Origin of the sequence: Glaciecola sp. HTCC2999 (assembly GCF_000155775.1) — a bacterium.
Taxonomy (GTDB): domain Bacteria; phylum Pseudomonadota; class Gammaproteobacteria; order Enterobacterales; family Alteromonadaceae; genus Opacimonas.
Map to the genome: position 1 here is coordinate 406,167 of NZ_DS989810.1, position 57,671 is coordinate 463,837.

The following is a 57,671-nucleotide window of genomic DNA, read 5'->3' on the forward strand; positions in this document are numbered from 1 at the left end:
TATGATATGCATGCTTATGATAATAATAATCATGATGGTGTTTTCAAAGATGATTTCTTTCGATATTCATTTAGCATACCCGGAGCAGCTGAAGTATCAGATGAAGAATTTACTCTCCAACAATTTGTGAAAGATACAAGTGAGATTAGCCAAGGTGAAGATGATTATAAGCATCTAGTTATGACAGGCAACTTATCCGATAAAGGTAATTTTGCTCGCTTAACATATCCTAAGTTTTTTTCAACCGATGATGGAACATTATTACTATATATGCGTTTGGGTGGTAATAATAATGGGGCATACTTATTTAATAGCTATGATGCAGCCACTGAGACATGGTCCAAATTTACTAAGTTTAACGAAAATAATCAGAAAAGCTTAGGAAATGAATATAACTGGGGCCTATATGGCAACATGAAATACCTTAATGGCAAGCTACGTATTGGTTTTCAACAGCGCAGCAGTGACAACAATGATAAATACAAATATCAAAATGGTGTTTACTACGCTTATTCTAACCATCCGCGAGGAACTGGTGACTGGTTTAATCATCGCGACGAGTCCATTACTTGGCCGTTAATAAACTCAGATGAAATCAAAGTGTTTGAGCCAGGTGATTATATTACTCACGAGCAGCCAAATTCTGTATATATAGTTAAAGACTTTGATTGGACAGTAACCGCACGTGGTGATATCCACACTATCAGCTTAGTAAAAACGAATGCATCTTCTGCAGAAGCTACAAAGTTTGGATTTGCAGATGTAGAAAAAGAACAAGTCTACATTCACGCTTATAAACCTGCGGGCGCAGATGAATTTATTATAGATACCGAATTTGTAGGTGCCTCAGCCATTTATACATCAGGTGATAACATTTATATTATAGGGTTGGATAATGGTAGACCTTATATTGAGGTTGCTAAAGGTGGTACTAATGAATTTACTCGAGCTTATACATCTAATTCTGGACCAATATTCACACATGGAACCATATATATAAACGATGGAGTGGTTTATTTCTACATGCAGGAGCGTGGCACAGGTAATGCAACACCGCTATATCTTCAAATATTTGACTTGGGTATTTCGCAGGTAAATGTCAGTTTTCCAGAAGCTCAACTTACTATTCCAAAGGGATATTCTGAGCTATCAATTACCGCATTACCAACGGTTGGCAATTCATCTAAAAGTATAACAAGTGTGTCGCTATTCATTAACAATAATCTAGTTTCTACACTCGATACTGCGCCATTTAATTGGTCTCAAGCGGAAGCATTACTAAAAGATTTAGATATCGGAACCTATCAGCTCAAAGCGGTGGCAACTGATAACACTGACGCTACTGTCGAATCCACGATGGATGTAATAGTAGTTGATAGTGCACCGACAATTGCTTTTTCCAACAACAACGTTGAGTTACTAGAAGGGTATGATGAAGTAACGATTTCAGTAACAGCAAGCTCGCCAGATACTAATCGCAGTATTACCGAAACAAGGCTTTACCTTAACGATACACTGGTCAGCAGAAATGATATAGCGCCCTACACTTGGACATTTGCCGATGCTGCGTTACAGGGGCTAGTCGCTGGTAGTTATACTCTGCGAGCAGAGGTTACTGATAGCGAGAATGAAACTGCTGAAGCTTCAGCCACAATCACGGTGATTGATCCTACACCAACAGTCAGTTTTGCTAAAGATACGTTTACATTAACAGAAGGCTACACAGCGTTTTCTCTAAATGTCAATGCAACCACTCCAGTTTCAGGACGTACCGTGGCAGAAGTACAGTTACTCGTAAATGATAACGTCATTCGCAGTGAAACAGTAACTCCTTATCAATGGGGGCATAATGCTGATTTCCAGGCTGAATTACTTAACTTCCCAGTAGGCACACATACGTTAAAAGCGATCGTAACTGATAGTGCGGGTTTAAAAGCAGAAGCGACTGCAACATTAAGTGTGCAAGAGGTCGTTGTGGCACCCGTTGTTACATTCAGCCAAATCCCGACCTCAATACAACAGGGTTATAGTGATTTAATGATTACGGCAAGTGCTACTACTCCAATGCGTACACGCACAATAGCGCATGTTAGCTTATTTGTGAACGATATCAAAATAGCACAGGTAGACACCGCACCATACCAATGGACTGACAGCATGAGTGGTTTAGCATCATTGACAGCAGGTACATATCAACTACGTGCAGTTGCTACTGATAGTGCGGGTGTAGAATCAGCCATAACAGGACAACTAGTTATTGCTGCGCAACCATCTACCACACCAACACCTACGCCGACACCATCACAGCCAAGTTCCGACGGAGGCTCTGGTGGTTCTACCTCATTATTAATGTTGGGATTAATGTTGCTATGCTTATGTAGAAAGGTAATACGTTAGTATTATCGTAACCATATAAAAAAGAGCATGTTTTACATGCTCTTTTTTTGACTGATATCGTTATAATTTCAATGTAACACCTAATATTACATGTCTATCAAAAAAGACTAACTAACATAAAAGCATTCTTTCCTTAAGCAGCATTTATCGCGGTATTGCTAGTTTAATGTTCACCTCCCAAGCCGACAATTATGTTGTTGTCTATGTTCTAAGTTTGACCCATACTTAATTACACACAACTATCCATAACAGGCAGCATATCAAACTCGAAGCCCACTCAAATCAAACCAATACCAACCATAAACCGTAAATTAATGAGTTATATTGACTGAAAATGACTTAAATATTTGTTTTTTTGTGGTAGAGTTAACATATTGTGTTTTTTTTGTTAAGCAATTGGAGTTAGCTATGAAAGCAACCTGCCTCGGCGCTTTATCAATCCTTTTTACATCATTGCCGTTACCCACATTGGCGAATACGTTGCCTGACATTTTATCTAGCGACACTGATTATTTAACGGATTTCTCTTATGCTGGATATAAATTTGGCACGACACCTCTTCCTACTGCTACTGGTACAGTCATTAATGTAACTGATTATGGAGCAGTACCCGACGATGCCATTGATGATACTCACGCGATTATCAAAGCAATTGATGCTGCTAACTCAACGACTGGAAATGTCATTGTGCGTTTTCCTAAAGGCCGTTTTATTATCAGTGATTATATTGAAATTACGCGTAGCAATTTTGTTTTACAAGGAGCTGGCAGCGGCAAGTTAGGCACAGTTTTTTATTTCCCAAGGCCATTGAGCATGGTGGATGATAAAGGGAAATTAGAGGAAATCCGTAAATACCTAAAAAAATACGATAAACGCCAGAGAACCCCAACTGAAAACTTAGATATTTTATATTCTGAATATTCATGGACAGCGGGCTATTTGTGGGTTGGCCCAAAAGGCAACCGTGGTTTTGCATATCTAGATGAATACAACACTCCAGCATCTGCTGATTTGGCGATGGGACAACAAGGTGCTCGTGGCGAACGGATATTATCCGTCTCCGATACGAGCAAATTTAGCGCAGGGCAACGTATCGAAATTCTATGGCATAACCGCCAAGGTAAAGAAGGTGCGCTGATTCAGTCTATCTACGGTGATACCGATTTGGCTATAGGTTCTCGACATTGGACAAACCCTGACAAACCTCTTGTTAAACAGCGTACAGTAGTTGAAGCTATTAATGGCGATAAAATAACGATTGCAGATACATTACTCCATGATATCAACATGAAATTACCAGTTCATATTAAACAATGGGAACCAATAGATAATGTAGGCATTGAAGATATACGTTTTGAATTCCCAAGTGCAGCTTGGTTTGGTCACCATGTAGAAGCGGGCTACAATGGTATTTACCTCTCCGGTGTCGCCGACAGTTGGATCCGTAACACAAGTTTCGAAAACGCAGACAGTGGAGTCATTACCTATGACAGCGCCAATGTAACTATTTCAGATCTAAATTTCACTGGTGATAAAGCCGGTCATTACGCGGTACATTTAGGCAATGTACATAATTTTTTGGTGCAGGGCTTACATATTTTCACGCCAGTTGTGCATACGTTTACTTTTAATACACAGTCTACACGAAGTGTTTACAAGGATTCATTTGCCTACGCTGGTGTTGTGCTCGATCAACATGCTGGTGCTAACCACCAGAACTTGTTTGATAACCTAACTTTGAACATCGATGTTCTACCTAATGCTACACGCCCAACATACCCTTTGTATAACGGCTCTGGCGCAGGGTATTGGCAGCCGGGGCATGGTCGTTTTAACACGTCTTGGAACCTCAAGCTCAATATTCGCAGCGGTGTTTTGAGTGGACAGAAATTACATATAGAAGGTCTTGCTGAAGGTCCTGACGCTCGTGTCATCGGCTTATCTGGTAATCGTGAACTCACCCTAGAATATTTTCCTACACCTTATGTTGAGCGTCTCAACGAACGGGTGTCGGACATACCCTCTCTTTACGATTATCAATTACAACAAAGAGATTAAGGAACACCAGCATGTATATCGGGATTGACTTAGGTACATCGGGCATTAAAGCAGTACTCACCTCGACCACCGGGGAGATTATTGCACAAGCGACTGCTGGACTTGAATGTAGCCATCTGCACCCATTACACAGTGAACAACACCCACAAGATTGGGTGAATGCATTGCATTTGGTTATGGCAGATTTGCAACAACAGCAGTCGTTGGCGCAGGTGCGCTCGATTGGATTGAGCGGACAAATGCATGGAGCGGTTTTACTTGACGTTCAGGGCCAAGTATTGCGTCCTGCCATTTTATGGAATGATGGACGTAGCTTTGCTGAGTGCGAAGAGCTGTCAACTCATACAACGGATGCGCTCAACATCACAGGCAACCTCATCATGCCTGGCTTTACCGCTCCTAAATTATTGTGGGTTAAGACCCATGAGCCGGATATTTTTGCACAAATTAATAAAGTACTCTTACCCAAAGACTTTCTACGTTATATTTTATCTGGTGAATACGTTACCGAAATGTCTGACGCAAGCGGCACTATGTGGCTAGATGTTACCAAACGGCGCTGGAGTAAAGAGATGCTAGCTGCTACTGGGCTATCTGAAAAACATATGCCAACGCTATGTGAAGGTAGCGAAGTCAGTACGCAAGTCACTCCTGAATTATACACCAAATGGGGATTACCAGCTAATGTCAATATTGCTGGTGGTGGTGGTGATAATGCTGCAGGTGCCGTAGGTATCGGCTTAGTCGAACCTGGACAAGCGATGCTATCTTTAGGCACATCAGGCGTGTATTTTGTAGTAACAGATACTTATTCTTCTGCACCACGTAAAGCCGTACATAGCTTTTGTCATGCATTACCCAATACGTGGCATTTAATGTCAGTCATGCTAAGCGCAGCTTCTTGTACTGACTGGCTGTGTAAGTCAATTATAAATACCGATATCAATACGATGTTCGAACAGTTAGACCAACGCACCGATTACACGCCAAGCAAGCTATTATTTTTACCTTATTTAAGTGGCGAGCGCACTCCGCACAACGACCCAGATGCCAAAGGTGTCTTCATTGGTTTAACGCAATCCACCACTTACCTAGATATGTTTCAAGCCGTGTTAGAAGGGGTAACATTTGCGTTTAAGGACGGTTTTGATGCAATTCATGAGGTTGCACCAGAAGTCGATGAAATCAACATTATTGGCGGTGGAGCTAAAAGCCCCTACTGGCGTCAACTGATCGCTAATGTATTACAATCCCCTGTGGTATATCGCGAGGGCAGTGAAGCTGGAGCTGCCCTAGGTGCAGCTAGGCTAGCGATACTAGCTGATACTGATGCTTCAGTAAGCGACGTCTGTGCACCGCCTGCCGAACTCGACAGACATACACCAGACTCAGCGTTAAATACCCAATACCAACAAAAATATGCGCTATATCAACAGCTATATAAGCAACTTTACCCTATTTTTAAGCAACTATAATCTTCAATATGATAGGTAACAACATGCAAAACTATTTTAACGATATTCCTCATATTAAATTTGAGGGACCAAACTCAACTAACCCTCTTGCATTTAAACATTATGACGCCAACGAAATCGTCGCAGGTAAACCAATGCGTGAGCATTTGCGATTTGCTGCATGCTACTGGCACAACTTCTGTTGGGATGGCGCAGATGTATTTGGTCAAGGCACTTTTAACCGCCCGTGGTTAACAGCAGCAGCACAAGCCAATCCAATGCAAGCAGCAAAAGATAAAGCCGATGCTGCATTTGAGTTTTATCAGCGCTTAGGTATTGATTATTATTGTTTCCACGACATTGATGTTGCGCCTGAAGGCAATAGCGTCAAAGAGTACGTTGAGAACCTTGCCGTTATGACCGATGTGCTAGCACAAAAGCAAGCGGAAACTGGTCTCAAACTATTGTGGGGCACGGCTAATGTATTTAGTAATCCACGTTATGCTGCAGGTGCAGCGTCTAACCCAAACCCTGAAGTATTTAGCTATGCGGCAACACAGGTTTTTCATGCAATGAATGCAACCAAAACTCTTGATGGCGCTAATTATGTACTATGGGGTGGACGTGAAGGCTATGAAACACTATTAAACACTGACTTAAAACAAGAACGTGCACAGCTAGGACGTTTCTTTACAATGGTTGCAGAGCACAAACACAAGATTGGATTTACAGGCGATCTCTTGATTGAGCCTAAACCACAAGAGCCAACCAAACACCAATATGACTATGATACTGCTACCGTACATGGCTTTTTACAAGAGTTTGGTTTAGAAAAAGAATTCAAAGTCAATATCGAGGCTAATCATGCCACACTCGCTGGGCACTCATTCCACCACGAAATTGCAACGGCTACCTCACTAGGTATTTTTGGCAGTATTGATGCAAACCGTGGTGACCCACAAAATGGTTGGGATACTGACCAGTTCCCGAATGATGTTGCAGAGCTGACATTAGTGATGTATGAGATCTTAAAAGCGGGCGGATTCACCAACGGTGGTTTGAACTTTGACTGTAAACTACGTCGTCAAAGTAACGATGCTGCAGATTTATTCCTCGGTCACATTGGTGGCATGGATGCGCTTGCAATCGCGTTGAAAAAAGCTGTGCGTTTACTCGACAATGACGTCTTTGCCCAAAGCAAAACAAACCGTTATCAAGGTTGGTCGAGTGATTTTGGTCATCGTGTTATGAACGGTCAACACTCGTTAGAAAGTTTAGCTAATCATGTGATTGATAATAACCTATCACCAACACATGTGTCTGGGCAACAAGAACGCCTAGAAAATGAGTTAACTCAACTACTATATCGCCCAGAATAATTGCGGGCAAACCGCTTAAGGTAAAAGGAAAATTCATGAATAGACGTCAATTTGTTTCAGGCTCTTTGCTATTAGGTTCAACAATCACGTTATCTGCTTGCCACAGCACGCCAGAGACTGAGGTGAAAGCCGGTGTTCTGCAGTCATCTCGTAACGAGATCATGCCATTAGCTGAGAGAAAGAAATGGTTGGCGTCATTTTCATGTAATATCGAACAGTGGTTTCGACCAATGCCGTTTTTGCAGCGTATCGCTGCTGCCAAAGCTCTGGGATTTTCTGCTATAGAAATCTGGAACCCAAACAGCCCTAAGAACGGTAAAACGCCAGAAGCAATTATTGCTGAGGTTCGTAAACAAGGTATGCGGCTCACCAGTTACTCTCCTAACCCACCTAACTTTGCAGATCCTGCTAATGAAGCAGCCTTTTGGGAGTGGCTCGAATTAGCTATTACCTCTGGCAAGACCTTAGGTGTGCCAAATTTTAACGTCACAGGTCATAAGCTCGTTCCCGGATTAGACGAGTCGCAAATGATAAAAAATTATACTGCTTTATTAAAACAAGCTGCACCAAGGCTTGAGGCTGAAAATATGGTTGCCACCATTGAGCCATATAATCCCTATACCCATAAAGGTCACTTCATATACGGCAATGAACCCGCACTCAGTATTTGTCGTGAAATTAACTCTCCGGCGGTAAAACTCAACTGGGACTTTTTTCACATGCAGCGCACTAATGGTAATCTCATTACACATCTTGAAAGTGGTTTTGACCAAGTCGCTTACATCCAGCTCGCCGATTCGCCATATCGCAATCAACCTGGCACTGGCGAAGTCGCCTATGGCAATGTGCTTAAACGGTTACGAGCACTTGGCTACAAAGGCTATATTGGCGCTGAGTTTTTCCCACTAGATAAAGATGTCGAAAAAGCGGCGTCGGATATCGCATATCTTGCCAAAGCTATAAATCTACAAGCACCAATCACATAGGTAATTAAAATGAAAAATAATAAGTCGTGGTTTTTTATATTGATATCTTTAAGCCTATTGGCTGGATGTGCCACAACCGCAATACCTAAAAACCTATTAGACCCAACTTTATCTGAATTTCATAACATTTATGATTATGGCGATGCACAATATGTCGATGGGGAGTTAGTGTTGCAAGCAACCAAAAACTGGTTCTTTATGACCCAAAAAACATATGCTGATTTTATTTTAACAGCTGAAGTACTCCTACCTGATGTAACTGAATACAGTAACTCAGGGATCATGTTTCGCAGTCAAATACTTAATTCAGAAAAAGGTCCTATGGCAATAGGCTATCAAGTCGATATCGACCCGAGTGATAGGAAATGGACGGGAGGCTTATTTGATCAGAGTCGAAGATTATGGCTACACCCAATCCATCCAACGCGTTCTCACCCTGATGAGCATTTTCTGTTGAACTATACACCCACTTGGACAACTACCATGGCGAATGCCTATAAGCATTTAGAATGGAATCACATTCGTATTGAATGTCGTGGTAATGAAATCAAAATTTATGTCAACGACGTGCTAACGACGCATGTTTTAGACAATACTGATGCAGAAGGCTACATTGGCTTTCAGCATCATGGAAGCAAAACACTACGCGAAACTGGACACTCTAATAATGTTGTAAGATTCAGAAATATTAACGTTATTGAGTTTTAAAAAACGCGAAGATAGTTACGTTTACTTAGGAGCACCTATGTCACATCTAACAATCAGTAGAAGAGTATTTATTGGTTCAATCGCCTATTTGGTCACAGCACCGACCTTGGCATTTGTGCCTTTTGCAAAGGTATCAGATAGTGCCTTACCGGTAACCACTGATGGACAATTTTTTACCGCATCAGAACTGACGATACTTGCAGATATTGCAGAGTTCATGATCCCAAAAACCGTCACTCCTGGTGCTACTGATGCTCATGTCATTGCCGTGTTAGATGCTATGATGTTGACATGGGCAAGTACCAAAACGCAAACGCAGTTTAGGCAACTAATCAAACAAATCCAGCTACTATCAAGTGACACTCTAGGTGCAAGCTATGCGAAACAGCCACTGGAACAACGAAGCAAGTTTATCGCAGAATTAGATAAGCAAGCGTTCCAGCATCCAGACACTCAGATTTCTATGCATTACCGCAAGTTTAAAGACATTGTCTTCCACATCTACTACACATCCAAAGAAGCGAACCCCGATTACCAGTTAATCCCTGGCACTTACAAAGGCTGTGTTAGCGCTGATGAATTAAGTAATAAAGGTCAAACCCTATGAAACAAAAATATGATGTCATTGTCGTTGGTTCCGGTATAACCGGAGGCTGGGCAGCCAAAGAGTTTTGTGAAAAAGGCTACAATACACTCGTGATTGAGCGTGGTCGCCACGTAGAACATGGTGGTGAGGAATACACCGATATGCAGGCGCCCTGGGATATAGAAAATCGAAATAAGGTCCCTGAAATATTTGATGAACAAGGCCGATACCAAACGATTAATGATAAAGGGTATTTTAAAAATGCAACCAAGCAGTTTTTTGCTGATGATAAAGAGCACCCTATATCTTACCCCGATGACAAACCTGTACGTTGGGTGCGCAGTTATCAGCTAGGTGGACGTTCTGTAACGTGGGGACGCCAAGTGTTACGTTGGGGGCCAAAAGATTTTATAGCAAACGCCAAAGATGGCCATGGTATTCCTTGGCCAATTGGCTACGACGATTTAGCACCTTGGTATGACTATGTTGAACGTTTCATTGGCGTATCAGCAAACCGAGACGGTCTTGATGTATTACCCGACGGCGTGTTTCAAAAACCATGGGAAATGAGTTGTGCAGAACAGTACATAGCTAAAAACATTGCCAAACATTATGATGATAGACGGCTAATCATTGGCCGTGCGGCGAATATCACTGAGCCGACTCCAGAACAAATGGCATTAGGCAGAGCGCCGTGCCAAGCTCGTTCTTATTGCAAACGTGGATGCACATTCGGTGCCTATTTTAGCTCGTTATCGGCAACACTTCCTGCAGCCAAACGGACAGGTAAGCTCACTATTGTGACCGATGCGGTTGTGGAATCTATTTTGTATGATAACAAACAGCAACGTGTAACTGGCGTAAATATTGTTGATACAAATACCAAGCAAACACGTCAATATCACGCGCGCACAGTATTTTTGTGTGCATCAGCCTTTGCCTCGGTACAGATCTTATTAAACTCGACTTCTGAGCACTTCCCTAATGGACTTGCTAATAGCAGCGGTATGCTGGGTCATTATATCATGGACCATTTTTCTGGTGTAGTTGCCCATGCCGAAGTACCCGGGTATGAAGATAAGTTTGCCTATGGTCGCAGACCAATAGCGACCTACATTCCAAATTATCGCCATGAAAAATTAGCTGATGCAAATTTTGTGCGTGGCTATGGCTATCAAGCTACAGCACAACACCGCCGCAATACCGGGACGCATGCAAAAAAAGCAGGCATTGGCGCCGCAGTAAAAGATGCTAGTATGCAACCGCAACCGTGGCGTTTTTTAGCTATTATGTATGGCGAAATGTTGCCCTACTTCTCCAACCGAATCAGCTTACACCCTAACAAAAAAGACCAGTGGGGAATACCATTATTGCATGTAGATGCGGAGATTCATGAAAACGAACGCAATATGATCAAACGCGCAAGTTTAGACATCGTTGAAATGCTCAATACCGCAGGATGTACTGATATTAAAGTGAATCAAGTGCCTGATGATGAGCACATCCAGATTGGCGATAGGATCCATGAAATGGGCGGTGCATGTATGGGTGCAGATCCCAAGACCTCAGTACTTAATAAGTGGGCACAAAGCCATGATGTACCTAACCTCTTTGTGACAGACGGGGCGTGTATGTCATCTTGCGCCACGCAAAACCCCTCACTTACCTACATGGCAATTACGGCACGTGCGGTGGATTATGCAGATAAATTATTAAAGCAAGGGGTTATTTAAGCCTATGCACGCGTAAAGTCGAGGGCATGGGAATGTTCTCTCTGGCTTGATCTCGATTTGGGTGCATTGCCTCCCAGCTAATATAGTATTGCGTAGAGGGACTGGTTTGTTCGTCTCGCATTGGTAATACACGCTGCGGAATATCATTATCTATATCGTATTGTGTTATAGCGTTGGGTAAATCGCTTTGGGAAACGTTACTAGATAATACTTCTAAAGAATTTGCATCAAGTACCCACTGCCAATCATTGTCATGGTATTTTGCTGATACAACAATCTGCTTACCGCTGTTGATAAATGCTGGTTGGCTCGTGATGATGGGTAATTTGAGCGCACCGCCTTTGTCTAAATCGACACGTGAATTTTTCCAGTCTGATACTCGAACCTCACGCCATTCATGACCTTCTTTGCGACGCAAATACACCTGTGTGTTACCTTGCTCATCATATTTTTGATACGTCACCAAAACGCGCTGTTCACTATCAAAGCCAATCGGAGTTCTGCCATTGAGCAAACCACCGTGCATAGGTACCGGATCTATCACCTCACTATTAGCTAATTGTATTGGCAGCCCTATTGGCTCTCCGTTAGAGGTCTCCCAATTGACCAGATCGCGACTGCGAGCATATGACAGATCGTGATTGCTAGATGCAATCGGTGTCTCCCGCCACACAAAGCTCAAATGCGCATAACCATCTGGACCAAATACTGGGCCGTATGGATATACACTGCGTTGCCCTTGCCCATCAAGCACTGGTTTTTTATAGGTATTGCGCCATTGCTTTGCGCTATTATCCCAACTCAAATAATACCACGATCCACGATTACTGGAACCATCTCGGTATTTAAAAAATAATTGTCTTTGCCGATCTACAAAAAAACCAGGATATGTCATGCGCTCTTCATGCGCAGCAGATACCATCTGTTTGACTGGTATTAAAGAACGAGGATCATATGGCTTTGTCGAACGAAAATAGACCAGAGGATTGGTATGGAGATTCCCGACAATATGAATATGCCCATCTGCATCAAATGCCGCAGTAATACTGTTATGAGCATCCCAGCCGAGATAGCTTGGCAGCTTGTGATAAATCCACGGAGCACCGTTCACATCACCTAACTGCCTCAGCGCCACACTCATTTGACGAGAAGCATCGTAATAAGCAACCAGTTGATAATCACCTTGACTAATAAAATCAAACCAAACGCGTTGGCCAGCCCAAACAAAGTCTATTGCTTCAGCCCGAGCAGCTGAGGTATCTTCAGACCCAGATGTGGCTGCTACTACCACGTGCCACATTCCCAAAAATATACAGATTAATGCAGCACGCAGTGAGTTAAGCATTACAGTGACCTATACAAAATCATCGCGGTGGGGATTAAATGTATCAAGCAACTGACTGTCTTGTTCTAGGGCAACAACACCGTGCGCTGTTCCTTTGGGAGCTAAAAATGAATCACCCGCTTTAATGGTGCGCTTTTCATTACCCAGTTCAACTTCAAATGCCCCAGCTAGACAAATCGCAATTTGATCGTGTACGTCATGACTATGAACCTCACCTACCGCATCTTTATCAAAATTCACACAAACAGCCATTAAACCATCAGTGTATGGCATAATTTTACGTTTAATACCGGGTTCAACACGTTCCCATTCAACATCATCGCTGATAAAAAATTGACCGTCAGCCATTGCTCTATTCCTTATTAATTTATATTAAAAGCTTTTAGCACATTACAACAGTTTCAAGTCACCATCAATCAATATCAATCAAATTATAGTATTTGCGAGTTAATTTAAATCATGCGTTTGTTGGATTTGCTGACGTAAGCGTGAAGGTGAAATCGCAAATAGTGCTTTAAACTGCTTACTAAAGTAACTATGCTCGGCAAAACCACACGCTTCAGCAATATCGCTAATCGGTCGGTGCGACTCAATAATCATACGCCTCGCGTTTTCAAGGCGCACTTGATTGATAAATTGCTTAGGGGTTTTGGATAACTGTTTCTTAAAGCGTCGTTCTAACGCACTTATAGACAAAAAACTGATCTCGGCAAGTTTTGCCACCGTGATTGACCCGAAATAGTGTTGATGAATGTAATCAGTTGCCGTTTTAATATCGTTAACAGCAGCAAGCAATGGCGATGTTTCATTTAAATGCTGCGTAAATCCATAAGAACCAATAATATCTTGCGCGGCATTACGTAAAGGGCGTTTATAAGTAGAAAACCAACCGTATTGACCATTTTTTAGCATATTCATCTCTAAGCGCTGATCAATACTCTCGCCACTAATCACCCTATCATCATCAATCAGATATTGACGAGCCAAAAAGTACGGCGTAAAGCTCAAATCCGTTTTACCTAGCACGTGTTCAATATGCTTGTAGTCGTATTGTTCCAAAAATGCAGTATTGGCATACACAATCCGGCTATCCCTATCTTTTATCCAAAACAGTATATTTGGCATAATATTTAGCATATCTATAATTTGTTGCACCCCAACATCATTCAAGAATGCAGCAGAATCTTCTTTTTTATTGACGTTCATTATTATCAACTCAGTTATAAGAGGAACCCATAACGCCGAATTTATCATACTTTAGACCGATTTAATAATATCCATATATGTTATTAACTTGTTAAATTAGGGTTAATTATTTATTTAACGGTATGGAATATATGGAACATCGAAAACTTCGTATGGGTATGGTCGGCGGCGGAGAAGGCGCGTTTATTGGTAACGTACACCGAATGGCGGCTAATCTGGATGGACAGATAGAGTTGGTGTGTGGCGCCTTTAGTTCAAATGCAGACAAAGCAAAGCGCTCTGGTGAGGCCTTGTTTTTACCCGCTGACCGTTGCTATGCAAGCTATGCAGAGATGTTCAAAGCAGAGCAAGCCCGTGATGCTGATAGCCGCATGGATTTTGTCGCCATAGTCACGCCGAATCATTTGCATTTTGATGTGGCGAAAATGGCAATGGAACACGGATTTCACGTGATTTGTGACAAACCAGCCACATTTACACTCGCTGAGGCGAATGAACTTGCAGCGGTGATTGCGAAACATGAACGTTTGTTTGGCCTAACCCACACTTACACTGGTTATCCCATGGTCAAACAAGCCCGTGACGAGGTTCAAAAAGGCACACTAGGCAAAATTGTTAAGGTCGTCGCACAATATAACCAAGGTTGGCTCGCCGCAAGTGCTGATACCAACAATAAACAAGCTACATGGCGTTTAGATCCTACACAAGCGGGTGTCAGTTGCTGTATGGGAGATATTGGTGTTCATGCAGCGAACCTAATGGAGTACGTTACTGGCCACAACATCACAGAAATATGCGCCGACCTACATTCAGTTGTGTCTGGCAGAACATTAGATGATGATGGCACCGTGCTTGCCAAACTCGATAATGGCGCAACCGGTATTGTTACCGCTAGCCAAATCTGTATCGGAAATGAAAACAATCTGACTATCAGCGTCTACGGTGAAGAAGCAGGCTTGAGTTGGCGCCAAGAAGAGCCAAATACCCTGCTTCTAAAATACAACGACCAACCAACACAAATCATCCGTACCTCTGTGGGTGAGTTAAGCCACGAATCCACATTAGCAACTCGTACTCCAGCAGGACACCCTGAAGGCTACTTAGAAGCATTTGCCAACCTATATGTGCGCTTTACAGAACAAATCCGCGCCTTTCCTGAAGCTCCGAAAGGACTTGAACCTATCCCAGGCGTTGAAGAAGCAATTCGTGGAATGGCGTTTATTGAAAACGCAGTAAGTGCGAGTCAATCAGATGTTAAATGGCATCCCTTTAAAACCAAATAATAATAGTAAACTAAGGTAGAACATTATGAAAGAAATCCGTGGACCTGGAATATTTTTAGCACAGTTTGCCGGTAATGACGCGCCGTTTAACGACTTAAATACCATCTGTCAGTGGGCAGCAGAGCAAGGCTTTAAAGGTATCCAAATGCCATCATGGGATGGACGTTTATTTGATTTAGAAAAAGCGTCCACCAGCCTAACTTATTGTGACGAAGTTAAGGGGACGTTAGCCGACCACGGCTTGACGCTCACTGAGCTATCAACGCATTTGCAAGGGCAGCTTGTAGCAGTTCACCCAGCCTACGATGCAATGTTTGATGGCTTTGCCCCCGAAGCAGTTCATGGGAACCCAGAAGCTCGAACCGAATGGGCTGTTGCACAAATGCATATGGCGGCAAAAGCCAGTCAAAACCTTGGTCTGACCGCGCATGCAAGTTTCTCCGGCGCGCTACTTTGGCAAACCATGTATCCATGGCCACAACGCCCAGCTGGGCTGGTTGAAATGGGCTTTGCTGAACTGGCCAAACGCTGGACCCCTATTCTCAACGCGTTTGATGAAGCTGGCTGTGACGTATGTTATGAGCTTCACCCGGGTGAAGACTTACACGATGGAGTGACTTTTGAACGTTTCTTGGAAGCGACTAACAATCACCCGAGAGCCAATATTTTGTATGATCCAAGCCACTTTGTCCTACAACAGCTAGATTACCTCGCATTTATTGATATTTATCATGAACGTATTCGCGCTTTTCATGTTAAAGATGCTGAGTTTACGCCATCAGGTCGTAGTGGTGTGTATGGCGGCTATCAAGGATGGATTGACCGTCCAGGACGCTTCCGTTCATTAGGTGATGGCCAAATAGATTTTAAAGCGATTTTTAGCAAGCTTACGCAATACAACTTTGATGGCTGGGCCGTGATGGAGTGGGAATGTTGCATGAAACACCCTGAAAATGGCGCTAAAGAAGGAGCTATTTTCATCAACGATCACATCATTCGCCCCACTGATAAAGCCTTTGATGACTTTGCTGATAGTGGTTCAGATAACGCTTTAAATAAATCAATCTTAGGTTTGAAATAAGGAATCATAATATGAAAGTAAATGAAAATAATTATATACATACTAACCGTATTTTTATCCTAAGTTGCTTAGCATTAATTGTGACAGCCATGACGTTTGCTATTCGTGCTGGTATTGTCCCTGAGTTAGGAAAACAATTTGAGTTAACTAATACTCAAATTGGATGGGTGATTGGTATGGCGTTTTGGGGATTTCCTGCAGCAACTGTTTTGGGGGGATTTCTATATAATAGTTTTGGACCTAAGAAACTATTGTGGGTCGCCTTTGTCTGCCACGCTACAGGCCTTATATTAACTATAATTGCTAATGGGTATTACGGTTTATTATTTTCAACGTTTTTGGTAGGTTTTGGTAATGGAGCCGTAGAAGCAGCATGTAACCCACTCATTTCAAATATGTATAAAGAAAATAAAACTACAATGTTAAATAAATTTCATGTCTGGTTTCCAGGCGGCATTGTAATAGGTGCATTGGTATCTTATGCGTTATCTAGTATGGGTTTTACCTGGGAGTATCAAATAGCAATAATGTTATTCCCAGCAACTATTTACGCATTTATGTTAGTTGGTTGTGAGTTCCCAAGTTTGGATGTAGAAATAGATACCACTTCAAGCAATGCTAAAGCATTATTAAGTCCATTGTTTGTCTTTTTCTTTCTTGTAATGACAATTACTGCAACAACAGAATTAGGTACGCAAGGATGGATTAGTGAAATATTAGCGACTTCAGGCGCTACGCCAATGCTAATACTAGCATTGATTACTGGAATTATGGCAATTGGTCGTTATTTTGCAGGGCCTTTAGTTCACAGTTTGAATCCAGTTGGAGTATTGGTAGTATCTGCTTTATTATCAACACTTGGTCTATTTTTACTAAGCCAGTTTAGTGGTGCTATGGTATATGTCGCTGCAGTAGTCTTTGCACTAGGGGTCACTTATTTTTGGCCTACGATGTTAGGGTGTGTTGCCGAATACTTACCTAAAACAGGTGCTTTAGGCCTTTCTCTAGTAGGGGGTGCCGGCATGGCTGGTGTTGCAATTTTTAATCCAATTATTGGAGCTTGGGCTGATGAAGCTAAACAGAATGCAATATCTAATGGAATTAGTGGAACTGAGCTAACAATTGCGTCAAGCCAAGCGATTCTCTCAAATTTATTGGTATTTCCAATCTTACTAATATTCATGTTTTCTGGATTATACTTATATAGACGCAAGTCAGTTAGACAATCGTAACGAAAATTTATATTCACAACATCTCTAATCTTGATCGCGTTATATTAAATAGGTTGTAATCCCCCAAAAAAATGTGGGGGATTACACACGCGTCAGGCTGAGTCATAACTAATTCACTAGACACGATTTAGTTCCATGTGGACTACACCTAATATTGCTGTGATTACCTCCCCCATTCCTTACCACCCATTTCTACCAACCGAGATGAGGCTCTTCGAAAAGAAAAGGCGAGATCGTTGGCGGACGAAAATTGTGCCAGTGACACGCCCACTCTACCCGTCGCTGACCACTCATAATACTCCCCCTCTTTGGTGCGGATCATGGTAGTTGCAAAAGAGCTCGAGTTGCCTCCCTTTTCATTCACAATCAATTCTTCATCGCCGTCAGTGGTTTGGACTTGTGCTTCAAAATCAACAAACAATTCGTCTAGCGGGACTTGCGCCACCAGCACCAAGCGAGTGCGAGATTCATAGCACGCGTCAATGAGAGTCACAAATCGTCGCGCTTCGTTGAGGTAATTACTGTCTAATTGGGGGACACCGTCCATGATCAAAACCGGAAATCTACGGCAGAGTGAAATATAATCGGCCGCCCCGAGCGGTTGATAGCACAACTCTGAAAAGTCAAACCAAGCGCATTGGTCATTCATTCTGGCGACTTGTACCGTGCGACCAAAGAGAACGGGAATACTCTCGGCTTGAGTTTCGGACGTAGTGTCACCAAATATTTCTTCCAACTGCGTATGTATGTTGTTATTGATATTATTATCGCCACGAACATCCTCGTTTGACCAAAAATAGGATTGACCATCCGCTTGAGTTTCAAGTCGATAATCCTTACCGAGATCCTCCATTGAGATAATGTCGGACGTATGTTTCAACAGTTCAATGAACGGCAAAAAGAGGGATCGGTTTATGCCTCCCTCGTACAACGCATCGGGAGAACGATTCGAAGTGGCCACTACTACTACGTTCAAATCCAATAAAAATAAAAACAATCGCTTCAAAATCATAGCATCGGCAATGTCTGTCACTTGAAACTCATCGAAACACAGGAGTTGAGATTCTTGTGCCAATTGTTGCGCAATGATGGGAATCGCATCACCTCGTGGGTGTTTTTCTTTGTAGACAAAGATCCGATGATGAACGTCTAGCATGAATTCATGAAAATGGACGCGGCGTTTGGTAACCTTTGCTTGGATGTGATTGTCGCTGTGGGCGTCATTATTACGGCAAAAATCATCATCTGGAAGCGAAACCGACGCATAAAAGAGATCCATTAGAAAGCTCTTGCCGACCCCGACCGAACCATGAATGTACAAGCCTCGAGGCGGTGGACCAAAAGACCACAAATGAAACTTCTTTCTAAGAAAGGACTGCATGGATGCTAGGGGTTGTGACAGTAAAAGTGATAATGGACTGCTACTTGTAGAGCTACTCTCTATCGGATCGTGGGCGACAGTGGGTACTGGTGGGAGCGAAGCAAGAGACTCATGCAGGGCATCGAATTTTGCTACCAGAGCAACTTGAGCGTCATCTCGTCGCACCTTCCCCGCGTCAACCATGAGTTCATACGCTGCTGTCACGGGGCCTGTCGAGAAGCACTGCGTAGCGACGCGATGTTTTGCTATTAACTTTTTCATCATCGTCTGCACTTGAGACCAATCAACTTATAAACATGGTAGTACGTTACGCTAGATGTCTGTATGGGGATCAAATGGATTATTATTAGAAACTCAAGTTTCAGGGTTAGACATTTATAACGTCAAAAAAGCTTATACTCTTTGTATTTTGCTTCAAAATGTATTTTAATGAACAAATAATATACGTTAGAGATGAATATTGTGAAGAACTCGTTTTTGGACGGAATAGCCAAAGAACTTCAATACATTTTATTAGACCACGAGATCGATTTAGGTGCCGAAGAAGAGGCTGATTACATTGATACTTTAGCGCATCTTATCAGTTTGGATATTCGCGTTGAGGAAATGAAGCAACTTATACTTGAAAACCGAGCTAAGATTGAAAGCGAAAATGATCAGTCATCTTAATGATCTTGTAATAAAACAGACTTAATCAACTCCCATTAATACCTCACCACCTCTAGATTCTTAGCCATATCTAAACGTTTTCATAATTTAAGTATCAATACTATAATAAGACATTAAACCTCTATAGTAAGGGCTGCAGAGACATTTCATACAACCCTTTCAACATAATGTGCATCATGTTTAGAACATCCATCCTGTCGGGTTTGGATGTGCTTCTTTTTGTTCTAGTGATTTCATGCCTTTAACACAGCGAATGATCAGCCAGACCACCCAAAATAAAAATACAAAGTACCCGATAATAATCAATGACAGTATTACACCAATAAACATATAAAGCGCACCAATCCAGAATGTCCGGATTTGGAATTGGTAGTGGCTTCGCAACCACTCAGGAGCATCACTTCGGTTGATGTACGCCATTACTACCCCTATTATTCCTGTCATGCCGAATACAATGCCAGCTAGGTAAAGAATATAGACGATTTTCGCGCTTCCCTGTGTTGTGTGTTGCTCTGTTACTACTGTTTCATTCATGTTTTGTTCCCTAATATTACTTAACTTAACACCAATTGAAGTATAGCCATCAGATGAATATTTGCATAAACTTTATTTAGCATTGATATTAGATAGCGACTGCAAAAAATAAGTAAGGTATTGTGCTGTATCTTATTGGTAGCTGCCCTCACCCATATGCGTAATTATTAAATAAGGAACATAACATTATGCAACTACTCGTCGACATTTCGCTTTACCCACTTGCTGAGCAATTTATAGCCCCCATTCAAGATTTCATTGATAGATTAAATACCTATCCAAATTTATCTATCAAAACCTATGCAACTAATACCTTGGTCAAAGGGGATTACCGAGAAGTCATGCAGACACTGACCAAAGAAATGGAACAGACACATAATGAAGTTGGCCAAGCTATTTTTGTGTGTAAATTTTTGAATGGGGATGAGATCGATATTAATTATCAAAAATAAAGTATTAATATTGAGTCTTGATCCATAGAAAAAACTCAAATTATCATTAAATATCTTCTTTATCTTTTGTGGCCCTGAATTCGAAAGTCAAATTACATGCAATAATGAAAATTAATACTGCTATTGTGATATTGGTATTAATTCCAAAAAACTCACTTTTCCCACCCATAGAATAAGCGAGGAGTGTTGCAGGGACAATAGCAAGCTGAGAAGGTTTTAGTTTCTTCAAGTTGAATTTTTTCATGATATTAGGAACAAAATTGCTTATCAAGCGCAAAACCCATCATCCCTAATGTTCCGCTTATTAAAGCAAAACCTTGAGCACCTGGAATGAATGAAGCACCAAATGATGCTACTGACAAAGAGTCATTAATATTACCAAGATTTGCACAGGTGTGCGCTGACCATCCTGAATTATTTTGAAATTGTGGGCTTCTAAAAGACCGATCTCGACCACCATTAATTTTAGTTAACACAGTACCATGTATTTTTTTCATTTTACTATCCTCTGATTAAATGTAGTGTGTAGGTGATTAATCTACATTCAAAGATTAGCAATAATCAGTATTATTGAAAACTGAACCTAAGCTCAGTTTTTAGCATAATAAAATAGTGTCTAACTACTCAACCGCCCCAAGAATCGTCTCATACATTTCTTGGCGCAAGCGTTTTTCTTTGGCGGGAGCGGCGCTTGCCCAACTACTATTAACCGCAATAACCAACTGCGCCTCTGGGTGAATATAGATCCCCTGACCAAAGATCCCTCGCCCTTGGAAACTGCCATCATCCCATGTCCACCATTGATAGCCATATCCACGTCCTGCTTGCCCAATATCAGCTTGTTTTGTGGTCGCCTTAGCAAACCAGCCTTCAGGCACAATAGACTCACCATCAATCATCGCGCCATCTAAAATAAATTGACCAAATCGTGCATAGTCTTTTGTAGCCGCTTGAATACAACATCCACTGATCTCATGATCAGTAGGCCCCAACACCCAAGTCGCGTCCTGTTCAACACCAATCTTTGACCATACTTTGTCAGATAAATAATCCGATAACGTCTGCCCCGTCGCTTGACTTACCAACAGCCCAATCAAATTTGTTTCACCCGTACTATATAACCAGCGCTCTCCTGCTGGCACCGCACGGGTCAACTCACGCATGTAACTGGCAGTAACATCCACACCTTCTGCTGGAGCGGTAAAATTAAATTTTGACACATCAGACTCAGGATCAGAATAATCCTCATCCCATGCTACGCCAGAAGTCATGGTTAATAACTGCTCTATCGTTACGTCATCATAGGCACTGCCGATCATCGAAGGGATATAATCACTGACCTTGTCTTGCAAGCTCTTAATATAGCCATCTTTAATTGCTGCACCCACCATAGTCGAAGTAAATGACTTAGCCACCGAAAAACTTGTCCACTTACTATCAGGGGTAAAACCTAATCCATACCCTTCATAAATCAGCTTACCTTGATGCAGCACCACTAGACTGCCGATGGATTGTTCCTCAAAAAAGCGCTGTATTTGTGCTTCACTCAATGCCAACGCCGGCCCTTGTGCTAATGGTTGAACGTCATTGCCTTTGGAGATAGTACGCTGAGGTAAAATACTGACTTTATGAATGGACTGAAAACCCGCATCACGTTGTGCTTGGTTCCAAAATAAGACGTTTTGGTCCTTGGGTGGATCGAGTATCAACACCTTTACATGCGGATCAATATTTACCCATACCAATGCCAGGATCACCACGACACTCGATGTCACTATCAACAACCACTTTTTCATACCCGTTCCTTATTTTTATTATTTAGTAAACGCCATTAATATATTGGCATGCTCGTCATCTTCAAACAAACATTGGATTGATTCAAAACCAGTTTCAGTAGCAATCTCTATCAAGGTGTCTTTACACGCAGGAAAGTCGCTACTACGGACATGATCATCTAAAATAGTCTTTTCAGTATCATTTAGCTCAGTCCAATCGGTCATGGGCTTAGCTAAATATCGGTCTAAATATGTGTCGCGTGGTTCGTCTTTGTGTGGATACACATCAATCAAATAAAAACATCCCCCTTTATCTAAGAGCTGGTAGATATTGTGGAATGCATGAATGCGTTGTTCTGGCGCTAAATGATGCAGCGCAAAACCTGAAAATATCACATCAAACTGAACACGTTGTGTCACTAAATCTGCTAATGCATGCTCAAAATCATTGTTGATAAGGTGCGTTTGGATCTGTAAAGGCGTTAAGAAATGCTGAGCATGCGCTAATGCATCGGCTGATAAATCGATGCCCGTATATGCACTGATGGGCGTATGCTTTAAGCGCCCTGTAATCGTTTGTGCGTCACCACAACCAATATCTAAAAATGAAAACGGCGCATGTATATGGGAGATTAAATCATCCTCCAACACACTATAAATTTGGTCATGCCCCATATAGTTGTGTTGCAAAATTTTTTGATAAAGCGACCAGTGATGGTCAAACATCTTGTTATATTCGTTCATCTTTCTACCCCTATGGGAAAAAGCAATGTGATGGTATTATCACCGCCCAAAGTAAAGTGTTAGAGCTCACCAATCACGCCTTCACGACGTTTATCAGCAGCCCCTTCTAATGTGCCGTCAGCATGACGCTTGATCACGCTTAATCCCGAGTTTTCACCTCGAGAGGCATCAACATCAAAACCTAACTCGCGCATGCCATCGATTAATGCTATTGGTGCTAAATCTTTTTCTAATCTTACTGTTGCACCTCGAGCCACCATATTGGGCAGATCAACGGCTGCTTGCGGGCTCATGCCCCACTCAAACACCCCCACCAAGGTTTTAACAGTGTAAGCAATAATATTATTACCACCCGGTGAGCCTGTCGCTAATAAAAATTCACTATCAGAATCTAACACAATAGAGGGTGACATGGATGATCGCGGGCGTTTACCACCGGCGACAGCATTAGCAATAGGATTACCTTGGGCATCCACAGAACGAAACGAGAAATCAGTGAGCTGGTTATTCAAAAACATGCCACCGACCATGCGTGTTGTACCAAAAATACTCTCTACAGAAGCCGTCATGGAAACCACGTCACCTTGCTTATCAACTACCACAAAATGCGTGGTACCATGCACATCATCAGTAGCGTCTATTCCAGCTGTCACCGTTTGCTCAGTGTCATTAAACGGCCAAGGATCGCCGGCAATCATGGTCACTTTTGACGCGCTATTCGGTGCTATTAACCCAGCACGTTGCGTTAAGTACTCAGCATTTAACATACCTTTTAATGGCATATCTATAAAATTAGGATCGGCAATATAGCGGTCACGATCGGCATAGGCGAGTTGCTGGGCTTGAGCAAGAATGCCCCAATTTTTTGGATCAGATGCCCCACCGGCACTAAACTTAGGACCATGCTCTAATAAGCCCATAATCATCCCTACCGCTACCCACGATGAAGGGGGTGGCGCACCGCAGATTTGGTGACTACGATATGTTTGACACAACGCTTGGTGACGCACCGGACGATACGCGGCCATGTCAGCCATTGTTAGCGTCCCTGGACGAGGAGCCTGCCCTACCATAGCGACAATCTCACGCGCAATTTGACCGGTATAAAATGAACGAGGATCTTCAGCAATTTTAGATAAGGCGTCGGCATAATCGGTATTCACTAATACATGACCGACAGGATAAGGATTGCCTTGTTCATCATAAAAGTACTCAAATGCGTCTGTTGGACCTTCACTCACATCTTTAGGTATATATTGCCAAAGCGCTCTAACATGCCATACAAGCGTGGAGAGATTTCAAATCCGTCAGAAGCTAACTGTGAAGCAGAACCAAAAAGTTCAGACCAAGGCAGTATCCCCTGTTCTTGGTGTGCCAGCTCGAGCATCGCCACCACACCCGGTACACCCGTTGCGATACCACTGGTTTTGGCTTGAATAAACCCCATACGCGTATTCGCATCCACCATGAACATGTCACTTTTTGCAGCCATTGGTGCGATTTCACGCCCATCATACACCATCACATCTTTAGACTGATTATCATAATGCACCATAAATGCACCACCGGCTAAACCTGAGCTTTGCGGCTCCACTAGACTTAGCACCGCTTGAATCGCAATAGCAGCATCTACCGCTGAACCACCGGCTTGTAGCACATCTAAACCGGCTTGAGTTGCATGAGGATTGGCAGTGACCACCATTGCAGGTGATGAAGATAGCTGTTGTTCAGTTGATTGTGTCGTTGGTTCTGACAAAGAAGAAATACCACACCCTATTAAAAGCGATGAAGTAACTAAAAACAAAGTAAATACAGAAAACATAGACCGCGAAGTTTTCATAACACATCCAAGTAAACGAAAAAGGTAAGGCTTTTAATACTACACTAACTTTCTATTGAGTATAAAGGAGATTACAGGCTGTACCTTCATTCGTATTCCATTTAAACACACCCCCTAAATGCCTAAAATCGATAACGCCCGGATAAAGCGAAGGTTTCCGAATCAGAGTATTTCATATAGGAGGCGCCAAGACTCCATTGGTCAAAGTCACGGCGCGCCCCTAGTTGATAATACTTTTGATCACTGCCCTCGCGCCATTTTTGTATCCCCGTGCCTGCAAACCCGACCACGGATTCAAAAAAGCGGTACTGTAACTGGGTATTCAAACTAATATAAGTAGTGTCGGTTTCTGCGTATTCCTCACCTCGTTCAAATTCAAACCCGATCGTGCCAAAACCTACTACATAATGGGCTGTTACACGTGCCGTTAACGGGTGAATATAACCGGTTTTGACATGCCATTGACTGACACTAAAATCGATATCAATCGCTTCATCACTGGCAATGAGTAGCTCTAGCTCAACAAAAGTACGTTCGGTGAGTGATTTATTGAGATGTAACTTGATCCCCGTCGCATTAAAAACATCATAATCAGCAAACTCACGCTGGACTAATGCCCCCTCAACAAAATCAGATCCCTGATCATTAGCCCATACCTGAGCAGATGACAAAAACAATGCGCCGCATACCAATAGCGTTTTCATAATATCCTTACATAATTAGTTAATTTATTAATCTAGATAATGTTAAAACGGGGTCAGTTAATGTTCATTAAATTAAATGTACGATTGCGCGAGCTTTTGTAACGAATTATTTCTAATAGACAATTTTCAAACCTTGGTTAAATGTGCAGTATAGGCAAAATTTCTGATATAATCTGACACTGATTAATCAGGTGAATATCCCATGCAAGCAACTATCAAAGCAGACCGCAGTCTCTTCTCTTATCCCAAATATTGGGCACATTGTTACGGGACAGCGCCATTCTTGCCGATGTCACGCGCAGAAATGGATGAACTTGGCTGGGATAGCTGCGATATTATTCTCGTCACTGGCGATGCTTATGTCGACCATCCAAGCTTTGGTATGGCGGTTATCGGACGCTTGTTAGAATCCCATGGCTTTCGTGTGGGGATCATTTCTCAACCAGATTGGCACTCTAAAGACGACTTCATGCAACTGGGCGAGCCTAACCTGTACTTTGGTGTGACTGCTGGTAACATGGATTCAATGATTAACCGCTACACTGCGGATAAAAAACTGCGTCATGATGATGCGTATACCGCCGGCAACATTGGTGGTAAGCGTCCAGATCGCGCTGTGACAGTGTATACCCAGCGCTGCAAAGAAGCGTTCAAACATATCCCGGTGATCATCGGCGGCATTGAAGCGAGTTTACGTCGCATCGGTCATTATGATTATTGGTCTGAAAAAATTCGCCGCTCCGTGTTATTTGACTCAAAAGCCGATTTATTGATGTTTGGTAATGCCGAACGTCCATTGATAGAAGTGACTCATCGCTTAGCCGCTGGTGAAAACATTAAAGACATCACTGATGTGCGCGGAACGGGGATCATTGTCAAAGAAGCCCTACCGGATTGGCAGGGAGTCGATTCCACGTCATTGGATAAAATTGGTAAAATAGAACCGATAATATCGCCCTATGTCATGCTCCCAGATTGTCCGACAGATGCTGACAAAGTCGATCCGGCCAAAGACGTCACCCAAACCGAACAAGTCATCACCATCCAACCCGATGCCAAACGTAAACCATGGGAAAAGGTGTATGTAAAATTACCGGCATATGAAACGGTCCGCGATAACAAAATGCTCTATGCGCATACTAGTCGGATATTTCACCAAGAAACGAATCCAGGTTGTGCGCGTGCATTAATGCAACGACATGGCGATCGACATATTTGGTTAAATCCGCCGGCGATGCCTTTAGAAACAGATGAAATGGATGCCGTCTTTGGTATGCCTTATCAACGCGTGCCTCACCCGGTATATGGCGATAACAAAATCCCTGCCTATGACATGATTAAGTTCAGCGTTAATATCATGCGTGGTTGTTTTGGTGGTTGTACCTTCTGTAGTATTACCGAGCACGAAGGCCGCATTATTCAAAGTCGTTCGGAAAAATCTATCTTACGCGAAATCGAAGAAATTCGTGATACGGTCCCAGGCTTTACCGGTGTTATCTCTGATTTAGGTGGCCCGACGGCCAATATGTATAAACTGCGATGTAAAAGTCCTAAGGCCGAAGCGACATGTCGTCGTCCATCATGTGTCTATCCGTCAATTTGTGCTCATATGGATACTGACCATACGCCGACGATTAATTTGTATCGTAAAGCACGTGACTTAAAAGGCATTAAGAAGATCTTAATTGCCTCAGGTGTGCGTTATGATTTGGCTGTAGAAGATCCAAATTACGTCAAAGAGCTCGCCAAACACCATGTCGGCGGGTACTTAAAAATCGCGCCGGAGCATACTGAAGATGGTCCTCTAACGAAAATGATGAAGCCGGGTATGGGCAGTTATTATCAGTTCAAAGAGCTGTTTGATAAGTTCTCCAAAGAAGCCGGTAAAGAACAGTACTTGATCCCCTACTTCATTGCCTCGCACCCTGGCACCAGTGATGAAGATATGTTGGAGCTGGCGATTTGGCTTAAAGAAAATAAGTTTAAACTCGACCAAGTCCAAAATTTCTATCCATCGCCTATGGCAACGGCAACGACCATGTATCACACCGAAGTGAACTCGTTACGCAAAGTCACCAAGGAATCGGAAGAAGTTATCAGTGCGAAGGGCGAGATCCAAAGACGACTTCACAAAGCGATGCTTAGATACCATGATCCGAAGAATTTTGCCCAAATTCGTAAAGCTCTAGAGAAAATGGGACGAGCCGATTTAATTGGTCGAGGACCTGAACACTTAGTACCACCAGAAACAGCGCAAGAACGTCAACAAAAAGCGAAGAAGCCTCACAAAGGCGAGCGCGCTATGACTAAGCACACCGGTTTTAAATACGGTAATAATAGTGGCGGAAAAACACAGCAACCCAACAAAAGATCGAAAAAGACAAAGACACACTCTGGTAATAAACAAAAACACGCTTCATCGCGACCGCAGTAATTGCTCGTGACCAATGAAATAAGCAAGATAAGTATTAGTTAGGAACATATTAAGCATGACACCACATGAACTCATTAAAAAGATCCAAACTGCACCTGAGAGTATTGCATTTGAAGATGTGATGTCAGTGATTAACGATCATTACGATTATACCCCTACTTCGTTTCGTAATGGTGATGTATCGAATGACGCTGGGACAAATGAAGGTTCATGTAAAATATTCGCTTTTGCGCAGTTGCATAAACTATCAAAAACTGCGACTTTGGCTTTATTCGGCCAGTTCTATCGAGAAGATGTGTTAGGTCATCCTGATGCAACAGATCATGGGAATATTCGTAACTTTATGACGCACGGTTGGCCAGGTATCGAGTTTCACCAACCCGCGTTAAGTGAAAAACAACCTACTGGACGGTTGACGACTCGTACTATCGCCATGCATGCCGATACCAATCCAGCTGGTGATATATTTGGAGGCTGGGTACTATCACAAATGGATATGGCAGCAGGTATTAGCGCAGGTCAACGTGCTCAAGGCCGTGTTGTTACCGTCGCGTTAGATGGTATGAGCTTTATAAAGCCTGTGCATGTTGGAGACATTTTAGGTGTCTATACTAATATTGTGCGCGTGGGTCGCAGCTCGATTGATGTGAAAGTGGAGTGTTGGGTACGCCGGGCGCGAATTGGCCAGCGCGAAAAGGTCACCGAGGCCATCTTTAAATTTGTAGCGCTAGATAGCGAAGGTAAATCAATGGCAGTTCCCGCGCTGGATGAACTGCCACATTATGTTGACAGTCAGTTATAACCTTAACTCACTTACCAATAATTTTATCAGCTAAATTAATGCCTAAGAATTGCGCGGCTTTACTTACGAATTTATTAGTTTGTAACCAACCGGTTTGTAGCTCTTGGGCATGCTCTTCTGCAACAATATTATCCCACTGCGCCAACACATTCTCTGGTGTTTGCTCTTCAGGGGATAAATAAATACCATCGGTTTCTTTGATCACCGCTTTGGCATACCCGCCTGACCCACAGGCTAAAATCGTGCGATTAGGGGCTTGTTCAGCGACTAAGGCTAGTAACCCTGCTGACACCGACTCAACCGTCATTAAATCTAACACGCGCTCATCTTCAATTAACGCTTCGGTCATTGCTGTACGCGCGGTTGGGGATAAACAGTTCACATAGATGTTGTCTTTGAGTCCTTCAATGCATAAGGTATTCATTAAGCCAACAACACCCATTTTAGCGGCTCCATAATTTGCTTGTCCAAAATTACCGTACAGTCCCGAGGAAGATGTTGTCATGACTATACGACCATACTGCTGAGTTCGCATGATTGGCCAAACGGCTTTAGAACAATTCGCAGAACCGAGTAAATGTACATCCAAAATCAAACCAAAATCATCCATCGGCATTTTAGTGAATGATTTGTCACGCAGTATACCGGCATTATTGACCAAGATATCGATCCGCCCCCATGCTGCCATCACATCACTTATCATGAGTTCGACTTCATCAAGCTTGGCGACATTCGCACCATTAGCCATGGCTTCACCACCCTCAGCCTCTATTTCAGCCACAACACTTAAAGCCCCAGCAGATAGCGTTCCATCGGCTTGAGCCAAATCGTTAACGACGACTTTTGCCCCACGTCGGGCTAACGCTAATGCATGTGAACGGCCTAAGCCTGCACCGGCTCCAGTAATGATAGCAACTTGATTATCGTAGCGAATGGTCATGGCGTTTCCTCAAATATTGTTATTATTGTGGCCAAAGCCTATCACTGTTTAAACTTTTTGTATGCTGACACGTATTAATGAATAATTATTACAATAGGTTATTATTATGCGCCAGTTCTTCGCTCCACTTATTCTAGGCTCAACAATACTACAAGGTCTTTTTATGTCAGTTTCTGCCAACGAAGCAAATCCACCAATCTATAAGGGCACTGAAACATTAGCGTATGAAGTCGTTCAGAAATTGGGTGAGGATATTGAGATCCGTGCCTATGCGCCGGCTGTGAAAGTCTCCGCTGTGGCCGATGGTGAAAATAACGCTTTTGGTCAATTATTTCGTTATATCTCAGGGGCTAACTCTGTCAATAAAGATATTGCGATGACATCGCCTGTAGAAACGAGCTCAGCATCAGCCAAAATCGCCATGACCACACCAGTGGAAATGACGATGAATAGCCAAAAGAATATGCAAATGAGTTTCTTTTTACCTTCTATGTATAATTATAACACTGCACCTAAACCCACCGGTCCTGGTGTTACTCTTACCGAAGTTCCTGCTAAGTTAGTTGGCGTCATTCGCTTTTCGGGTTTACGTGGCGAGAGTAAAGTCACTGAAAAAACGACACAATTACGTGAAAGTTTAGAAAACGCTAATTATCAAATCATCTCAGAGCCTGTCATGATGGGGTATGATGCGCCTTGGACGTTATGGTTCAAACGTCGCAATGAAGTGATGTTTGAAGTGGTGAGTCCTGCTTCATAAATGATTAGATATAGAGTGAGCTAACTCAACGCAAATAATGAGCACGCCATCAGAAATGTCCTATTGTTCAGCTAACTATTAAGACTAAAAGCTATCTAGAGTTCATTCTATTGAAGCTGTAGATTACATTCTTGTCTTTTTTTGAGAATCCCCTTAATCATGCCCCAACGCTATCAGTTTCTCATCCCATGGCTATTTCTCGTCGTGTGGAGCTCCGGCTATTCGATGGCAAAATTAGCATTAGAATATACTCTGCCTTTTAATTTACTAGCATATCGCTTTTTAGGCGCAGCGTTAGTAGTGACACCATTAGTGATTTTTATGCGTCTACCGCTACCAAACTGGTCACATGCTAAAAGCCTCATTGGTACAGGTATATTCCTACATCTGGGCCATTTTGGCACGATGTATGTCGGTATGAAACTCGGTGCAAGTGCCAATATCATGGCGTTATTTGCTGCCTCACAACCGGTATTGATCATTCTTACCGGTGCTTTATTAGCCAAACAAATGCCCTCATGGAAAATTTGGCTAGGGCTCATGATGGGATTAACTGGCGCGGCTTGGGTGATTGGTGTGGATATGCAAGGCGATACCGGTTATGTATTAGGTGCTATTCTTGGTTTTGTCGCAGTCGTAGGTATGTCTATTGGCCAAGTTATCGAAAAGCGTCGCAGCCTGCCACTTCATCCTTTGGTAGCCACCTGGGTACAGTATATTTTTGCAGCTATTATTAGTGTACCTTTGGCGTTAGTGACTGAAGGGATAGTGTTTGACCCTACTCCAGCGTTCTTTTTCTCAGTGGGTCATTTAATCGTCATGAATACCGTGGTCGGGATCTTATTGATGTTTGCAATGGTAAGAAGTGGTTCGATGTCTCAAGCAACGGCAATTATGTTTTTAGTCCCAGCAGTTGCAGCAATAATTGCGTGGCCAGTCGCGGGGGAAACAGTGCCATTAATTGCCGTTCCAGGGATGTTGTTAGCCATGGCTGGCGCGATTTGGACGAGAAAAGTCACTCAAAGTAAATAAATTACATCTTTTGGGTTGACACTATTAAGCAAACACCTATAATACCGCTCACTTGCTTAGGAACACATAGCTTTTTTAAACAAGTTAACATGACGAATTAGCCCTTAATTCAGTATGTTTAAGTAATAAAATGGACGCTTAGCTCAGTTGGGAGAGCATCGCCCTTACAAGGCGAGGGTCACTGGTTCAAGCCCAGTAGCGTCCACCACTTTTTCTCATATCAATCCTCTTTATTCATTTATATAAATATTTAAACCATATGGTTATGTATTTGAAGACAACTCACGCTTATCTTTGCTAGATATATCACACATTTTTTTCACCCATGATAAAGCATTAATATCTTCTAAAATTTTTTTCACAAAATTATAAAGTAAATTCCGCCATCGCCGATAAGTAAATGAAGCTAATAATAAGGACAAATAGTGGAATTTTCAAAATCGATAACAGACAACAAACTGACCATACATTTAACCGGTGATTTGGATGCTCAAGGGTGTGAAACTTTACGTGGTGAATTCGTCACTTTGGCAGAGAGCCCTAGTTTCGCTTTAGTTGATATTGACTTAGAACATGTAGATTTTATCGACTCCTCTGGCATTGGTTTAGTTGTCTTTCTATTTAAAAAACTACGTACCCAAGAAGTTGATTTATCCATCGTCAATATTCATTCTCAACCGCTAGAGTTGATTAAGTTGTTAAGAATTGAGTCTGTCATCACAGTAACCCCTTTAGCGTCTTCTCAAATTTAGTAGGGTCTTATGAAACAGTTTAAAATATTAAGTGTTGTCCTTACCGTGTTATTAAGTGGTTGTTCTGCTTTTCCCGATTATGGAAGAGGCGGTATGGCGGAACATCATATTGAACTGCTTGACCCTTTTTATACTGATGAGCCATTAGGTGAAGAGCATGGATTACGTTTTGAATTCGAATTAGTTCGTCAACAACTGGCAGTATTAGTATTGGAAGGTGCTGATTTATGCTTCCCTGCCACTGTGATAGAAGCCAAAAATTTCGAAGCACGGATAGCTCGTGAAATATATGGAGATATGCTGTTTGATGCAACTAACGATGTTATTGTCTTACGTCACCTACTCCATCGCTTAGAAAGACAATTAGATTATGCGCTGCAATATGAAACCTGCCAACTCCCCAAATTAGCACAACATAATGTAGAAATTGAGATCGATACGACAGCACAAGAAGAATCCGCACAAGAAGAAGTTGTCGAGACGATTATCAAAGAAGAAACGGTAATAAGTGAACCGGCTAGAAATCAAGAAGATGACTTCGCACAGATTCTGTTACTCCTTAATGCTGACAACCAATTCGCAACTAACTCAAGTGAAGTGAATTTAAAATACGTTGCACGTTTAGCCCAAGCAGTTCAAATTATTCAATATTATCCTCAGTTACAATTTCATGTGGTTGGCTCGACAGATGAACTGGGTAACACAGAAAACAATATGGCTTTAGGACAAGCACGAGCTGATGGTGTCGCAAGGTATTTGGAAGCATTTGGTATCAGTATGGACCGTATCAGCGTCATGACCAATGGTGAGGCTAATCCACTATTCCCAGGAGATGCACCCCACATACGTTTAACTAATCGACGCGTCAATATTACCCTTTCATTAAAAGATAACGACACTCCTGCTCAAGAGGATTTATGATTAAATCAAGTTTATGGCTGTTATGTTTATGCATGTTCATCAGTATATCAGTGAAGGCTGACACAACTGAGTATATCGTTCAGCCTGGTGATATGATCAAAGTAGAACTACCTGGTGAAGAAATTTTTGATGACGCCTTTTCGGTAGACCGTGATGGCGATATCTTAATTCAAGAAATAGGTAAAGTTAAAGTGGTTGGGATGTATGAATCTGAACTCACGGAAATGCTCAAAGAGAGATTAAAGGAAGTTTATCGAGATCTATCTGGACTACAAATAATTGTATCTAAAAAACAAATGATTATCGCTGTCAATGGCTATGTTTCATCGCCAGGGGAATATGTCCTTCCGGCTACGGCGAATATTCAAATGGCATTACAAAAAGCCGACGGCCTTCGTTCAGGGGCACAAATTAATAAGCTTAGATTAAAACGCAACGACGAAGAAATTGTGTTTGATTATAAGTCTTATTTAGATTCTGGTGATGCCAGTATCTTACCTAAATTGCAATCATTAGATGAACTCTTTGTTCCGGCTTCTCCGATCATCGGTAATGTAGAAATGGATTTTGACCCTGCGAAAATTCCTGATGCAGGTGATGCAGCACGCGATAGTTCGGCGATTAAAGTGTTTGGCGAAGTGATGAGTCCTGGTAGTTTTTCATTCCGAGAAGGTAAAAGTATCATCGACCTGCTCATGCGTGCTGGCGGGGTTACCCGCTATGCGGGTGTCGAACAAATTCGCATTATTGCTGATAGTGAACCACAGCTATTTAATCTCAAGCGTTATTTAGAAACAGGTGACAACACCCTCTTACCAAAAATTCAATCCGGTTCGACCGTCTTTGTACCTATTCGCGTAGAAGAAATTAAGGCCGGTGGTAATGTTGTTTACATTATGGGTGAGGTAAAAAAACCAGGCGCTTTTGAAGGTAAAGAAGAAGCCACTTTTATGGATATCTTAGCGAACGCCGGTGGCCCTACTCGCTATGCTGAATCGAGACAGATTCGTGTCATTAAAGCTAACGGTTCAGTTATTCCTTTCGATCTCACCGCCTTCACTGAAGGCGAGAATGTAATTCCACCCAGTATTGAAAACGGCGATGCCATTTTCATCCCTGAAAAAACAGATATCAATGAAAAATCTTGGTTAAAAGTCACACCCAATCGTGCGGTACGGGTCATTGGTGAAGTCGTCAAACCTGGTCGTTTTGAGTGGTCTGATGAAATGTCACTATTGGACCTGATTGCTCATACTGGGGGTCCTACATCGCGTGCTGATACATCGACTATCGAAGTCCTTTCGCCAACGCCTGAAGGTGATACGAAGATCACCGTATTTAATCTCGATACGTTTATTAAGAGCGGTAAAAGCGAATCTGAACTACCACAAATTTATGCCGGTGCCACCATTCGAGTTCATGATTTACCCGTCGACCCGACTGAAAATAAATCACAATGGGTCAGACAGTCATCAGAAAAATCAATCTACATTTTTGGCCAAGTCGGTGCACCCGGTCGATATAAGTTCGATGATGACATGCATTTTTTAGATATCCTCGCGGCAGCCGACGGCCCAACAGACAAAGCAGATTTGCACAATATTCGTGTTAGTCATCGTGATTTACCTTACGCTAAAGTGTCTAAACTCAATTTAGCCATGTACTTTGAAACCGGTGATGAAAATATCCTACCAGAAGTCAAAACAGGTGATTCAATTTATGTACCTGAAAAAGAGCGCCTATGGTTAGAACAATCAAAAGAGAGCACCATCCGTATCTTAGGTGCTATCAATAAGCCTGGGCGATATCGCTTCAGCGATGATATGACGATACTAGATTTAATCGCACAAGCCGCTGGTACAAAGGGCGATGCTTATATTGAGAAAATTACCATAGTCAATATATCTTGTTGTAAAGACCAAGCAACCACCTTTGATTTGTTAAATTTTAGTCAAACTGCAGATGTCAGCACATTACCTGTGTTAAGAGCTGGTGATACTGTGTATATTCCTTATCAAACCGCATCAGTCTATTACAAAATGCGTACTGGCTTATCAGATTTATTCCAAATCGCTTCTGTCGCTGCGCTGGTCGGGATTTTATAATGTCGTATATTACACAAAGTAATGAAATCGAAAATGTGTATGCTAAAATTACGGCCGATAAACTCCGTAGTATATCGATTACCTCATCAACCTCTGGTGAAGGCACTACATCCATGGTGTTGGCGTTGGCAAACCGTATGTTACTAGCCGGTCACAGTGTATTAATCGTGGATTTTAATACTTACACGCCGTTTTTTCATGATATTTTAGCACTACCTCAATCACAATCTTCCAGTCTTAGCCCTGCGTTAGTATCAGATAATAAAGACCGCTCAATTTTAAACGGAGTATGTTTACCTCAATCTAAGTCTCTCTTACTCAAACTTCGCAGACATGGTGAAATAGAAAATTATATTCAAAAATGGTTAGATGATTATGATTTTGTCATTTTTGATACAACGCCACATGATCGAGTTAATCAACATAATATTTCTGCTTCCAGAGTCGCCAGTGCATGTGATGCAGCGATACTGTTAGTGTTAAGCGGCAGTACCACTCATACCATGGTTAAAGAAACAATTAATGACCTAAAAGAAGCCGGCGCGAATATGCTCGGTTGTGTGATGAATGATAAGTTGAACCCAACGCTTCAAGATGAATTGATTCGAGAAACAGCTCGCTTACCCGCAATGTTCAATCCAATTAAGAGTAAAATCCTAACGTGGTTACATAAAAAATCATTTTTTAAAATGGAAGTGTAATGGAAACTATATTATTAAATATCAACATCTCTGCTGATAAAACATCACCAAAAACACTTCGTAAACAGCTCAATAAAGTCCTAACGTCTTTGGACGTTAACATTCAGACATCTAGAAAAGTGGAACTGGTCACAAGTGAAATTGTGACGAATATTGTCACGCATAATAATGACAATCACACTAACATTACATTGAAATTTGGAAAGTGTAAAAATGGATATTGGTTAGATATCTATGATAATGGTGCCGAATTTGATCCGCTCAGTGGTGACATACCAGAATTAAACGATGAATTTCTCTTATTTGAAAGTAGTCGAGGCTTATATCTCATTAGGTCTCAGTGTGATTTTATCGAATACGAATACCTTAATAAAATCAAAAACAATAGAATACATTGTGTTTGGTATGATGAGAATATTAACGCTGGCCCAACGATATTGATAATAGATGATAGTGAAATTGAACTGGCAATAGTCTCGAATTTATTATCCGATCAATTTTCTGTTTTACAAGCCTCAAATGGACTGGATGCAATCTCAATTCTTGATAGCCACAGTATCGACATCATCATTTCTGATCTACATATGCCGACCATCAATGGTGTGGATTTATATGTTTACTTACAAAAACACCTAGATAAGATCATTCCATTTATCTTTCTTACTTCTGATACTAATGAGATGACTGGCTTACGTGAAGATGCTTATAGAATTGGTGCTGATGACGTTCTGACAAAGCCGATAAGCCAGCAGATGCTAGTGAATGCTATAGAGCGGGCCTTAAAACGTAATAATCAAATTCAACGTCGTTTGAGTGACAGAATAGATAAAAATATCTCTGAGTCTTTACTACCTGATATTCCAGAGCGGATAAAAAAGTGGAATGTTGCAGTAGGTTATCGAAATACTGGCCAAGGCGGTGGTGATTTTCTTTTACATAATGCGGCGTTATATAATGATACCATCGCTTTGGTAGACATTATGGGCCATGATGAAAGTGCTAAGTTTTTCTCTTTCTCTTATGCTGGTTATTTACGTGGTTTGATGTTTAATAATGATTTATGTGAAAATCCCGAAAAGCTATTATCTGCACTGTCAGAAGTTGCATTAACGGACAAACTATTTTCATCCACTAACTTAACTTGCTGTGTATTAAATTTAAATCTAGATTCAGAAATTAAATATGCATCAGCAGGACACCCACCTGCGTTATTAATTAGCTCTACAGCAATCAAGCCCTTGACCGCAAATGGTATTTTACCTGGCATTGTCGCAGATACTGACTATATCAGTGAAACAGTCAAGCTTAAACAAGGCGAGCGATTGGCTATATATACAGATGGTTTATTTGATTCAGCTGATGATGCAGCAGGTCGAGATGCACTAAAAGAATTAATTGAAAATACATTAATGGCGACTGCGTCACTTGATGTTCAAACTGCATTAGATAAAACGCTCCATGCATTTGATCAGTTTACGTTTGAACGCCCCAAAGATGATGTAGTACTGTGTTTGATTGATATTTAATACTTCTTTAATAGGCTATTCATATACCAAAAACAGGGCTATTTGCCCTGTTTTTTATGTTCTGCTAATTCACTTTTTTCCATGGTACTTTACCCTGGTGCACGACATAATCTAACGCACCTAAAAAGCTATTCAAATGTCCCCTAAAAGCATATGACAGGAGTTTAAACACTTTATTATTAGTTTTGATTTCATACCTTAAATCAAAAAACATCACCCCATATAGCAAATTCTGTATGATAAATTCATACACGAACATTTGATGTGTTGCTAATAAGAAAGCGTTGGTTAAATAGATGACGATTAACAAAAATGGAATGGCTATACGTAAGCCTTTACCCGATAAAAATACAAATGCGACATATCGATGTTTCGGCATCATTAAAGCTTTTAAACGCAATACTTGCTGTATATTACCTGCTGATATACGCTTACGTCTTGCTCCATCCATTGAAGAATCAGTGGCTTCAAGCTCTAATGCATTGATTTGTGATAGTTGCTTGACCTGAAACCCTTTGGCGATAATTTGCATCGGAATAATAAAATCATCGTTAATGGTATCGGCATCAAGTGGCGTAAATAACTCGCGCCTAAATATATAAAAAGCGCCATGCGCGCCCAATGTCGAGCCAAGCAAAGATTCTTTTTGTTTAATCTGACTTTGATATTCCCAATATGACGAATCGACCGAGGTGCCTTTGTCATATATTTGATATTTACTATTAATTGCCCCTACTTGCGGCGCTTGTAATGCATGAGCAGCAAGTTTTAAGGCATCTATTGAAATAATCGCAGATACATCTGACATGGCCACAATATCGGTCGTCACTCGTGTCATCGCATCATTTATCACTGCGACTTTACCTCTATTCTCTTCGCAGTTAACCACTTGTATTTTTAAATCTGCACATTCAGGATTTTGTAAGTACTCAAGCGCTGCATCATAGGTATTATCAGTACATCCATCACACATGACCAGTACATGTAATTTATCTTTAGGATAATCGAGCATTGTGATATTGATCAGTTTGGCCCTGATCCACTTTTCCTCATTATAAGCAGGAATGACCATCGTTATTTCGGGTAATTGAGTCTCATCAATGATGGGCATTGAGGCACTATGATCTTCTAATTTCCCGTTAGTCATCACTGTTAATAACATCGGGTATAAAACATGATGATAGATAATTAAAAATATAGCAAAAACATGTATACCAATTAATATACTCATCATAATGTTATTCCTTTTGCATAATGTCCATAATACCTATCCATGGTTGTCATGAAGTTATTATGTTCACATACATGTTTTCGAGGTGACGAATCGACTTTATTCGACAGACTTTGTTGTACACCTTGCGCTAACAAATGACTGTCTTGAGGCAATACACTAATACCAGAAAGTGGACATAAGGTATCTTTACTACCACCCACATCTGTAAGAACTACAGGTATATCACACGCTTGAGCTTCCAATGAACTGAGTGGATACCCTTCTTTGAGAGAAGGTAAACAAAAACAATCTAATGCTTGATAGAATTGAGTGACATTTTCAATGTGCCCTAAGAAATGCACTCTTTGGGTTATATTCAATGCTTGTACTTGTTTTTGTAACTCGCGTAACAGGGAACCATTTCCCGCAATCGCAAGGTGATATTCACTTGGTAATAGTGATAACGCCTCAATTAAATAATGATGACCTTTTACCGTTTCTAGGCGCCCTGCACTGCCAACTAACTTCACCCCTTTAGGTAAACCTAAAGTTTGGCGCGCTTCATCTTGATTTCCTGGGACAAACGTTTGTAAATCAATCCCATTGACAATGACGTCATCAACAGGTCTATGTAGATATTGTTCAAATGCCTTAGAAACAGCGGTAGCATCAGCGATTACTATAGGTTTTAGTAGGGTTAATAATAGTTTTTGTAACCAGCGATGTTTCACAGAAGATAAATGCCACGCATCATGTTCTGTATGAATAATACGGCAATTGGCTTTTTTAGCAGCTAATCCTGCATATAACAAAGGTCCAATATGATGAGTATGCACAACATCAATGTCATTCTGATGAAAATAATCAGCTAAGCGATTAATAAGACTTATATCCACCCCTGCCGATTTTTGCATGCCTTTCCAAGGCACATTGATGGCACTTGCGCGTGACCAATTCGCCAAAATAGTTTCTGAATCACTGGTTAAACTCAACAAATGCATATTTAATTTATCTTCAAGACTGTTCACCATATTAACAGCCATTGTTTCAATACCACCTTGTGATAAGTGTTGTACCACATGCACAACATTAATCTTATCCTGTTCTTGGATAGCGTCATTTACGTCTTGATAATCACTGAGTGGTTGCGCTAACACGTCCATCTTAGATACTTCCTTGTGTGATATGTTTAGCTAAGGTTTTAATTTTATCGGTCCAACGCTGTGCCGGAAAAAATGTGTTGGTATGTTTATGTGAATCTATCGCATCAATAATATTTTGCTTTAGCTGGCTTGCTTGTGGAATTGTAGTCGCTTGTTTATCCAGCCATAGTAACCAGCGGTGATCATCGATCCCTTGAGCAAAAATGAATAACCCTTCATCAACATTATATAAACTTGGGCAAGTTTGAAGCTGAGGATATAAGAATTGAACATCGTCTTCTCTACCATCTATGGGAGACAAAGGGAGTGCCGTCGGCATTCTAGCATGCCATTGTAAGTATCCTTTCACCGGATAATACCAACTGAGATAACCGGCACTGTAACGACTATCGGTAATATTATATAGCCACAGATCCGTAGATTTTTTAGTCCAATCAGCTAAATCCTGATAAGTCTCCATGACCCCTTCATTCACGAGTGCCGCTGTCACATAATCTAACAGAATATGATCATCTGGATGATTAAAATGCCCCGCAGTCGTGAGACTCGCATTTTGTAACAATGAAGATAACGCCTCTGAATCGGCGTTAGAGGGCTCATCTGCAACACTCCATAATACCTCAGGGAGTCCTAGTCGTTTTATTTTTTGTGATAAGTCATTTAATCTAGTGATCGTTGCATTAAATCCCATTTTTGCGACTAAACGTTTAAATGGCGTATAAGCTAAAATAGGACCGTTCATCCCAGCATTTTGTATATCTTTGAGTTCTTGTAAAAATATCGCCTCAGTGCGAGTATCATGTGGTGTGGTAAACCCTGGCGCAATTGAACTTAAACCCAATTCACGAAAAAAAGCTAAATCACACTGTACTGACAAGTCTGCCGCCGCTTTACTTTCCCATAAATGATGGGGGGATTGTTCAGTATATACACCGATATGTTTAGTTATTTCAGGTAAACGTGTATCAAGTACATTAACTAACAAGGCGTGAGTCACTAACTCATTGCCGACTTGATATTGCAATTCCATGGGGTATTGGCCTTGTTTCGATGCTGTTGTTGTCAATCTTAACGACAGTAACGTAGGATATTGCGACGATGGGATGGCGATATAGGGCGGTGTTAAATACTGCGCGCTAGGCTGTAAAACATTACTTTTTAACCTTTCTCTGCGTAGTTGCCATCTGCTCTGTCGCAATTCAGTTTGAATACCTGATCCACGATGTTTATTAACCAATTTTATATTTGAAATCATCTTACCTGGTTTAACATTCAGCTGATAAACCAGAAATTCGTTACTGTCCTGAGCCATATCTATAGATAGTGTTTGTGCTTGTTGACCCAGCACCTGATCGATAGATTGTGGCCTTTTGGGATTCAAATCGATTGGCCAATTACGCTTCCACCATTGTTCACGCGCGTCATTCAACGCCTGTGAAAATGTCGTGTCATTTGCTGGTTCAACAACGATCCCACTGACAAACCCAGCTTCAGGCGTATTCCCGTGGAAAGAAATCACATGCTCAGATGTGCTAGCAGCTAAAACAAATGTAATAGGCTCATAGTGAGGTGTAATCAAAGAATGGAACACAGATGTTTGCGCATTAAACACCTCATCTTTACCTTTTAAATAATGTTGGTTAAGCCATTGTCGATGATTAATTTGCTGTTCATATACCGTCTTGTTATTGGCTTTGATCACCCTTGATAAAATTCTCGGCGTGTATTCCCAATCTCCCATATCATGAATAAAGAGAGTCACTTTTGACGGTGAAGTCGTTGGTGGCAGTGTGATTTTCTCAATGCCTTTAATCCCATCAGTAATTAACCCTTCAGTGATGGAGAAATGTCGGTCACGTTGTAAGGCAGTTAAATAGCGACCACTAAGTGCGGAATGTTGAGGCGTAACACGTGTAAACTGAGGCCAAACGGGAGAGGATTTTGCGCCGAAATCCCATGCTAGCACATCGGTTGTCTGCTCCGGCGGAATATCTACTGACAAACGTTTGATGTCTATATCCACCTTATTATCTAAACTGAATATAATTATTTGCCTAAGCGAGCTTAAATCTAACGGTGTTTTATCACTTTTTAACGTGTTAGCTAAGGTAAGTTGTATATCAAAAGGACCTGGCGCTATCATCCGTTCAATATTGGCCCTCTGAGCATAAGAAGGACGTAAAGAGTCATCAATACGAATGATTAACATCACCGGCGTTTTATTATTGTTCTCACCTTTTATGGTAAGAACTGCGCTGGGTGCTGTGGCTTTAGAAAAAGATAAAACACGCTTGATAGCATGTGCTTGAAACGAGGTGGAGAATAGCAAGAATAATAAAAAGACATAGGATTTATTCAAGTATTTCTCCAATTAGATCTTGAGAAACCACTTGCGGGATCCTCGTTAATACTGGAATACCTAATTGCTCGACTAAATTCTTTTGATAATGAACGGTTTGATCATTGAGTTCGACAATAATAGCGCACCCAATCCCTAGAAATAATCCACCGACCAAACCTGCTAATAAAAATACGAAAGCAGATGGACTTGAGGGTATGCTAGGCGTAAAAGGTAAATCGATGATCTTAATCCGGTTTTCTTTTTCAAAAGTCCCTAAAGAACCGGTAACTCGAGCTAACTCACTACGTTCTAAAAATTCTTCATAAAGTTTATTTTTTACTTTTAAATCACGCTGCAAAATATTTAATTGTTTATCTAGTTCACCTAACTGTGAAGTCTGTTTTGTTTGTTCTACGATCATTTGTCGTAAACTTTTCACTTCCTCAGTTAATGCACTGACCTTATTACGAACTGATTGGAGTCGATCTAATTGTGATATTAATAATCGAGGTTGAGTACCATTAGTATCTGAGTTAGCTGCACCAGCCATGGTGATTAACTGGTCAGCATTCACCTGATTGTCTATGTTTGATAATGCATTGTTACGTTCAGTTTGTAATCGAGTGAGCCTTCTAAGCGTACCTTGTACACTACTGTGACCGTCTGTATAACGCGCTCGCAGTAGTGTTAAGTTACTTTGTAATGTCACAATTTCTTCTTCTAGTTTTGCCATTACTGGATTTGTTTTTGATAATTGCTGATCAATCGTCCCTAAACTATTTAATGCGCCAGCTAATTCAGCTTCACGTTCAAATAATCGATTTTTTAATTGGGCTAACCGACTGACGTTTCCCATATGCAATTCAGGTAATTGTTCTGCATGCTTATTTTTAAATGCTGCTAATGCATTTTCTGAGCGCTCTAATTCAACCTTCCTATCGGCTAATAAATCCATTAGAAATTCTGATGAATCTTCCATTGATGAGCGCTCTGGTGCTAATAATTGTTCAATAAAATACCCAGATAAAGTCTGTAGGATAGGCTCAATTACTTCTGGATCTGAGGCCGTATATTGGATCCTAATCAGGTCTTTACCTGACATTTCCATCCGCAATGAACTAGATAGCAAATAAATGGCTCTGTCTTGTTCTACTTTTGAGGATTTTTCATCAATCAAACCTCGATCTACGGCTACTTTATATAACACATGACGAGAATGTAATAGTGTTTGGAGCGCGGACAGGCGCTCCTTAAGCATTGCAGATACCGCAAAATCCTCTAGGAATGGATTCAGTTTTGAAGTTTCTTGAATTAACATGCTGGTATGGGCCGTATAGGTTTTAGGTGACACAAGACCTACAGCAAAGCCTATAATCGGCATGATAAGGAACGGAATGGCAATGACATAACGTCGACGCCAGGCAACATCAAGCCAGACATATAATTGATACGCAACATTATTCATGACTTAGCAGTAACTCCACTTGATTTGCTCGATAAGACCAATCTTCTTCACTCACTAAAGCTTGTTGTTCATAGTTATGTTCTGAAGACGCTGATGCATAAATAGCATCGACCATCTCTATATCGTTATCGACCACTGTCACAAATCCTTTATATGGAATTAATGCAGGGAAATCAGTACTGATAACAGGCTTGCCTGTTGCTAAATATTCTCTCAGTTTTAATGGATTACATGCTCGTATTTGTTCGTTGTCTACGAAAGGCAGTAACGACACTTGCCAATGTTGCGAAAATTGCGGCAATTCGTCATGCGCCACTTCGGCAAACACAAAAACATTGGGAAACTGTGTTAACTGACTAATATCAACAACTGGCTTACCAACAAACACAAAATTCCAATCGGGCATTTTACTGATCACACTGGCTAATAAGGGTTGGTGTAACCAATGAGAAATACTGCCATAAAAGCCCGCTATGGGTTTACCCTGCGGTAAAAGTTTGGATACCAGGGCGGGATGACTAAATAACTGATAATCCACGCCATGAGGCAATAAGTAGGTGTTAGGAGATGCTAGTTTTTTTTGTAAGGCTTCGCTAGAGACTAAAATGACATCAGCACGTTGAACAAGCAATTGTTCACGTTGCTCGACTACCTCATGATCCACTCCCGCTAATCCACCAAAATCATCTCCACAATAGTACACCACTTGGCTTTCATTTAATCGACCAATCATATCAACAGCTGTAGGTAATGACGTCCATAATATTGGTGCATTCATGCCCATTTTTTGGGCTAATGGATTAATTTGTTTTGCCAATAGATAGCTAGCAAAACGACGCATTAATCGGCTTTTAGGTACGGGGACGGTTTTAGGATTTAATACATTAAATTGTGTTGAGAATGCCTGTTCAGTATTCGAAGGGCTTTTTTGTTTAGCGAATAACTTTTCAAAAACACGTTTAACATCACGCCAGGTCAGTGTTGGCTGTCGTAAACCAATAGAGTTTACCCATAGCACTTTACGTGTTTTCTGAAGATGTTTAATTAAATGTTGTGTACTACTAGGTAACTTCCCCCAATCTTCACCAAAGACGATTAAATCTCGCTGCATGCTACTTTCTCAAAATATGAATACGGGAGCAACGTCACTTGATTACGACCTTGATGTTTAGACTTATATAAAGCTTCATCAGCATGTGCTAGTAGAGAATTAATATCATGTAAAAACGGCTTAAACTCTGTGACACCAAAACTGGCTGTAACGTTAATCGGCTTATTATTATATTCAATCGTTAGTTTCTCGATCATTAAACGATAACGTTCAGATGGGATCAACGCTTCATTTAAACTGGTATCAGGCATACAAATACAAAACTCTTCTCCTCCCAATCGACCAAAACTATCCTCTGCTCGGAGTGTTTCACTTATAGCGCTTGATACTTTGCGTAATACTTCATCCCCTGCATCATGGCCTAAGCCATCATTAATCGCTTTAAAGTGGTCTAAATCAAAATAAGCAATACACATAGCGCGATCGTGTCGTTGCGCTTTGACCATTTCTTTTTTCAATATATCTTTAAAATGGCGACGATTAGAAATACCGGTTAACACATCCGTTAACGATTCTTTTTGAAGTTGGTTGTATTGTTCACTATGAGATTTACGTAAACCAAACAAGCGATTGGTGGCAATTAATTTAGCTTCAACAAGTTCTTTATTAAACGGTGATGCTAAGAAATCATCTGCACCCGCATGTAATCCATCTACAATTAATTTAGATTCAACCCCATCAGTTAACAGTACGATTGGGCGCCAAGTCTCTTTAAGAAGATCTTCCATCATCCGTACCATTTTGACAGTCTCAATAGCATCATTAGCAAATGCAACAATATCAATCATGATCAAATCATAAATATCAGGTGTCGCTCGTAATGATGCGATTCCTTTTTCGCAAGAGATATAATGCGTTAAGCGATGATTCAACGAGGTTAAAATATCACTCATCGAGTCATTAGATGACTGCTTAGCGCTGATAAAAAGGATATTTAATCTTTTTTGAACGTCCATGTCCGATAACTCCATCTTAATAAAAACCCTCAAAACTTAGGGCATTAGTTAAGTCTGATACTTGTGTGGTTAATGTGTTGTAGCCATCAATACTACTATCGTAACTAATCCAATGAACCGTGAATAAGTTATTGCCAGCCGGCGCTGTCAGAGAAAAAGATTTTTGTTGTGCGGGTTCTAACATCATTCTGAAAATGATGTTGTCATTCTCATCAGCAATCGCCACCGTAGCAATGTTATCACTGCGATTAATTGCATCTAGATCAAGCTCACTAAACGTCACAAATGTATGACCCGTTGCAGCAATAGTATCGGCCGTAGTAGCAACAGGAGTGCTTTGTTGTGGAGGTAACAAATTAAGGGATGTATCTGTGCTTTCATCCCCTTCACTTCCACATCCGGTTAACAACATACATGTACTAGCTACTATAACAAGTGAATGATATTTCATGAAAAAGCCCTTATTGTGGTTGTGGAGAATAAATGAATAGAGGAGTTCCATTATCATACCAATCCGAATTCGACTCTGGATTTTCTAACCAATCAATAAATTCCGGATAGGCTTGACTAATATCTTTATTTTCTATTGGATGTTTCCAACTTACGGGTAAGTCGAGCACCCAAGGTAAGTTTTGGTCTTTAACCGTAAATGGGCTCAGTACATCAGCGCTTATCACATATCCTTCAACGGGTTCATCAAATAATGACGGGTCTGTGAAGCTACCGTCTTGTTCAAACCATTCAGTCCCTGTGTAATTTGCTAAGTGAACCTCTAAGCTCCGACCTGGACCATTCACTTGCCCAAATAAACCAAACCCTTTGGTCCATTTTGTGAACCAACTGTCATCTGCGTTATCACGAGAGAATTTATACACTGGAGTATTCTCATCGGTTGGATCGCCTTTTTCTGAAGCAAAGATAAAGTGATCGTAATTCACCTGTGTTAATGTCGTAACAGCATCTACCCAATTAGCTTCCGAATTATTATCTTGCTTAAACACAATATTAAGTGTCAGCTTATTTGCAGTAGTATCAGGAAGACAATTAAAATCTTCATCATCTGTCGTTTGAAACATGCACACTAGTGAATCTGATAGATCTGATGGATCTGACACCGCATCATAATATTCCGATAACTCTTCAAAGAAGTTTTCAGTTAATGTGATGATTAACCTGGCATCATCACTTTCCAACGCCAAAGGATACTGATATGGGGCAAGCCCTAGTCCAGATACTACATTTGCAGAAAAGCCACCATTCGCAGCATCATAGTCATAGCTAGCCACTATATTATCTGAGGCATTAAGCTTAGTTAAGTTCAACGAATCGATATTATCTAAACTGATACCGGGTAGGGATAACGCAAAACCATTTCGAAATATCGCTCCTATCGCATCAATTTCATAAGAGACAGATAGTGATCTAATAATATTGACGGTATCACCTGCACCATTTAATTTTTCCGTTGTGATTTTGGTCAAATCATAACTCACAACCACATCATTAAAATCATAATCCCCTTGCATGGGCCAGTTATCTTCAAACGCTAACTTACCTTGCTTCGAATTTGTGGTGTCGCCTACTTTACTCAGTTTTTTTGCAGAGCCTCTATTGGCAATGGCAGATAAAGGCGTGACTTCGACATGAAAAGATAAATCATTATAGTCTCTATCTCCGGCCCCAGTTCCTGTTAATGGTCTATCTTCAAAGCCATAAATAAATGCGCCACTAGAGCCAGCAGATACGGTGAGATCAGGATCATTTCCATCGAATAGAACATGATATTGACGACCTTCGCTAGAGCTCGGATTCAACGCCGGTAACGTATAAAAAGGTTGGTCATATAATAAATCTGTTTTTTGTTGTCCATTTTCACCTGCGACCCAATTATCAGATGCAATAAAAAATCCGATACTTTGACCCGCGGTTAATTGAATATAAAGATCAACCTGATCGCCTTGAGTTAAGTCACCACCATTATCTTTGGAAGCATTAGGAAAAATAACGACATGAACTATATTACTATCTATATTAGATATGCTACTTGGCGGGTTAGATGTATCATAAATAAAATACCCTAATGCATTACTATATCCAGCATTTTCGTCTAAGAACGCCACTTTGACAGACACAGTACCTACATAGTCTTCTTTTACCGAGATATTATTGAATGTTGAACCCAACAAAGATGTGTCTATAGCAACTCCATCTGGCACTAGCCCATAAAATTGACCCAACATCGTTGTATCAAGGCTACCACTAATATTAGTCAACAAACTATTTTTGGGCTTGCCTGTATTTTTATTGTAATTATTCTTGGTATAACTAATTACTGAAGGTGATGCATTATCGTTAACATACTTCCAGGTTGACGTATCCGTTTGCTCTTGTGCTTGCGCAGCACTCGTCACCAGCATACTGCCAATTAATAGAGACATATGTTTGTTTATCATTTTATATCCTTGATAAGTGATATTTGTTGTTCGGTCCAGTGAGCAAGACTGACAATTAATGCGCCTAATATATATATCGGCCAACTAAATCCAAATGTTAGGAATGTTCCTGCAACTAATGTTCCCATCATTCCTGCTAACAAGGCTTCAGCTACTGTTTTTATCATTGGAGAAAAGTATGTGTCATTCGCTTCTATCGTCGACAACGTTCTTAACGCAGTTTTGACTAACATGACTATCGTAATCACAAATACTATAAATCCTAAAATTCCCGTCTCAGCTAACACCCCAAACCATGTGCTGTGAACCGCATGATTAAGGCCATCCCAATGAGGACTGTAAAAAAAGTAGTTTGAGAAAAAGTTATCAATACCTACTCCTGTCAACGGGTTATCAGTAGCCATACCTATCGCTGCTTCCCATGCATAAATTCTGCCCATGGCAGATGCATCAACGCCCTCTTCTGCGGCGCCACCAGAAGCACGTTCAGATATCCCTGCTACTTGGTATAGTACAAGCGCGCCAATAATGCCAATCAAAAAGAACAATAATTTATTTTTTATTCGTCGATACGCATAAATACCAAAGACAGCCATGATCCCTAATAACCCGCCACGGCTTTGGGTGGCTAAAACCGCAGAAAATAAAATGCAGATACTGACAATACCAAAAAATTTTGTGGGATAATTCATACCTTTATTGACGATAAACCCGACAGCGAAAGCAGCTGGAAACATTAATACCAATGATAAGTCATTAGGGTCACCTAACACTGAACCGAAAACACGCCCTATGGTCACGCGAGTCTCTTCTACTAAGCCAATCCCTAATGCTTTGTTGGATAATGCTTTGATCCCCACAATCCAACCGGCAATGACAATCGCGACTGATGCGATAACAAATTCAGATTCACGTGTAATTAACCAAGCAATGGCAAAGCTCATAATGGCAATTTTGACGTAAATATTTAAATAATAACCCATGGCCACCGGTAAATTACTCGCCATTACCACCCCAATGGATACCAACACATAAAATGTCATGAGTGAGGTAAACTCTGGTCGCCACCATAATGAAAAGCGTTTTTTGAAGAATACATTCCAACTCATACTGGCAATACTCGCGAGCGATAGCAGCAGTGGAATTTTGAAGTTATATAGTTGGGGAATGACTTCATGGATCCTAAAAAAGGAAAAGATGACGAACAAAAGCACCATGAAAAACGGATACTCCAGCACGATTAAAATAGCAAACGGTAACATTCCTACCGCAACAATGACGGCAGGATGTGGAATGAAATACCACACAACGGCTAGCAAGCCACATAATGAAATGATCAAAAAGTGTCGGGGAACGACTAGCAGCTTATCTAACATGAGCCCCCTCTATTTATTATTAGGGACCATTGAGTATCTCGTAACCACCAGCAGCTTCCAGCGATGATGATTAAGCAAATGACGCACAACACAACTTGACTAAAGGGCGTAAATTGCCAAACAATGACTGCGGCCAACGTACTCATCAGCGCTAATGCGCCAACGATCAACTTTAACGGGTAAGCTAATGGTAATTGCTGTTGAGAATAATAATAAAACCCAACACATTTACTCCATTGTGCAATAACTAATGCCCATGCAGCTCCTACGGCGCCGTACATAGGGATCAATAAGCTCATTGCCAGCACACCGATAATTGCGCCCATGATATTGAGATGCATTTGTAAACGGGTACTGTCGTGAATAAAACAGCCGATATTGACAAGTTCTGCCGCTTCTTTTCCTGCCATTGCGACAGCGAGTACCCATAATACGCTAATGGCGGCATGATATTGAGACGGCATTAATATCCCGACTAACCAGGTTGAACAGGTAATCACGACAAACGTCGCCACCGTTAATATCCCTAATCCTAAACAGATTTTTTGGACGACTTGTGTTGTACCATCAGGGGCTTGTAATGCTTGGAAGCGCTGCGGTGACCACCACATCGTGTATGGCTGTAATAATAACACCACACCCAGGGCAAATTTAGCCGCCACACCATAAATGGCAACAGCTTCTAACGTACTTAAACTGGCAATGAACCATCGGTCTAGCCCCATTAAGACAAAGCCAACAAGGCCACTAATTAAGATGGGTAACGAATAACTAAAAACACGCTTGGTGAGTTTAAAATTCAATGTGAAACGACAATCTTGGAGTTGCAACACACATAGAAATACCATTTGGGCCAACGCACTGAGGAGTCCAGCGATAAAGATACTGGTGACATCCGCTGCATATTGCAATAACACAAGTGTTAATCCCGCTTGAAGTATTACCCTGCCCGTTGTTGCAACAAAAAATGCCACCGCTCTATCGTTCATGCGTAACCAGCCAAGTGGCACCGAAATCATGCTTTCTAAGGCGACAATGGATAATGCCAGCAGTATGGCTTGAGTCGGTATATTCCCTGGAATAATAGGTTGTAAGTATGCTCCAAACAGCAAAATCACGACAATACTTATCACAGTAATGACGCTAGCGAGTGTAAAAATAACGGATGCTAAATAACGTCGTTTATGACGATGCGTTGTCATGCCAGCAAATCGATACAAACTATCTTCTAAACCTAAACCGACTAACACACTGCCAATCACCGTCAGGCTGCTGAGGATCTCAACTTTACCAAACTCATCAGGAGATAAATAATGTGCGATAAATGGTAACATCAGTAATGAAATACCTTTCATTAAGGCAATGCTCAATCCATATAACAGAGGGTGTAATAGGGATTTTTTGATCATATCAAGCACCCTTCTATTGTCTTATGCATTTGGCCATAGGCTTTTTTCGCATCAAATCGCTGCGCTGCTTTACGTCCATTTACGCCAATCGCACGGGCCATTTCAGGCTGTGCTAGACAATGTGATAATGCTAAGTAAAGGGAATTAGGTTCATTGGGCTGATATTTGATACAGTGTTGCTGATCCACTAATTCTTGATCCCAAAAAGCGTTATCCGCAGGGATCACAACACACAGACCTGAAGCTAATGCTTCTAATATGGATAATCCGAAAGGCTCTCCGGTACTGGTAGACACAAAGATCTGACAGGTTTCACGAATACTGTCTAAATTATCTGGGGATTCATACCAATGTACTTTCTCAAGGGGAATATTCACAGCGCTGACAGGCATATCAATCTGGGTCGGACGAATATAACAAATATGCGTATCAGGTCTTGCCGAATTATCAAACTGCTGTAATGCCGCTATAAATAAGTCTAAGCCTTTCCAGCGCAGTGCTGAGGCTGCCCAAAGTACTTGTGGGCCAGCTGTCTTAGAAACCTCATTAAGCTGATAGTCGGTTAATGACACGCCGTTTATAAATGAATGACTCACAATTCTTTTTGAAAGATCATCCATCGACCCATTCGTCAAAGCTAATGTTTCATTTAAGGATGACAATGCACTAGGTAAATAAAATAGATAATCAACGTAATTCAATAACCGAGCATTTAAACGGCTCGGATAAACCGGTCCATGAATACACTGTAACCATTCAATACAACTGATCTTTTTGACCATGGCTAACGCAAAATCATTGCTAGGTAGTGAGCATCCCGCCAGTAACACAACCCGACGGACACATAGAATATACCAAAGTACCTGCACTGCTAACCATGCATGTCTTAATACGAAACGCCATCCAGATTGCGCTTGGTGTAAGGCTTCAAATTCATGTAATGCATGTTGTGTGTAAGGAGTGTTACGCCAGCACGATGAGCTGGTAGTCAGTATATGGATATGTTTTGGATCATGATTTAATGTGGCTAATATTCTACTGGTGGCAATTTTAGAGCCTCCAGCAAAAGGGATTGTATCAATACAGACAATGGCTTTTTCTTTTGTTTCAGCACTGCGTAATTTACGTAATTTCGACATGCCATAATGCTTGATAACATTAAGCGTGCTGGTAACTTGCTGCCAAATACTCCCTGAATATGAACGACATTGAGCAAGCGCCATTTGATATACTTGCTGACATTGCTCAACATTACGGGTAATTGTGAAATTTGCTAATACTCTTTCATAACCCGCTTGGCCCATCGATTGACGTAACTGAGGATCATTGGCTAATTGTAAACAGGCATCAGCAATGGCTTGTGGCGACTCACTCGGTGTCAGTAAACCGGTAACTCCATCATCTATCACGCTGGCAATACCACCAACATCTGGGGCAACACAGGGTAATTTAGCTAAACCTGCCTCTGCCAGCACTAAACCGAAAACTTCTTCTCGCGCACCAGAGACAAATATATCCGCATCACTTAACCAGCCAAATGCCTCACTTTGTTCACCAAGGAAAACAACATGAGCGGTCAGATCCAGTTTATCGACCAATGCAGTCAGGTCACCTAAAGCCTCACCCGCACCAATAATACATAAATGAACATCGACGTTGTTAGCTAACATGATAGCGGTAGCTCGGATAAGAATGTCCATACCTTTACGTTCAATTAAAGAGCCTACTGAGACCAACACCACTTTCTCTTGGGATAATTGATAAGTCTCTCTAATCGAGTGGGTGCGTTGCTGTAGCAATCGAGCTGTATCGATACCATTAGCAATTACATGAGTACGGCTGGCTTTGATTCCATCATCATGTAGTTGAGCGATGATAGGTGCACTTACCCCTATCAAATGATCAGCCTGATGTACGCGTAACGTTAATCGTTCAGAAAATACATAACGGGCATGCAGCTGTGTGACTAACGGTATGCAATGTTGATTGGCTAATGATGTGAGCCATTGATTAGGGGCTGCACTGTTTGCATGTACAATTTGTATCGCATGTTGTTTAATAATGTCCTGACCCGATACTATCAATGCTTGAGTCGCTTTAACATCCAAACGAGGCGCATGCCAACCTAATAACAGAGAAAACGGTTCGACATATACAGGGATATCCATATCGTCAAATTGTTGTGCCATGATTTGAGTATCACACCATAAAATCGGCGTGTATTGGTTCAAATCTAAATGATGAATAAGGTCGATCAAGCAACGTTCAGAACCTCGTATCCATTCAGTATGTCCGTAATGAACAAATAAAATAGGCGTGGGTTTAGACATATTCATTTCGCTTAGATGGTGATGACGTGTTGGGGAGTAAGCGCTGATATTGTGTTAACAATTTAGGCGTATATTCGCGCATACTAAAATGGCGTAGGATTTTATCTCTAGCATTTAATCGATATGCGTTAACATCTTGTTGCGATAACTGTAACCAAGCCTCTAATGTGTCACAAAGCAATGACGGGCAATATTCATTGATGACCCAGCCATCAATATCGTGCTCAATTAATTGCTTAATACTGCCTACATCCGTCGCGATGACAGGAATACCTCTGAGCATCGCCTCTAAACAGACCATCGGTAGACCTTCTTTACGAGAAGGCAAAATTAGTACCGAGATTGTCTTCCAGACACTGTGCATGTCGGCTTGATGACCATGTAAGGTCAGGTTTTTAGGCGCTTTGTGAGCCAATGTTTGATATTCAGGACCATCGCCAAACATAGCAAATTGTTGATTTGGGAATTGTTCCGCTAACGCAACAAATCGTTCAGGAGCTTTTTCAGTACTTAATCGACCCACAAACCCTATTTGCGTGCCAAACTCGAGCCCAGTATTTTTAGTGCTGATGGCATTTAACATCACGTCACTTTGACCATTCAGACCAGATTGTATAGGTTCACTCACGCATATATTGTAATGACTAAGAAACGCAGTCCAACGATCAAGCGCATCATATAAATATAATTTACCGGTGCCACGATCGCCGGAATGAAAGGTTGAAACAGATTGTGAACGTGTGAAGCGACATACTAAACGCGAATAGAGGTTAGCCTTGTAACCATGAGAGTGAACAATATCAAATTGCTGAGTTTTAACATAACGGTATAAGCTGCTAAAAGAACCGTTTAACGTATGGGTATGAATATTAGCATCTTGTAATCTCGTGATTAATGGATGGCTACCATAATTGGTTAATCTAACCACGGTCAAATCAACCGCATATCCACTAAGTGCTTTCGCTATTTCAAGAATATGACTTTCTATACCGCCGAAATCACGAGAATCCAGCACCAATGCAATTTTCATCTAACCTACCTGTTGATATCCTATCAACTCTCTATATCGGTCAAATAAAATTAAAATTTACTGTTATTCACATATTATTTGTAAAGGTCATCGATTTGGTTTTGTGCCACTGAATAAAACCAAACCAACGATATGAAACTTCATTGCATTTATGCTGACTTAGGTATTTTCAACAACCCGCTCTGAATAATCAGAAAAATCACTTGTATGTGTTTGAGGCAGGACAAATAGCGGACTTTCAATCACAAAATCAGCGGTGGCAATATTACACGCCACGACACAATTATACATAGTTGATAAGCGTAATAACGCTTTAATATCGACATCGTGAGGTTGTGGGGTCATTGGATCGGTAAAGAAAAATAAGATATCCAATTGGCCTTCACAAATCATTGCGCCAAGTTGTTGGTCGCCGCCAAGAGGACCGGATTTAAGTGCCTTAATGGACAAATTCGGATTGGCAGCTTGAATTAACTTACCCGTGGTACCGGTAGCGAAAATTTGATGAGAATTGAGCTTCGAGGCATGGGTTTTGGTCCACTCAATGGCTTGAGGCTTCATTTTATCATGCGCCACTATGGCAATGCGCTTTGTCACAACAGTGGTCTGTGTCATTTTGAAAAATTCCTTAAAAAATATGAACATACAATTGTATGAGCACGTATAATAAACAAACTATCACAGGTATATTTCAATTATAAGACTTTTTATGCGTTCTTCTCGATTTGATATCAAAGATGACCAACATATCTCTTGGTCAGTATTTTATAAATTACTGCCCTATTTAGGCGAGTTTAAACAGCGGGTGGCGCTGGCACTTCTATGCTTAGTACTTGCCAAGGTCGCCAGTGTTGCCCTGCCCTTTGTGTTGAAATATTCAGTGGATAGCTTAAATGATCCAGCTACTATTACTCCACTACTATTAGCCCCTATTGCGTTGGTCATCGCCTACGGCGGATTTCGCTTTTTAAATGTCATTTTAGGTGAAGTGCGTGATACTTTATTTGGTCGTGTAACCGAACGCGCTATGCGCCGCTTGGGATTAGAAGTATTTGAACATCTCCATCGCTTAGATTTACGCTTTCATTTATCCAGACAAACGGGTGGACTTTCACGAGATATCGATCGTGGTACCAATGGTATTAGTTTTTTAATGCGCTTTATGGTGTTTAATATTGGTCCGACGTTGCTTGAAATTGCATTTGTTGTGGGCATACTATTCACTAATTATGGGGTGACATTTGCTCTAATAATTTTAGTCTCTGTGGTGTTATATGTGTTCTTTTCCATGAAAGCCACTGATTGGCGCACCCGCTATGTACGAGAAGTCAATCAAGCCGATAACCAAACCAATACTCGTGCAGTAGATAGTTTACTTAACTATGAAACGGTGAAATATTTTAATAACGAAGCGTATGAAGCGAATCTGTACGACACTAACCTAGCGCGTTGGGAAACGGCACGCCGGTCTAATCGCCTGTCCTTGTTTGCACTTAATGGAGGTCAAGCACTTATTATTGCTAGTGCCATGACTGCTATGCTCATTTTAGCGGCACTAGAGGTGCAAGCCGGCACCATGACGATTGGTGATTTTGTGTTAATCAATGCATTTACCATGCAGATATTTATGCCACTAAACTTCTTAGGGTTTGTCTATCGAGAAATTCGGGGTGCACTAGCGAATATCGAAAACCTCTTTACGCTACTCAAAACAAAAGTGGGTGTCGAGGATACCTCCGATGCTAAGCCGATCTCTATTACACAAGGCCATATTCGTTTTGAACAGGTCAATTTTCATTATGAAGAAAATCGACACATCCTCAAAGATATCTCATTTGAGGTACCTGCAGGTTCAAAAGTCGCGATCGTCGGTCCCAGTGGCAGTGGTAAATCCACCTTAGCAAAACTCTTATTTCGCTTTTTTGATCCCATTTCTGGCAGCATTAGCATCGATGGACAAGACATTAAACACTACCAGCAATTATCATTGCGTTCGAGTATTGGCATTGTGCCTCAAGATACTGTGCTATTTAATGATACCTTACGAGCCAATATTCAATATGGTGATACTGATGCGGACGAAAATGCCTTACAAAAAGCCATTAAAATGTCACAGCTCAGTGAATTTGTCGCGAAACTACCTGAAGGTTTAGATACCCAAGTCGGCGAACGTGGTTTGAAACTTTCAGGCGGCGAAAAACAGCGTGTGGCGATTGCGCGTACCATTCTGAAAAACCCGCCTATTGTTATTTTTGATGAAGCAACATCCTCATTGGATAGTCATTCTGAGCAAGGAATTTTAAGTGCCCTCGACGCACTTGCTCAGCAACATACTGCTATCGTTATTGCTCATCGACTTTCGACCATTCAAGATGCTGATATTATTATTGTCCTTGAAGATGGCATCATCACCGAACAAGGCAATCATGCAGATTTGATGAGTCAAAACGGTATATATGCAGGCTTATGGCAAGCACAACAAAAAAGGGTCATGGATTAATCCACATGAAACATCACATTATTCAAGGCTATATCCAACACATACATTTGATTGAATATGATCATGGTTGTCTTATGCTTGATGGTGGATGTCGCGCCGACTTAGCGACGATTCAAGATTTTTTTATCACCACTCTCAACCGCCCCGTTACAGATCTCAAAGTCGTCATGGTCACTCACTTACATCCTGACCATGCTGGCTGTGTTGCCGCGTTAAAGCAACTCACTCAATGTACTGTAGTTACGGGCACATACACAGGTCAATGGTATGCTGGCTGGCAGGGGCGTTTAGAACATATGGTCGATATGGGATTAGCGCTATGGGTGGCCGCTAGAATGGGTAAACAACGGCAAAATATCTGGTATTCGCCAATGCTACGAGAAGATCAACAACTACAAGATGGCGATGTCGTACCCGGATTTGAAGATTGGCATATTATTACTACCCCTGGTCATACTGACCGAGATATTAGTCTAGTCAACCCGACTGAAAAGCTCATTTATGTGGCAGATTTAATTGTGAGTGTAAAACAACAACTGTGCGCGCCTATCCTGGTGTGTTTCCCTGACCAGTACAAATCATCATTAGCACGCTTAAAACACTATATTGGTTACACCTTACTAATGGCTCATGTTAAACCACAAACATTACATGAAGCGCAAATTGACACATTAATCAATCACGCTCCCAGTAGCCCTAAGACCAATATGACGACCATGAGCAGACTAATTAAAGGTAAATTAGCTCAATATCTAAAATAAATGACAATAAAAAAGGGAACAGATAATCGGTTCCCTTTACGCA

49 protein-coding genes and 1 tRNA gene (1 of these 50 only partly in view) are annotated in these 57,671 nt (G+C 41.3%); 25 read left to right on the forward strand and 25 right to left on the reverse strand.

Features of this window, described 5'->3' with window-relative positions; all coding sequences use genetic code 11:
• The 8 genes from G2999_RS11580 to G2999_RS01790 all read left to right on the forward strand — a co-directional run.
• A protein-coding gene (locus G2999_RS11580; protein ID WP_010178125.1) for an Ig-like domain-containing protein crosses the window boundary here: on the forward strand, positions 1 to 2,397 show its 3' portion. Its footprint begins 414 nt before the window's first position; the window shows 2,397 of its 2,811 coding nt (coding positions 415–2,811); the start codon falls outside the window, past its left edge; it ends in the stop codon at positions 2,395 to 2,397.
• Positions 2,398 to 2,805: 408 nt separating this feature from the next.
• On the forward strand, positions 2,806 to 4,455 hold the full coding sequence (locus G2999_RS01760) for a glycosyl hydrolase family 28-related protein (RefSeq protein WP_156780183.1): 1,650 nt from the start codon (positions 2,806 to 2,808) through the stop codon (positions 4,453 to 4,455).
• Positions 4,456 to 4,466: 11 nt separating this feature from the next.
• Positions 4,467 to 5,930: a xylulokinase gene (gene xylB, locus G2999_RS01765; RefSeq protein WP_010178129.1), complete on the forward strand. Its 1,464-nt coding sequence runs from the start codon at positions 4,467 to 4,469 to the stop codon at positions 5,928 to 5,930.
• A gap of 23 nt (positions 5,931 to 5,953) precedes the next feature.
• Positions 5,954 to 7,288: a xylose isomerase gene (xylA, locus tag G2999_RS01770; RefSeq protein ID WP_010178130.1), complete on the forward strand. Its 1,335-nt coding sequence runs from the start codon at positions 5,954 to 5,956 to the stop codon at positions 7,286 to 7,288.
• A gap of 35 nt (positions 7,289 to 7,323) precedes the next feature.
• Positions 7,324 to 8,274, forward strand: coding sequence for a TIM barrel protein (locus tag G2999_RS01775; protein ID WP_010178132.1), 951 nt, complete (start codon positions 7,324 to 7,326; stop codon positions 8,272 to 8,274).
• Between the two features lie 9 nt (positions 8,275 to 8,283).
• Positions 8,284 to 8,982 carry a DUF1080 domain-containing protein gene (locus G2999_RS01780; RefSeq protein WP_010178134.1) on the forward strand — a complete coding sequence of 233 codons (699 nt, stop codon included), beginning with the start codon at positions 8,284 to 8,286 and terminating at the stop codon, positions 8,980 to 8,982.
• Positions 8,983 to 9,019: 37 nt separating this feature from the next.
• The gene (locus G2999_RS01785; RefSeq protein ID WP_010178136.1) at positions 9,020 to 9,589 is read left to right on the forward strand and encodes a gluconate 2-dehydrogenase subunit 3 family protein; all 570 of its coding nucleotides are present in this window, start codon (positions 9,020 to 9,022) and stop codon (positions 9,587 to 9,589) included.
• The gene (locus G2999_RS01790) at positions 9,586 to 11,301 is read left to right on the forward strand and encodes a GMC oxidoreductase (RefSeq protein ID WP_010178138.1); all 1,716 of its coding nucleotides are present in this window, start codon (positions 9,586 to 9,588) and stop codon (positions 11,299 to 11,301) included. The genes G2999_RS01785 and G2999_RS01790 overlap by 4 nt, the downstream gene beginning before the upstream one ends.
• Here G2999_RS01790 and G2999_RS01795 read toward each other — a convergent pair.
• The 3 genes from G2999_RS01795 to G2999_RS01805 form a co-directional block, all read right to left on the reverse strand.
• Positions 11,294 to 12,646 (reverse strand): BNR repeat-containing protein, encoded by a 1,353-nt coding sequence (locus tag G2999_RS01795; protein WP_010178140.1) that lies wholly within the window; start codon positions 12,644 to 12,646, stop codon positions 11,294 to 11,296. The two genes, G2999_RS01790 and G2999_RS01795, sit on opposite strands and share 8 nt — an antisense overlap.
• A gap of 9 nt (positions 12,647 to 12,655) precedes the next feature.
• Positions 12,656 to 12,994, reverse strand: coding sequence for a cupin domain-containing protein (locus tag G2999_RS01800; RefSeq protein WP_010178143.1), 339 nt, complete (start codon positions 12,992 to 12,994; stop codon positions 12,656 to 12,658).
• Between the two features lie 99 nt (positions 12,995 to 13,093).
• Complete coding sequence (locus G2999_RS01805) at positions 13,094 to 13,852, reverse strand: AraC family transcriptional regulator (protein WP_010178145.1); 759 nt, start codon at positions 13,850 to 13,852, stop codon at positions 13,094 to 13,096.
• 131 nt (positions 13,853 to 13,983) lie between these two features.
• Between G2999_RS01805 and G2999_RS01810 the strand changes: the two genes are divergently transcribed.
• From G2999_RS01810 to G2999_RS01820, 3 genes are read left to right on the forward strand one after another with little or no spacing between them, the layout of a single operon-like run.
• The gene (locus G2999_RS01810) at positions 13,984 to 15,135 is read left to right on the forward strand and encodes a Gfo/Idh/MocA family protein (protein WP_010178147.1); all 1,152 of its coding nucleotides are present in this window, start codon (positions 13,984 to 13,986) and stop codon (positions 15,133 to 15,135) included.
• Positions 15,136 to 15,160: 25 nt separating this feature from the next.
• Entirely contained in the window at positions 15,161 to 16,216 is a 1,056-nt protein-coding gene (locus G2999_RS01815) for a sugar phosphate isomerase/epimerase (protein ID WP_010178149.1), read from the forward strand.
• A gap of 11 nt (positions 16,217 to 16,227) precedes the next feature.
• A complete protein-coding gene (locus G2999_RS01820) occupies positions 16,228 to 17,448 on the forward strand; it encodes a sugar MFS transporter (RefSeq protein WP_010178151.1) in 1,221 nt (406 codons plus the stop codon).
• Positions 17,449 to 17,611: 163 nt separating this feature from the next.
• Here G2999_RS01820 and zapE read toward each other — a convergent pair whose 3' ends face one another.
• Complete coding sequence (gene zapE, locus G2999_RS01825) at positions 17,612 to 19,093, reverse strand: cell division protein ZapE (protein ID WP_010178153.1); 1,482 nt, start codon at positions 19,091 to 19,093, stop codon at positions 17,612 to 17,614.
• Positions 19,094 to 19,291: 198 nt separating this feature from the next.
• Between zapE and G2999_RS01830 the strand changes: the two genes are divergently transcribed.
• Positions 19,292 to 19,498, forward strand: a complete 207-nt coding sequence (locus G2999_RS01830; RefSeq protein WP_156780185.1) for a hypothetical protein — start codon at positions 19,292 to 19,294, stop codon at positions 19,496 to 19,498.
• Positions 19,499 to 19,678: 180 nt separating this feature from the next.
• On the opposite strand, the gene G2999_RS01835 is transcribed toward G2999_RS01830, so the two are convergent.
• Complete coding sequence (locus tag G2999_RS01835; RefSeq protein WP_010178155.1) at positions 19,679 to 20,032, reverse strand: membrane protein; 354 nt, start codon at positions 20,030 to 20,032, stop codon at positions 19,679 to 19,681.
• 188 nt (positions 20,033 to 20,220) lie between these two features.
• Here G2999_RS01835 and G2999_RS01840 point away from each other — a divergent pair, with 188 nt between their 5' ends.
• Positions 20,221 to 20,484 (forward strand): hypothetical protein, encoded by a 264-nt coding sequence (locus tag G2999_RS01840; RefSeq protein WP_010178157.1) that lies wholly within the window; start codon positions 20,221 to 20,223, stop codon positions 20,482 to 20,484.
• A gap of 248 nt (positions 20,485 to 20,732) precedes the next feature.
• Here the strand turns inward: G2999_RS01840 and G2999_RS01850 are convergent, their stop codons facing one another.
• The 6 genes from G2999_RS01850 to G2999_RS01870 form a co-directional block, all read right to left on the reverse strand.
• Positions 20,733 to 20,981, reverse strand: a complete 249-nt coding sequence (locus G2999_RS01850; protein WP_010178161.1) for a hypothetical protein — start codon at positions 20,979 to 20,981, stop codon at positions 20,733 to 20,735.
• Between the two features lie 123 nt (positions 20,982 to 21,104).
• Positions 21,105 to 22,280, reverse strand: a complete 1,176-nt coding sequence (locus G2999_RS01855) for a serine hydrolase (protein ID WP_010178163.1) — start codon at positions 22,278 to 22,280, stop codon at positions 21,105 to 21,107.
• Positions 22,281 to 22,298: 18 nt separating this feature from the next.
• Positions 22,299 to 23,003 carry a class I SAM-dependent methyltransferase gene (locus G2999_RS01860; RefSeq protein WP_010178164.1) on the reverse strand — a complete coding sequence of 235 codons (705 nt, stop codon included), beginning with the start codon at positions 23,001 to 23,003 and terminating at the stop codon, positions 22,299 to 22,301.
• A gap of 59 nt (positions 23,004 to 23,062) precedes the next feature.
• Entirely contained in the window at positions 23,063 to 24,244 is a 1,182-nt protein-coding gene (locus tag G2999_RS11585; protein WP_255347322.1) for a gamma-glutamyltransferase family protein, read from the reverse strand.
• Complete coding sequence (locus G2999_RS13740) at positions 24,241 to 24,843, reverse strand: gamma-glutamyltransferase (RefSeq protein WP_255347323.1); 603 nt, start codon at positions 24,841 to 24,843, stop codon at positions 24,241 to 24,243. Before G2999_RS13740 ends, G2999_RS11585 begins: the two co-directional genes overlap by 4 nt.
• Positions 24,844 to 24,965: 122 nt before the next feature.
• Complete coding sequence (locus tag G2999_RS01870; RefSeq protein ID WP_010178166.1) at positions 24,966 to 25,547, reverse strand: hypothetical protein; 582 nt, start codon at positions 25,545 to 25,547, stop codon at positions 24,966 to 24,968.
• A 202-nt stretch (positions 25,548 to 25,749) separates the two neighbouring features.
• Between G2999_RS01870 and G2999_RS01875 the strand changes: the two genes are divergently transcribed.
• Together G2999_RS01875 and G2999_RS13745 are read left to right on the forward strand one after the other, a co-directional pair.
• Complete coding sequence (locus G2999_RS01875; RefSeq protein ID WP_010178168.1) at positions 25,750 to 27,981, forward strand: YgiQ family radical SAM protein; 2,232 nt, start codon at positions 25,750 to 25,752, stop codon at positions 27,979 to 27,981.
• 55 nt (positions 27,982 to 28,036) lie between these two features.
• Complete coding sequence (locus tag G2999_RS13745) at positions 28,037 to 28,783, forward strand: HopJ type III effector protein (protein ID WP_010178170.1); 747 nt, start codon at positions 28,037 to 28,039, stop codon at positions 28,781 to 28,783.
• A 7-nt stretch (positions 28,784 to 28,790) separates the two neighbouring features.
• Here G2999_RS13745 and G2999_RS01885 read toward each other — a convergent pair whose 3' ends face one another.
• Positions 28,791 to 29,723, reverse strand: a complete 933-nt coding sequence (locus G2999_RS01885; RefSeq protein WP_010178172.1) for an SDR family NAD(P)-dependent oxidoreductase — start codon at positions 29,721 to 29,723, stop codon at positions 28,791 to 28,793.
• A gap of 163 nt (positions 29,724 to 29,886) precedes the next feature.
• Here G2999_RS01885 and G2999_RS01890 point away from each other — a divergent pair, with 163 nt between their 5' ends.
• The 8 genes from G2999_RS01890 (at position 29,887) to G2999_RS01925 (ending at position 37,520) form a co-directional block, all read left to right on the forward strand.
• Positions 29,887 to 30,483, forward strand: a complete 597-nt coding sequence (locus tag G2999_RS01890) for a heme-binding protein (protein ID WP_010178173.1) — start codon at positions 29,887 to 29,889, stop codon at positions 30,481 to 30,483.
• A 159-nt stretch (positions 30,484 to 30,642) separates the two neighbouring features.
• Positions 30,643 to 31,515: a DMT family transporter gene (locus tag G2999_RS01895; protein WP_083781645.1), complete on the forward strand. Its 873-nt coding sequence runs from the start codon at positions 30,643 to 30,645 to the stop codon at positions 31,513 to 31,515.
• 132 nt (positions 31,516 to 31,647) lie between these two features.
• A tRNA-Val gene (locus G2999_RS01900) sits at positions 31,648 to 31,723 on the forward strand.
• A 217-nt stretch (positions 31,724 to 31,940) separates the two neighbouring features.
• Positions 31,941 to 32,267, forward strand: a complete 327-nt coding sequence (locus G2999_RS01905; RefSeq protein WP_010178175.1) for an STAS domain-containing protein — start codon at positions 31,941 to 31,943, stop codon at positions 32,265 to 32,267.
• Positions 32,268 to 32,276: 9 nt separating this feature from the next.
• Positions 32,277 to 33,188 (forward strand): OmpA family protein, encoded by a 912-nt coding sequence (locus G2999_RS11590; protein WP_010178176.1) that lies wholly within the window; start codon positions 32,277 to 32,279, stop codon positions 33,186 to 33,188.
• Positions 33,185 to 35,293, forward strand: coding sequence for an SLBB domain-containing protein (locus tag G2999_RS01915; protein ID WP_010178177.1), 2,109 nt, complete (start codon positions 33,185 to 33,187; stop codon positions 35,291 to 35,293). Before G2999_RS11590 ends, G2999_RS01915 begins: the two co-directional genes overlap by 4 nt.
• Complete coding sequence (locus G2999_RS11595; protein WP_010178178.1) at positions 35,293 to 35,994, forward strand: putative capsular polysaccharide biosynthesis protein; 702 nt, start codon at positions 35,293 to 35,295, stop codon at positions 35,992 to 35,994. The genes G2999_RS01915 and G2999_RS11595 overlap by 1 nt, the downstream gene beginning before the upstream one ends.
• Positions 35,994 to 37,520 carry a SpoIIE family protein phosphatase gene (locus G2999_RS01925; protein ID WP_010178179.1) on the forward strand — a complete coding sequence of 509 codons (1,527 nt, stop codon included), beginning with the start codon at positions 35,994 to 35,996 and terminating at the stop codon, positions 37,518 to 37,520. The genes G2999_RS11595 and G2999_RS01925 overlap by 1 nt, the downstream gene beginning before the upstream one ends.
• 64 nt (positions 37,521 to 37,584) lie before the next feature.
• Here the strand turns inward: G2999_RS01925 and G2999_RS01930 are convergent, their stop codons facing one another.
• The 13 genes from G2999_RS01930 to G2999_RS01990 all read right to left on the reverse strand — a co-directional run bounded on the left by G2999_RS01930 (position 37,585) and on the right by G2999_RS01990 (position 54,982).
• Positions 37,585 to 38,754, reverse strand: coding sequence for a glycosyltransferase family 2 protein (locus G2999_RS01930; RefSeq protein ID WP_010178180.1), 1,170 nt, complete (start codon positions 38,752 to 38,754; stop codon positions 37,585 to 37,587).
• The gene (locus tag G2999_RS01935) at positions 38,751 to 39,896 is read right to left on the reverse strand and encodes a glycosyltransferase (protein WP_010178182.1); all 1,146 of its coding nucleotides are present in this window, start codon (positions 39,894 to 39,896) and stop codon (positions 38,751 to 38,753) included. Before G2999_RS01935 ends, G2999_RS01930 begins: the two co-directional genes overlap by 4 nt.
• 1 nt (position 39,897) lies before the next feature.
• On the reverse strand, positions 39,898 to 42,255 hold the full coding sequence (locus tag G2999_RS01940) for a hypothetical protein (protein ID WP_010178183.1): 2,358 nt from the start codon (positions 42,253 to 42,255) through the stop codon (positions 39,898 to 39,900).
• Complete coding sequence (locus G2999_RS01945) at positions 42,248 to 43,702, reverse strand: chain-length determining protein (RefSeq protein WP_010178185.1); 1,455 nt, start codon at positions 43,700 to 43,702, stop codon at positions 42,248 to 42,250. The genes G2999_RS01940 and G2999_RS01945 overlap by 8 nt, the downstream gene beginning before the upstream one ends.
• The gene (locus tag G2999_RS01950; RefSeq protein WP_010178187.1) at positions 43,695 to 44,813 is read right to left on the reverse strand and encodes a glycosyltransferase; all 1,119 of its coding nucleotides are present in this window, start codon (positions 44,811 to 44,813) and stop codon (positions 43,695 to 43,697) included. Before G2999_RS01950 ends, G2999_RS01945 begins: the two co-directional genes overlap by 8 nt.
• A complete protein-coding gene (locus G2999_RS01955; RefSeq protein ID WP_010178189.1) occupies positions 44,798 to 45,769 on the reverse strand; it encodes a GGDEF domain-containing protein in 972 nt (323 codons plus the stop codon). Before G2999_RS01955 ends, G2999_RS01950 begins: the two co-directional genes overlap by 16 nt.
• Before the next feature lie 16 nt (positions 45,770 to 45,785).
• Positions 45,786 to 46,220 (reverse strand): hypothetical protein, encoded by a 435-nt coding sequence (locus tag G2999_RS01960; protein WP_010178191.1) that lies wholly within the window; start codon positions 46,218 to 46,220, stop codon positions 45,786 to 45,788.
• A 10-nt stretch (positions 46,221 to 46,230) separates the two neighbouring features.
• On the reverse strand, positions 46,231 to 48,222 hold the full coding sequence (locus tag G2999_RS01965; RefSeq protein ID WP_010178193.1) for an LruC domain-containing protein: 1,992 nt from the start codon (positions 48,220 to 48,222) through the stop codon (positions 46,231 to 46,233).
• Positions 48,219 to 49,598 carry an O-antigen ligase gene (locus G2999_RS01970; RefSeq protein ID WP_010178195.1) on the reverse strand — a complete coding sequence of 460 codons (1,380 nt, stop codon included), beginning with the start codon at positions 49,596 to 49,598 and terminating at the stop codon, positions 48,219 to 48,221. Before G2999_RS01970 ends, G2999_RS01965 begins: the two co-directional genes overlap by 4 nt.
• A complete protein-coding gene (locus G2999_RS11600; RefSeq protein ID WP_010178197.1) occupies positions 49,592 to 51,007 on the reverse strand; it encodes an oligosaccharide flippase family protein in 1,416 nt (471 codons plus the stop codon). Before G2999_RS11600 ends, G2999_RS01970 begins: the two co-directional genes overlap by 7 nt.
• Positions 51,004 to 53,337, reverse strand: a complete 2,334-nt coding sequence (locus tag G2999_RS12545; protein WP_010178199.1) for a glycosyltransferase family 4 protein — start codon at positions 53,335 to 53,337, stop codon at positions 51,004 to 51,006. The genes G2999_RS11600 and G2999_RS12545 overlap by 4 nt, the downstream gene beginning before the upstream one ends.
• Positions 53,330 to 54,367, reverse strand: coding sequence for a glycosyltransferase family 4 protein (locus G2999_RS11610; RefSeq protein ID WP_010178202.1), 1,038 nt, complete (start codon positions 54,365 to 54,367; stop codon positions 53,330 to 53,332). The genes G2999_RS12545 and G2999_RS11610 overlap by 8 nt, the downstream gene beginning before the upstream one ends.
• A 159-nt stretch (positions 54,368 to 54,526) precedes the next feature.
• Entirely contained in the window at positions 54,527 to 54,982 is a 456-nt protein-coding gene (locus tag G2999_RS01990; RefSeq protein WP_010178204.1) for a methylglyoxal synthase, read from the reverse strand.
• Between the two features lie 94 nt (positions 54,983 to 55,076).
• On the opposite strand from G2999_RS01990, the gene G2999_RS01995 reads away from it, so the two are divergent.
• Together G2999_RS01995 and G2999_RS02000 are read left to right on the forward strand one after the other, a co-directional pair.
• Positions 55,077 to 56,867 (forward strand): ABC transporter ATP-binding protein/permease, encoded by a 1,791-nt coding sequence (locus tag G2999_RS01995; RefSeq protein ID WP_010178206.1) that lies wholly within the window; start codon positions 55,077 to 55,079, stop codon positions 56,865 to 56,867.
• Between the two features lie 5 nt (positions 56,868 to 56,872).
• The gene (locus G2999_RS02000) at positions 56,873 to 57,628 is read left to right on the forward strand and encodes an MBL fold metallo-hydrolase (RefSeq protein ID WP_010178208.1); all 756 of its coding nucleotides are present in this window, start codon (positions 56,873 to 56,875) and stop codon (positions 57,626 to 57,628) included.
• Positions 57,629 to 57,671 lie beyond the last annotated feature (43 nt).

Bases quoted from the DNA above. Each gene is read 5' to 3' on its own strand.
- G2999_RS01760 (WP_156780183.1), top strand. From the start codon at position 2,806: ATGAAAGCAACCTGCCTCGGCGCTTTATCAATCCTTTTTACATCATTG.
- xylB (WP_010178129.1), top strand. From the start codon at position 4,467: ATGTATATCGGGATTGACTTAGGTACATCGGGCATTAAAGCAGTACTC.
- xylA (WP_010178130.1), top strand. From the start codon at position 5,954: ATGCAAAACTATTTTAACGATATTCCTCATATTAAATTTGAGGGACCA.
- G2999_RS01775 (WP_010178132.1), top strand. From the start codon at position 7,324: ATGAATAGACGTCAATTTGTTTCAGGCTCTTTGCTATTAGGTTCAACA.
- G2999_RS01780 (WP_010178134.1), top strand. From the start codon at position 8,284: ATGAAAAATAATAAGTCGTGGTTTTTTATATTGATATCTTTAAGCCTA.
- G2999_RS01785 (WP_010178136.1), top strand. From the start codon at position 9,020: ATGTCACATCTAACAATCAGTAGAAGAGTATTTATTGGTTCAATCGCC.
- G2999_RS01790 (WP_010178138.1), top strand. From the start codon at position 9,586: ATGAAACAAAAATATGATGTCATTGTCGTTGGTTCCGGTATAACCGGA.
- G2999_RS01795 (WP_010178140.1), bottom strand. From the start codon at position 12,646: ATGCTTAACTCACTGCGTGCTGCATTAATCTGTATATTTTTGGGAATG.
- G2999_RS01800 (WP_010178143.1), bottom strand. From the start codon at position 12,994: ATGGCTGACGGTCAATTTTTTATCAGCGATGATGTTGAATGGGAACGT.
- G2999_RS01805 (WP_010178145.1), bottom strand. From the start codon at position 13,852: ATGAACGTCAATAAAAAAGAAGATTCTGCTGCATTCTTGAATGATGTT.
- G2999_RS01810 (WP_010178147.1), top strand. From the start codon at position 13,984: ATGGAACATCGAAAACTTCGTATGGGTATGGTCGGCGGCGGAGAAGGC.
- G2999_RS01815 (WP_010178149.1), top strand. From the start codon at position 15,161: ATGAAAGAAATCCGTGGACCTGGAATATTTTTAGCACAGTTTGCCGGT.
- G2999_RS01820 (WP_010178151.1), top strand. From the start codon at position 16,228: ATGAAAGTAAATGAAAATAATTATATACATACTAACCGTATTTTTATC.
- zapE (WP_010178153.1), bottom strand. From the start codon at position 19,093: ATGATGAAAAAGTTAATAGCAAAACATCGCGTCGCTACGCAGTGCTTC.
- G2999_RS01835 (WP_010178155.1), bottom strand. From the start codon at position 20,032: ATGAATGAAACAGTAGTAACAGAGCAACACACAACACAGGGAAGCGCG.
- G2999_RS01840 (WP_010178157.1), top strand. From the start codon at position 20,221: ATGCAACTACTCGTCGACATTTCGCTTTACCCACTTGCTGAGCAATTT.
- G2999_RS01850 (WP_010178161.1), bottom strand. From the start codon at position 20,981: ATGAAAAAAATACATGGTACTGTGTTAACTAAAATTAATGGTGGTCGA.
- G2999_RS01855 (WP_010178163.1), bottom strand. From the start codon at position 22,280: ATGAAAAAGTGGTTGTTGATAGTGACATCGAGTGTCGTGGTGATCCTG.
- G2999_RS01860 (WP_010178164.1), bottom strand. From the start codon at position 23,003: ATGAACGAATATAACAAGATGTTTGACCATCACTGGTCGCTTTATCAA.
- G2999_RS13740 (WP_255347323.1), bottom strand. From the start codon at position 24,843: ATGAAAACTTCGCGGTCTATGTTTTCTGTATTTACTTTGTTTTTAGTT.
- G2999_RS01870 (WP_010178166.1), bottom strand. From the start codon at position 25,547: ATGAAAACGCTATTGGTATGCGGCGCATTGTTTTTGTCATCTGCTCAG.
- G2999_RS01875 (WP_010178168.1), top strand. From the start codon at position 25,750: ATGCAAGCAACTATCAAAGCAGACCGCAGTCTCTTCTCTTATCCCAAA.
- G2999_RS13745 (WP_010178170.1), top strand. From the start codon at position 28,037: ATGACACCACATGAACTCATTAAAAAGATCCAAACTGCACCTGAGAGT.
- G2999_RS01885 (WP_010178172.1), bottom strand. From the start codon at position 29,723: ATGACCATTCGCTACGATAATCAAGTTGCTATCATTACTGGAGCCGGT.
- G2999_RS01890 (WP_010178173.1), top strand. From the start codon at position 29,887: ATGTCAGTTTCTGCCAACGAAGCAAATCCACCAATCTATAAGGGCACT.
- G2999_RS01895 (WP_083781645.1), top strand. From the start codon at position 30,643: ATGCCCCAACGCTATCAGTTTCTCATCCCATGGCTATTTCTCGTCGTG.
- G2999_RS11590 (WP_010178176.1), top strand. From the start codon at position 32,277: ATGAAACAGTTTAAAATATTAAGTGTTGTCCTTACCGTGTTATTAAGT.
- G2999_RS01915 (WP_010178177.1), top strand. From the start codon at position 33,185: ATGATTAAATCAAGTTTATGGCTGTTATGTTTATGCATGTTCATCAGT.
- G2999_RS11595 (WP_010178178.1), top strand. From the start codon at position 35,293: ATGTCGTATATTACACAAAGTAATGAAATCGAAAATGTGTATGCTAAA.
- G2999_RS01925 (WP_010178179.1), top strand. From the start codon at position 35,994: ATGGAAACTATATTATTAAATATCAACATCTCTGCTGATAAAACATCA.
- G2999_RS01930 (WP_010178180.1), bottom strand. From the start codon at position 38,754: ATGATGAGTATATTAATTGGTATACATGTTTTTGCTATATTTTTAATT.
- G2999_RS01935 (WP_010178182.1), bottom strand. From the start codon at position 39,896: ATGGACGTGTTAGCGCAACCACTCAGTGATTATCAAGACGTAAATGAC.
- G2999_RS01945 (WP_010178185.1), bottom strand. From the start codon at position 43,702: ATGAATAATGTTGCGTATCAATTATATGTCTGGCTTGATGTTGCCTGG.
- G2999_RS01950 (WP_010178187.1), bottom strand. From the start codon at position 44,813: ATGCAGCGAGATTTAATCGTCTTTGGTGAAGATTGGGGGAAGTTACCT.
- G2999_RS01955 (WP_010178189.1), bottom strand. From the start codon at position 45,769: ATGGACGTTCAAAAAAGATTAAATATCCTTTTTATCAGCGCTAAGCAG.
- G2999_RS01960 (WP_010178191.1), bottom strand. From the start codon at position 46,220: ATGAAATATCATTCACTTGTTATAGTAGCTAGTACATGTATGTTGTTA.
- G2999_RS01965 (WP_010178193.1), bottom strand. From the start codon at position 48,222: ATGATAAACAAACATATGTCTCTATTAATTGGCAGTATGCTGGTGACG.
- G2999_RS01970 (WP_010178195.1), bottom strand. From the start codon at position 49,598: ATGTTAGATAAGCTGCTAGTCGTTCCCCGACACTTTTTGATCATTTCA.
- G2999_RS11600 (WP_010178197.1), bottom strand. From the start codon at position 51,007: ATGATCAAAAAATCCCTATTACACCCTCTGTTATATGGATTGAGCATT.
- G2999_RS12545 (WP_010178199.1), bottom strand. From the start codon at position 53,337: ATGTCTAAACCCACGCCTATTTTATTTGTTCATTACGGACATACTGAA.
- G2999_RS11610 (WP_010178202.1), bottom strand. From the start codon at position 54,367: ATGAAAATTGCATTGGTGCTGGATTCTCGTGATTTCGGCGGTATAGAA.
- G2999_RS01990 (WP_010178204.1), bottom strand. From the start codon at position 54,982: ATGACACAGACCACTGTTGTGACAAAGCGCATTGCCATAGTGGCGCAT.
- G2999_RS01995 (WP_010178206.1), top strand. From the start codon at position 55,077: ATGCGTTCTTCTCGATTTGATATCAAAGATGACCAACATATCTCTTGG.
- G2999_RS02000 (WP_010178208.1), top strand. From the start codon at position 56,873: ATGAAACATCACATTATTCAAGGCTATATCCAACACATACATTTGATT.